Source organism: Achromobacter sp. Bel (assembly GCF_012928505.1).
GTDB lineage: Bacteria > Pseudomonadota > Gammaproteobacteria > Burkholderiales > Burkholderiaceae_B > Achromobacter.
The window spans coordinates 1-51,644 of record NZ_JABBJN010000042.1 but is presented as its reverse complement, the minus strand read 5'-3'; the positions used below and the strand labels follow the sequence as shown (position 1 = coordinate 51,644).

Annotated in this window: 47 protein-coding genes; 15 read left to right on the top strand and 32 right to left on the bottom strand. The window is 66.5% G+C overall.

Annotated features, from left to right (window positions below):
* The 3 genes from HG262_RS22570 to ssuE form a co-directional block, all read right to left on the bottom strand.
* On the bottom strand, positions 1-1,054 hold a 1,054-nt coding region (locus tag HG262_RS22570; RefSeq protein ID WP_169273145.1), incomplete at its 3' end, for a DUF3300 domain-containing protein.
* A gap of 118 nt (positions 1,055-1,172) precedes the next feature.
* Positions 1,173-1,388 carry a molybdopterin-binding protein gene (locus HG262_RS22565; protein WP_057286262.1) on the bottom strand — a complete coding sequence of 72 codons (216 nt, stop codon included), beginning with the start codon at positions 1,386-1,388 and terminating at the stop codon, positions 1,173-1,175.
* A 71-nt stretch (positions 1,389-1,459) separates the two neighbouring features.
* Complete coding sequence (gene ssuE / locus HG262_RS22560; protein ID WP_169273144.1) at positions 1,460-2,053, bottom strand: NADPH-dependent FMN reductase; 594 nt, start codon at positions 2,051-2,053, stop codon at positions 1,460-1,462.
* 215 nt (positions 2,054-2,268) lie between these two features.
* Here ssuE and HG262_RS22555 point away from each other — a divergent pair, with 215 nt between their 5' ends.
* Entirely contained in the window at positions 2,269-2,706 is a 438-nt protein-coding gene (locus tag HG262_RS22555; protein ID WP_169273143.1) for a universal stress protein, read from the top strand.
* Between the two features lie 48 nt (positions 2,707-2,754).
* Here the strand turns inward: HG262_RS22555 and HG262_RS22550 are convergent, their stop codons facing one another.
* From HG262_RS22550 to HG262_RS22535, 4 genes are all read right to left on the bottom strand, one after another.
* Complete coding sequence (locus tag HG262_RS22550; protein ID WP_169273142.1) at positions 2,755-3,765, bottom strand: 2Fe-2S iron-sulfur cluster-binding protein; 1,011 nt, start codon at positions 3,763-3,765, stop codon at positions 2,755-2,757.
* A gap of 12 nt (positions 3,766-3,777) precedes the next feature.
* Positions 3,778-4,257 carry a heme-binding protein gene (locus HG262_RS22545; protein WP_006226812.1) on the bottom strand — a complete coding sequence of 160 codons (480 nt, stop codon included), beginning with the start codon at positions 4,255-4,257 and terminating at the stop codon, positions 3,778-3,780.
* A gap of 28 nt (positions 4,258-4,285) precedes the next feature.
* A complete protein-coding gene (locus HG262_RS22540; RefSeq protein WP_169273141.1) occupies positions 4,286-5,746 on the bottom strand; it encodes an aldehyde dehydrogenase family protein in 1,461 nt (486 codons plus the stop codon).
* A gap of 172 nt (positions 5,747-5,918) precedes the next feature.
* A complete protein-coding gene (locus HG262_RS22535) occupies positions 5,919-7,451 on the bottom strand; it encodes a hypothetical protein (protein ID WP_169273140.1) in 1,533 nt (510 codons plus the stop codon).
* A gap of 225 nt (positions 7,452-7,676) precedes the next feature.
* Here HG262_RS22535 and HG262_RS22530 point away from each other — a divergent pair, with 225 nt between their 5' ends.
* The gene (locus HG262_RS22530) at positions 7,677-8,420 is read left to right on the top strand and encodes a sulfite exporter TauE/SafE family protein (RefSeq protein WP_169273139.1); all 744 of its coding nucleotides are present in this window, start codon (positions 7,677-7,679) and stop codon (positions 8,418-8,420) included.
* 79 nt (positions 8,421-8,499) lie between these two features.
* Positions 8,500-9,213: a GntR family transcriptional regulator gene (locus HG262_RS22525; protein ID WP_169273138.1), complete on the top strand. Its 714-nt coding sequence runs from the start codon at positions 8,500-8,502 to the stop codon at positions 9,211-9,213.
* A gap of 35 nt (positions 9,214-9,248) precedes the next feature.
* Here HG262_RS22525 and HG262_RS22520 read toward each other — a convergent pair whose 3' ends face one another.
* From HG262_RS22520 to HG262_RS22505, 4 genes are all read right to left on the bottom strand, one after another.
* Complete coding sequence (locus tag HG262_RS22520; protein WP_169273149.1) at positions 9,249-9,599, bottom strand: 2Fe-2S iron-sulfur cluster-binding protein; 351 nt, start codon at positions 9,597-9,599, stop codon at positions 9,249-9,251.
* Entirely contained in the window at positions 9,596-9,922 is a 327-nt protein-coding gene (locus tag HG262_RS22515) for a ferredoxin (RefSeq protein ID WP_169273137.1), read from the bottom strand. The genes HG262_RS22520 and HG262_RS22515 overlap by 4 nt, the downstream gene beginning before the upstream one ends.
* Before the next feature lie 5 nt (positions 9,923-9,927).
* Positions 9,928-10,227 (bottom strand): 2Fe-2S iron-sulfur cluster-binding protein, encoded by a 300-nt coding sequence (locus HG262_RS22510; protein WP_169273136.1) that lies wholly within the window; start codon positions 10,225-10,227, stop codon positions 9,928-9,930.
* A gap of 80 nt (positions 10,228-10,307) precedes the next feature.
* Positions 10,308-11,039, bottom strand: a complete 732-nt coding sequence (locus HG262_RS22505; RefSeq protein ID WP_105559541.1) for an iron-containing redox enzyme family protein — start codon at positions 11,037-11,039, stop codon at positions 10,308-10,310.
* A gap of 247 nt (positions 11,040-11,286) precedes the next feature.
* On the opposite strand from HG262_RS22505, the gene HG262_RS22500 reads away from it, so the two are divergent.
* Positions 11,287-11,499: a hypothetical protein gene (locus HG262_RS22500; RefSeq protein ID WP_169273135.1), complete on the top strand. Its 213-nt coding sequence runs from the start codon at positions 11,287-11,289 to the stop codon at positions 11,497-11,499.
* 49 nt (positions 11,500-11,548) lie between these two features.
* Here the strand turns inward: HG262_RS22500 and HG262_RS22495 are convergent, their stop codons facing one another.
* A complete protein-coding gene (locus tag HG262_RS22495) occupies positions 11,549-11,980 on the bottom strand; it encodes a DUF2809 domain-containing protein (protein ID WP_169273134.1) in 432 nt (143 codons plus the stop codon).
* Between the two features lie 428 nt (positions 11,981-12,408).
* Here HG262_RS22495 and HG262_RS22490 point away from each other — a divergent pair, with 428 nt between their 5' ends.
* Both HG262_RS22490 and HG262_RS22485 read left to right on the top strand, forming a co-directional pair.
* Positions 12,409-14,100: an MFS transporter gene (locus tag HG262_RS22490; RefSeq protein ID WP_169273133.1), complete on the top strand. Its 1,692-nt coding sequence runs from the start codon at positions 12,409-12,411 to the stop codon at positions 14,098-14,100.
* A 16-nt stretch (positions 14,101-14,116) separates the two neighbouring features.
* Complete coding sequence (locus HG262_RS22485) at positions 14,117-16,216, top strand: site-specific recombinase (RefSeq protein ID WP_169273132.1); 2,100 nt, start codon at positions 14,117-14,119, stop codon at positions 16,214-16,216.
* Here HG262_RS22485 and HG262_RS22480 read toward each other — a convergent pair.
* From HG262_RS22480 to HG262_RS22470, 3 genes are read right to left on the bottom strand one after another with little or no spacing between them, the layout of a single operon-like run.
* The gene (locus HG262_RS22480) at positions 16,213-16,950 is read right to left on the bottom strand and encodes a phosphoribosyltransferase (protein WP_169273131.1); all 738 of its coding nucleotides are present in this window, start codon (positions 16,948-16,950) and stop codon (positions 16,213-16,215) included. The genes HG262_RS22485 and HG262_RS22480 overlap by 4 nt on opposite strands.
* Before the next feature lie 16 nt (positions 16,951-16,966).
* Complete coding sequence (locus HG262_RS22475; protein WP_169273130.1) at positions 16,967-18,178, bottom strand: M20 aminoacylase family protein; 1,212 nt, start codon at positions 18,176-18,178, stop codon at positions 16,967-16,969.
* Positions 18,179-18,197: 19 nt separating this feature from the next.
* On the bottom strand, positions 18,198-19,181 hold the full coding sequence (locus HG262_RS22470; RefSeq protein ID WP_169273129.1) for a tripartite tricarboxylate transporter substrate binding protein: 984 nt from the start codon (positions 19,179-19,181) through the stop codon (positions 18,198-18,200).
* 125 nt (positions 19,182-19,306) lie between these two features.
* Here HG262_RS22470 and HG262_RS22465 point away from each other — a divergent pair, with 125 nt between their 5' ends.
* The 3 genes from HG262_RS22465 (at position 19,307) to HG262_RS22455 (ending at position 23,463) form a co-directional block, all read left to right on the top strand.
* Entirely contained in the window at positions 19,307-20,248 is a 942-nt protein-coding gene (locus tag HG262_RS22465; protein ID WP_169273128.1) for a LysR family transcriptional regulator, read from the top strand.
* Between the two features lie 85 nt (positions 20,249-20,333).
* Positions 20,334-21,713, top strand: a complete 1,380-nt coding sequence (locus tag HG262_RS22460; protein ID WP_169273127.1) for an MFS transporter — start codon at positions 20,334-20,336, stop codon at positions 21,711-21,713.
* Positions 21,714-21,876: 163 nt separating this feature from the next.
* Positions 21,877-23,463: a methyl-accepting chemotaxis protein gene (locus HG262_RS22455; RefSeq protein WP_282437043.1), complete on the top strand. Its 1,587-nt coding sequence runs from the start codon at positions 21,877-21,879 to the stop codon at positions 23,461-23,463.
* 63 nt (positions 23,464-23,526) lie between these two features.
* Here the strand turns inward: HG262_RS22455 and HG262_RS22450 are convergent, their stop codons facing one another.
* The 8 genes from HG262_RS22450 to hutC form a co-directional block, all read right to left on the bottom strand.
* Positions 23,527-24,291, bottom strand: coding sequence for a carbon-nitrogen hydrolase family protein (locus HG262_RS22450; RefSeq protein ID WP_169273125.1), 765 nt, complete (start codon positions 24,289-24,291; stop codon positions 23,527-23,529).
* Between the two features lie 190 nt (positions 24,292-24,481).
* Complete coding sequence (hutI, locus tag HG262_RS22445) at positions 24,482-25,699, bottom strand: imidazolonepropionase (protein ID WP_169273124.1); 1,218 nt, start codon at positions 25,697-25,699, stop codon at positions 24,482-24,484.
* 23 nt (positions 25,700-25,722) lie between these two features.
* Positions 25,723-27,153 carry an amino acid permease gene (locus HG262_RS22440; protein WP_169273123.1) on the bottom strand — a complete coding sequence of 477 codons (1,431 nt, stop codon included), beginning with the start codon at positions 27,151-27,153 and terminating at the stop codon, positions 25,723-25,725.
* Positions 27,154-27,271: 118 nt separating this feature from the next.
* Complete coding sequence (gene hutH / locus HG262_RS22435; protein ID WP_169273122.1) at positions 27,272-28,801, bottom strand: histidine ammonia-lyase; 1,530 nt, start codon at positions 28,799-28,801, stop codon at positions 27,272-27,274.
* A gap of 44 nt (positions 28,802-28,845) precedes the next feature.
* Positions 28,846-30,258: a cytosine permease gene (locus tag HG262_RS22430; protein WP_169273121.1), complete on the bottom strand. Its 1,413-nt coding sequence runs from the start codon at positions 30,256-30,258 to the stop codon at positions 28,846-28,848.
* Positions 30,259-30,376: 118 nt separating this feature from the next.
* Entirely contained in the window at positions 30,377-32,056 is a 1,680-nt protein-coding gene (hutU, locus tag HG262_RS22425) for a urocanate hydratase (protein WP_211187689.1), read from the bottom strand.
* Positions 32,057-32,346: 290 nt separating this feature from the next.
* Complete coding sequence (locus tag HG262_RS22420) at positions 32,347-32,949, bottom strand: HutD family protein (protein ID WP_169273120.1); 603 nt, start codon at positions 32,947-32,949, stop codon at positions 32,347-32,349.
* The gene (gene hutC / locus HG262_RS22415) at positions 32,946-33,689 is read right to left on the bottom strand and encodes a histidine utilization repressor (protein WP_348984416.1); all 744 of its coding nucleotides are present in this window, start codon (positions 33,687-33,689) and stop codon (positions 32,946-32,948) included. The genes HG262_RS22420 and hutC overlap by 4 nt, the downstream gene beginning before the upstream one ends.
* Positions 33,690-33,885: 196 nt before the next feature.
* Here hutC and HG262_RS22410 point away from each other — a divergent pair, with 196 nt between their 5' ends.
* From HG262_RS22410 to HG262_RS22395, 4 genes are all read left to right on the top strand, one after another.
* Entirely contained in the window at positions 33,886-34,176 is a 291-nt protein-coding gene (locus tag HG262_RS22410; RefSeq protein WP_169273119.1) for a metal/formaldehyde-sensitive transcriptional repressor, read from the top strand.
* A 28-nt stretch (positions 34,177-34,204) separates the two neighbouring features.
* A complete protein-coding gene (locus HG262_RS22405; protein ID WP_169273118.1) occupies positions 34,205-35,314 on the top strand; it encodes an S-(hydroxymethyl)glutathione dehydrogenase/class III alcohol dehydrogenase in 1,110 nt (369 codons plus the stop codon).
* A 168-nt stretch (positions 35,315-35,482) separates the two neighbouring features.
* Positions 35,483-37,417: a 5'-nucleotidase C-terminal domain-containing protein gene (locus HG262_RS22400; RefSeq protein WP_169273117.1), complete on the top strand. Its 1,935-nt coding sequence runs from the start codon at positions 35,483-35,485 to the stop codon at positions 37,415-37,417.
* Positions 37,418-37,515: 98 nt separating this feature from the next.
* Positions 37,516-37,998: a DUF2165 family protein gene (locus HG262_RS22395; protein ID WP_169273116.1), complete on the top strand. Its 483-nt coding sequence runs from the start codon at positions 37,516-37,518 to the stop codon at positions 37,996-37,998.
* 24 nt (positions 37,999-38,022) lie between these two features.
* On the opposite strand, the gene HG262_RS22390 is transcribed toward HG262_RS22395, so the two are convergent.
* The 4 genes from HG262_RS22390 to HG262_RS22375 all read right to left on the bottom strand — a co-directional run bounded on the left by HG262_RS22390 (position 38,023) and on the right by HG262_RS22375 (position 42,747).
* A complete protein-coding gene (locus HG262_RS22390; RefSeq protein ID WP_169273115.1) occupies positions 38,023-39,168 on the bottom strand; it encodes a glycosyltransferase family 4 protein in 1,146 nt (381 codons plus the stop codon).
* Positions 39,165-40,178: a hypothetical protein gene (locus HG262_RS22385; RefSeq protein WP_169273114.1), complete on the bottom strand. Its 1,014-nt coding sequence runs from the start codon at positions 40,176-40,178 to the stop codon at positions 39,165-39,167. Before HG262_RS22385 ends, HG262_RS22390 begins: the two co-directional genes overlap by 4 nt.
* 315 nt (positions 40,179-40,493) lie before the next feature.
* Positions 40,494-41,327, bottom strand: a complete 834-nt coding sequence (locus HG262_RS22380) for a phytanoyl-CoA dioxygenase family protein (protein WP_169273113.1) — start codon at positions 41,325-41,327, stop codon at positions 40,494-40,496.
* Positions 41,328-41,343: 16 nt separating this feature from the next.
* Complete coding sequence (locus tag HG262_RS22375; RefSeq protein WP_169273112.1) at positions 41,344-42,747, bottom strand: amino acid permease; 1,404 nt, start codon at positions 42,745-42,747, stop codon at positions 41,344-41,346.
* A gap of 157 nt (positions 42,748-42,904) precedes the next feature.
* Between HG262_RS22375 and HG262_RS22370 the strand changes: the two genes are divergently transcribed.
* Positions 42,905-44,014 carry a GTPase gene (locus HG262_RS22370; RefSeq protein ID WP_169273111.1) on the top strand — a complete coding sequence of 370 codons (1,110 nt, stop codon included), beginning with the start codon at positions 42,905-42,907 and terminating at the stop codon, positions 44,012-44,014.
* A 21-nt stretch (positions 44,015-44,035) separates the two neighbouring features.
* Here HG262_RS22370 and HG262_RS22365 read toward each other — a convergent pair whose 3' ends face one another.
* Genes HG262_RS22365 through HG262_RS22345 form a run of 5 tightly spaced genes read right to left on the bottom strand, consistent with a single transcriptional unit; the run spans position 44,036 to position 50,331 of the window.
* Positions 44,036-45,169 carry a serine hydrolase gene (locus HG262_RS22365; protein ID WP_169273110.1) on the bottom strand — a complete coding sequence of 378 codons (1,134 nt, stop codon included), beginning with the start codon at positions 45,167-45,169 and terminating at the stop codon, positions 44,036-44,038.
* Between the two features lie 57 nt (positions 45,170-45,226).
* Entirely contained in the window at positions 45,227-46,990 is a 1,764-nt protein-coding gene (locus tag HG262_RS22360) for an ABC transporter ATP-binding protein (RefSeq protein WP_348984417.1), read from the bottom strand.
* 44 nt (positions 46,991-47,034) lie between these two features.
* Positions 47,035-48,561 (bottom strand): aldehyde dehydrogenase family protein, encoded by a 1,527-nt coding sequence (locus HG262_RS22355; RefSeq protein ID WP_169273109.1) that lies wholly within the window; start codon positions 48,559-48,561, stop codon positions 47,035-47,037.
* Between the two features lie 14 nt (positions 48,562-48,575).
* Entirely contained in the window at positions 48,576-49,931 is a 1,356-nt protein-coding gene (locus HG262_RS22350) for an FAD-binding oxidoreductase (RefSeq protein ID WP_169273108.1), read from the bottom strand.
* Complete coding sequence (locus HG262_RS22345; protein WP_169273107.1) at positions 49,918-50,331, bottom strand: Rid family hydrolase; 414 nt, start codon at positions 50,329-50,331, stop codon at positions 49,918-49,920. Before HG262_RS22345 ends, HG262_RS22350 begins: the two co-directional genes overlap by 14 nt.
* A 341-nt stretch (positions 50,332-50,672) precedes the next feature.
* Here HG262_RS22345 and HG262_RS22340 point away from each other — a divergent pair.
* Positions 50,673-51,644 (top strand): FAD-dependent oxidoreductase (locus HG262_RS22340; RefSeq protein WP_169273106.1); only part of this gene is annotated, 972 nt, incomplete at its 3' end.

Genomic DNA, 51,644 nt, shown 5'->3' with positions numbered 1-51,644 from the left:
CGCGTGCCGCGCCTTGTCCCCGCCCGGCGCCCGGTTCGGCATGGCCCGGAATCGACTGCCCCGTGCGCCCCTGGAAGGATTGCGCCGCGCGGTCGCGGGCCGCATCACGCGAATTCGGCGCAGCGGCGCCCACCGTGGCCCTGCCGCCCTGGCCCGCGCCTTGCTGTCCCGCCTGGCGATTCTGCAGGCCCGCCTGACGCTGGCTGTCGAAGCGCTGGCGGTTGGCCTGGTCCGCATAGGGGGTGTTGCCGCGGTTGGCCGGATTGTGTTGCCAGGACACGTTGTTGTTCCGGGCGTTGTCGATGCGTTGATTGACGTTGACGTTGTTGTACCGGTTGACGTCGATATCGACGTCGTTATGACCCCAATTGAACCCGCCCCACATCGAATTCACGGCGGCCACGCCCAGGCCGAAACCGATGCCGGCCACCAGCGAAGTCGCGAAAACCGAGCCCGGCGGCGGCGGATAGTAGTAAGGGGGATATGACGGATAGGCCCAGGCGCCGTAGACCACGGTCGGGTTGTAGCTGGGCACGTAGACGACTTGCGGGTCGGCCGGCTCGATGACCACCACGGTCTTGTCGTTGGTGGTGCTGGTGGAGACTTTCTGCTGCGGCGTGCTCTTCAGGTTGCCGGCCTTTTCTGCCTGCACACGCAGCCGCTGGACCGAATCCATCACGCCGTCCGGCTGCGCCAGGAAGGCGTCGCCGACGGATTGCACCCACTCGGGCTGCCGGCCCATCATGTCCATGACGGACGGGAATGCGACCAGCGATTTGACACTGGGGTCCCAGGTTTCGCCTTCAACCGCCTTGACGGCTTTGTCGCCGGATTCCGACGTGTGCGCGGCCGACCACTTGGCCGCGGCGGCGATGTCATCGGGGTAGGTCGCCCCCATGAGTATCTGCGACAGCAACGCATCAGGGTATAGCGCCACGGGCGCCATCAACTGATCCAGCTTTCCATTGTCCAGCTTGGTCTGCGCCATGGCGGGCAGGCAGGCCGCCAACCCCAGGCATAACCAGCCGAAGAACCACCGTTGCAGTCGACGCATGAACCGTTCTCCATGAAGCAGAGCTTCAAGCTACAAGCCAGGAGGAAACCGCCGGATATCGCGCTGACAATATATGCCTAACGCCGGCGCAAGGAAAGCGCCGACGATCTATTTGCGTTCACAGTTTGGCGACGGACACCTCGGTCGCCTTCACGAAGGCCAGCACTTCGGTGCCGACCTGCAGGTCCAGCTCTTTCACGGAACGCGTGGTGATCACCGACGTGACGATGCCGGCTGGCGTGTCCACGTCCACCTCGGACACCACCGGGCCCAGGACGATTTCCTTGATCTTGCCGCGAAACTGGTTGCGGGCGTTGATGGATTGAATGCTCATGGTCTTGCTCCTGAAAGGGAAAGGGTGGCGCCGTCATGGCGCCCAACGGATTCGATCGCCGCAAGCGGGAGTCAAACGCTGAAACCGCCCGCAAGCGCAAGACGTCCCAGGTCGTAGGCTTCATGCGCCATGGCGCCACGCGGCAGAACCTGCTCGGCAAGGCGGTCGACCGACTCTGCAAGGCGACCGCGCACCTCTTCGTCGATATGAACGCTGCTATCGTCATCCACCCGCACTTGCTTGTCGGTGGCATAGACGCCGGTCAGGATGTGCCGAGCGCCCAGGGCGGACAATACCGGCTTCAATCCGTACTCCAGCGCCAGCAGATGCGCAGGGCTGCCTCCGGAGGCGATCGGCAGCAGCGTCTTGCCCGCGAACGCCTTTTCGTCCAACAGGTCCAACACCGTCTTCAACGCGCCAGAGAACGACGCTTTATAGACCGGCGTCGAGATCAGCACCGCATCGGCGGCGGCCACGCGTGCGCGCAGCGCCGTGGCCCCGGCGCCCGAATAGTGGCCTTCGATCAGCGCCTCGGCGGGAATGTCGCGCAAGCCTAGCTCCACAACGCCCAATCCCCGTGAGCGCAACCGCTGGATGGCGTAGCGCAGCAGCGCGGAAGAACGGGAACGCGGTGACGGGCTGCCCGCCAATGCAATGATGCTCATGATGGTTCCCTGGAGGTCGCGCGTCTGAAGCGGGCTGATGAGTGAGAGTGGATTCTGTCATCGCGGGCGGATGCGGAAAAATACTTAGTCGGCATGACGTTATGCCGGGAAGACCCTGACGGCCTCCTCCTTATGCGGGGCTGGATTGCGGACAACGGCGGGCCTATACTGGGTTCGCCGTTGCTCGACATTCCTTTTCCTAAAGGAGAGGCAACATGTACAGGCACTTGCTCATCGCCGTGGATGGCTCCCTGCTGTCCGAATCGGCTTTCAAGCGCGCGCTCGTTTTCGCCAAGGAAATGGGCGCCACCATCACCCTCATCCGCGCCATCCCGGAGGACCACCTGCTGGTCTATCAGGCCGAAATGCTGGGCACCACGCAGGCGCATCACACCGATCAGGCGCGCAAGAACGCGCAAGGGTACCTGGACGGCCTGGAGATGGAAGCGCGCCATGCACTGGTGCCCTGCACCACCGTCGTGGTGGTCAATGACCACCCGCACGAGGCGATCGTCGAGACCGCGAAGACCCAGGGCTGCGACCTGGTCGTCATGGGCTCGCACGGACGCCACGGCATGACGGGATTCCTGCTGGGCAGCGAGACGCAACGCGTGCTGGCCAAGACCCGCCTGCCCGTGCTGGTGTTCCGCTAGGGGCCGCCGCACGGCCCGGCGCCATATACGCCTATCGCGTCCGTCGCATCAGCCGGCGGCCGCCAGCGCGTGCTGGAAAGTGAAACTGTCGGCGTATATGTGGTCCAGGCTGGCGCCGCGTCCGGCCAGCAGATGCTTGGCCTGCTGGATCATGGCGGGCGCACCGCACAGATAGAACGCGTGTTCGGACAGGTCGTCGTGGTCTTCCAGCACGGCGTCCTGCACATGGCCGCGACGGCCTTGCCAGCCCGGGCCCGCGCGCGACAGCACCGGCACGAAATTGAATTCGTACAGCCGGCCGGCCCAGCCGGCGATCTCGTCTTGCAGGTACAGGTCGGCCTCGGTGCGCATGCCCCAGTACAGGCTGACGGGCGGGCAATCGTCCTTGTCCAGCAGGGACTCCAGGATCGCCTTGATCGGCGCGATGCCGGTGCCGGTCGCCATCATGATGAGCGGCCGCCAGTCTTCTTCGTGATAGCTGAACACGCCCAGCGGGGCTTCGATATCCAGGACCGCGCCAGGTTGCGCCTGGCCCAGCCAATGGTCGGTGTAGCGCCCGCCAGGAATGCGACGCACGTGAAAGTCCACTTCGCGGCCGGCCGCCGCCGACGCCATGGAAAAGCTGCGCGTCTCGCCGTCAGGCAGCAGCACGTTCATGTACTGGCCCGGCACGAAGTCCAGCCCGCCCTCTGGTAGCGCCAGCGTCAGATGGATGATGTCGTCGGTATAGGCGTCGAGGCGCTGCACGATGGCCGCCAACCGGCGCGGTTCGGGGAACACCTGGCGGCTGCTGGCCACACTGATGCAAAGGTCGCTTTCCGGCCGTGCCTGGCAGGCCAGCGCGTAGCCTTCGGCCGCTTCTTCAGGTGTCAGCGCCATGGGGAATTCGTCATAGCGCACGGTACCTTCGGCCAGCTTGATGCGGCACGTGCCGCAGCCGCCGAAGGTGCACTCATGCGGCAGCCTGACGTCCGCGCGCCCGGCGGCCTCCAGCACCGATTCGCCGGGGTCCACGTCGAAGGCGGCGCCGGTTTCCAGGATGTGCACGCGGTATGCCATGGCGGGTCTCGCTTATTTCTTGATGTCGGCCTGCACCAGCACTTTCATGCCGCGCGGCTCCAGCAGTTCGGCCAGTGCCGCCAGCGCGGCCACGCCGGCCTGCGTGTCCTGTTCGCCGTTGCCGCCGCTAAGCCCGATACCGCCGATCACCTCGTCGTTCACGACAATGGGAAAGCCACCGACGAACACGGCGAACTTGCCCTCGAAGCTCCACTGGATGCCGAAGGCCTCGTTGCCGGGCAACGCCGGGCCGTTGGGCGGAGTATTGAACAGATGGGTCGAACGCTTGTGCCCCGCCGCCGTGAACGCCTTGTTCCAGGCGATCTGCGGGCCGGTGATGCGCGCGCCGTCCATGCGCTCCAGGGCGATGGGATAGCCGCCGTCGTCCACGATGCAGATGGATTCCAGCACGCCGATCGCTTCCGACTTGGCGATGGCCGCACGCACCATGACGCGCGCTTCTTCCAGTTCCAGGCGATAGATCTGTTTCATAGGGATATCCTTTTCAGTTGTGCGCGCCTTAGCCGGCGCGGTAGACGGTCTTGATCTGCGTGTAGAACTCCAGGCCCACGCGGCCGGATTCGCGGAACGTGGACGTGCTGGAGTGCTTCAGCCCCCCGAAGGGCGCATTGATCAGGTTGCCGGTGGTGGTGCGGTTGATCTTCACCGTGCCCGCCTGGATGTCGCGGGCGAAGCGGTGCGCATAGCGCGCATCGGTGGTGGCGATGGCGGCCGACAGGCCATATTCGGTGTCGTTGGCCTTGGCGATGGCGTCGTCATAGCCGTCGACCTCGATCAGCGCGATGACCGGCCCGAAAATCTCTTCGCGCGCAATGCGCATCTGCTGCGTCACGTCGGTAAACAGCGCAGGGGTGACGTAGTAGCCGCGGTCGAAACCTGGGCCGGTCAGCGCGTCGCCGCCACACACGTGCGTGGCCTCTTCCTTGCCCACCGCCACGTAGCTCAGTACGTTGTCCAGCTGCTTGCGCGTGGCCAGCGGGCCCAGGTCGAAGGTGCCGTCCAGCCCGTTACCGATGGTCAGCGCCTGGATCCGCGCCACCAGCTTGTCGGTGAACGCCTGCCGCACCTTGGCGTCGACCAGCACGCGGCTGGTGCCCGTGCAGGCCTGGCCGCTGAGCGAAAAACCGCCCTTCACCGCCAGGTCCACGGCGCGGTCCAGGTCAGCGTCGGCCAGCACGATCAGTGGATTCTTGCCGCCCAGCTCCATCTGCGTGCGGGTGGTCAGACCGGCGCCCCGGTGGATCTGCTCGCCGGCGGCGGTCGAACCGGTGAAAGAGATTGCGCGGACCGCTCGGGCCGTGGTGATGGCCGGACCGACCGCGCCGGCGGGGCCGATCACCAGATTCAGCACCCCCGCGGGCAGGCCCGCCTGCACAAAGGCCTCGGTCAAGCGGTAACCCGACAAGGGCGCGTCGGAAGACGGCTTGAACACCACGGTGTTGCCGGTGATTAGCGCCGGCGCGATCTTGCGGGCAGGAATCGAAATAGGGAAATTCCAGGGCGAGATCACGGTGACCACGCCCAGCGGTTCGCGCTGGCTGTAGACCACCATGTCGGGATCGTCGTTGACGAAGGTCTCGCCCGTGAAGCTTTGCCCTTCCACCGCGTAGAAGCGGATCGTCTGAGCGGAACGCAGCACTTCGTCTTTCGCCAGGTTCAGGCCCTTGCCCTCTTCCCGGGTCAGTTCGCGGGCGAAGGCGTCGGCATGGTCCTCCAGGTACTGGGCGGCGCGAAACAGGATGGCGGCCCGCTTGGAGATCGGCGTGTCGCGCCAGGCGGAGAAGGCGGCATCGGCCGCGTCCACCGCGCGCCGGGCGTCTTCGGCGTCGGACACCGGAAAAAGACCGACGACGTCGGACGTGTCCGCCGGGTTGAGGTTTGGGGCCGTCCGCCCGGTGGCGGCGGGCACCCAGGCCCCGCCGATATGGTTCATGAATGCCTGCTGCGAGAGATCGTCCACGGAAGCGCTTCCTTTACCTGTACGGGAGTGGCCAGAAATCGGTCGTCTTAGATAGCTTCTGAACATTGTATACTTTAATCACTTTACAACGATACGTGGAAACCCCAGGCCTGTCCGTGAAAAAGGGCCCCGCAGGGCCCCTTCGGACGGCGTCAGGCCGGACCCGGCAGGGTCAACGCCAGATCAGGACGGCGCAGATGGTAGAAACGGACAGCGCCAGCAGCACGGGCAGCAGCAGCGCGCGAACCAGCGACAGCACGTTCACCCGCGCGAACCCCGCCACCGCGATCAGCGACGACCACGCGATCAGAGTGCCGCCCCCCGTCCAGACGGCGCCCATCTGACCCACGGCGGCCAAGGTCGCCGGGTCCACGCCCACCACCGGGCCCAGCGCGCCGGAGAGCGTGCCGGTCAGCGGCAAGCCGGCGAATCCCGACCCGTCGATGCCGGTGATCATGCCTACCAGCAGCACGCCGAACGCCACCAGGAAATGATTTTCGGGAATCAGGTGCTGCCCGGCCGAGATCACCTCGAACAGCAGGCCAGGCGCTTGGGCCAGCGGCACGCCCAGGATCTGCGCGGCGGTTTCGTTGGCGCCCACAAAGAAGAACCCCGCGATCGGAAGCACGGATCCCATCGCCTTGAAGGCGAAGACGAAGCCATCCGTCACGTGTTCGGGGCACACATCCAGCATCTTGCGCGGGCCTTCTGCGGCCAGCGTCACCAGCATCATCACCACAAAGGCCACGCCGCCGACCAGCGCCGCCGCGTCGCCGCCGCGCAGGGCGGGCACCGACGGGAACAGCCGCGGCACCACCATCACGGCGATCACGGCCAGGAACGCCAGCGGCGTCACCACCGCGAACGTCTTGGACCAACGCACGCGGCGGCGTTCCTCGTCGCTCAGCGCGGAGCCTTGCGGCAGCGCCGGGTCCGCCCCCATGGTGCCGCGCGCCAGTTCAGCCTTGTCGAACGAACCCGATTGTTCGATGCGCGCCAGGCTGCCGTCCTGCGCGCGGGCCTGCCAGGCGTCCAGCAATGCGGGGCTGGCGGGCACGATGTGCTTGCGGATCAGCAGATAGGCCGCCACCAGCGCCACGGCGCCGGTGATCAGCGACAGCACCAGCGCACGGTCAGCCACCACTGCGGCGCTGACCGCCGCGCCGGCCGCCTTGGCGCTGATGCTGGGTGCCACGCCGATCACATAGTCCGACGACAGCGCCATGCCCTGACCGGCAATGGCGATGGCCATGGCGCCGGCCAACGGCGGCAAACCGGCCGCGATCGCCGCGGGCAGCAGGATGGCGGACACCAGCGGCACGGCGGGCGTCGGCCAGAAGAACAGCGAAATCACATAGGTACAGAGGGCGATGATGATGAACGAGGAATGCCCTCCGCGCATCACCCGCCGAAACGGCTGCACCATGCGCACATCCGCCTGCAAGGTCTTCAACGCGTTGAGCAGAGCGGTCATGAAGGTAATGACCAGGAAGATATTGAACAGCTCCTTGGCGGCCACGAAGCTGGCCGAAAAAATGCCGATCAGCGCGCTGATCGGGTTGCCCGTGATGGCCAGCACCACCAAGAACGTGCCAATCACCGATGGCACCACCACGTTGGCCCGCAAGATCATCGTCAGGATGATCGCGGCAACGCTAAGCAGGTACATCCAATGGGCAGCGTTGAGCACGACGTCGGATTGCATGCGAGATTCCCCTTGTGACGTGGCTGTTGGGTCGCCACAATCGGTATACTATATTTCGTTGGGAGCCATACCAATCGAAATATGCAGCGCCTAGGGAAACCGATAATTCTGAAAAATGGATGAATTACCGCCAAATATCAAGGGATTACCCTTGATATTTTCCAAAACGTCGAAATTGTCGGCAGTCACAGATAGACTATCGTATACATAAAAGGCCACCTCCCTATGCTGTCCGCCCTGCCGTTCCCCGATGTCTGGCACTACGCCGCGATGGCCCTGGTGGTGTTCGGCGCCGCGCTGGCGCAAGGCGTGGGCGGCATCGGCTTCGCGATGTTCGCGGCGCCGGTGGCGGCGATGTTCTTCCCGCAACTGGCGCCCGGGCCGCTGCTGACACTGGGCGGCTTCATCTCGCTGTTGACGGCGCTGCGCGAACGCGCGTTCATCGACTGGTCCGCCGTGTCGTACGCGCTGGCCGGGCGCGTGGTGGGCACGCTGATCGCCATCTACGCCATGGCGCGCTTTGCGCCGCAGGCGCTGGGCGTGCTGTTCGCCTGTTTGATCCTGGCCGCGGTGGCCCTCAGTGTGGCGGGCCTGCGTTTCACCGCCACGCCGGGGCGCGTGTCGGGCGCCGGCGTGGCCTCTGGAATCATGGGCACGATGACCTCGGTGGGCGCGCCACCCATCGCCATCGTGCTGCAACATGCGGCGCCGCCGAGGCTGCGCGCGACCCTGGGCGTGGTGCTGTTCCTGGGATCGATCTTCTCGCTGGCCATGCTGGCGCTGGCCAAGCGATATACGGGCTACCACGCCGGGCTGGCGCTTAGCCTGGCGCCCTTCCTGCTGGCCGGTTTCGCGGTCTCCAACCGGTTGCGCACCCTGTTGCCACCGCAAGCCGTGCGCAGCGTGCTGCTGGCGGTGTGCGCGCTAGGCGCGGCGGGGGTGCTGGTCAAAGCCTTCCTGGCGGCCTGATGCGGCGCCTGGGCAACGGCACATGGCTACACCCGGTAATACAATGGAGACTGTATCCATTAATCCAGACATGCTCGCCATGACCACTTCGCCCGTCAGCCCGCAAGCCGTAGAGACGCAGTCTTCCGCTCCGCTGAAAATCGGCGAGCAGCATCCGCAGTTGTTCGCCGTCATCCGCGACAAGCTGCGCGAACGCATCCTCAGTGGCGAATTCACACCAGGCGACCGCCTGGTCGAAGGCCGGCTTTCCGAGGAAATGGGGGTGTCGCGCATCCCGGTGCGCGAGGCCCTGCGCGCGCTGGCGGCCGAGGGGCTCGTCACCATCGAGCCGCGCCGCGGCGCGTCCGTGTCGGTGCTGTCGGACGCGGTGGCCTACGACATGGTGGAAGTGCGCGCCACGCTGGAAGGTTTGAACGCCAAGCTGGCCGCGCAACGGCGCGACGCGAAAACCGTCGAACGCTTGCAAGCTTTCCTGCGCGAAGGCACGGAAGCCGCGCGCGGCGAACAGCTGGACAAGTTCCTGGCGCTGAATTCGCAGTTCCACGAAATGCTGGCCACCATCGGCGGCAACATGGTGCTGACCGACCTGATGCGTTCACTGCGCGACCGCACGGCGCTGCTGTTCGCGCCCAGCAACATGCATCGCGCCAAGGCGAACTGGGATGAGCACTCGCAGATCCTGAATGCCGTCATCGCCGGCAACGGCGACCTGGCGGCGCTGCTGGCCAGCCAGCATGTGCATAACGCGGCCAAGGCCTATACCGACACGCAGCAGCACGGGTCGGCGGACTGATCCGGTAAAGCCCGCCGCGGCCGCCGCCCACGCGTTCAGGTGGCGGCCTGGACCGGGTCGGACGCCACGCCCACCACCACTCCCTTGCCGTTCTGCACCACCCACGACACCTTCACGTCGCCGTTCACGAACGTCTGGCACGCCATGCGGTAGCCGGCTTCGAAGTCTTCGGGACGCAGGTGCTTGCGCTCTTTGGGCTTGACCGCGTCAGTGTTTTCAAGCCCTTCTTCGATGCGGCATTTGCAGGTGCCGCACAGCCCGCCCCCGCATTTGAACGGAATGCCGCCTTTTTCCTTGAGCGACACGCGCAGCAGATTGCTGTTCTCGGGCGCGGTGGCCACCTTGCCGCCGTTCGAGATGAAAGTGATCTGGACCATATCGTTCAGTGCTCCGCCACTGCGGCACCGGCCCGCAGCGTCAAGGTGGATTCCATGCTGCCAAAGCGCGTCAGGTGCGCCAGCTCCTTGCGGGCGGCCTCGACCGAGGCGAACTTCTCCAGGAACTTGGACGGCACGCGGTTCACCACATAGGGCGGCGTTTCTTCCGTCACGACCAGACGCGTGTCGCCATGCAGCCGCGCAATGCGGAAGACCGCCAGCGCGCGTCCGTAGAACACATAGTCATAGGTCTCGATGATGTCGACGTCGTCGCCCACTTCGGTGCGGAACACGCCGGGCTTGGTCGTCAGGATCACGTATAGGGAGTCCATGGCCGCTATGCCTCCAGGTCCTGAAGCAGCTCGACGTCGCTGCTGAGCCACAGCTGGCAGGCCAGCCGATAGCCCTGGTCGATGCGGTCGCCCAACTGCTTTTTCTCTTTCCAATTGACGGGCGGCAGATGCTCGGCCCCGGCCAGCACGCGGCATGCGCACTTGGCGCATTTGCCCATGCCGCATTCGTAGCGCAGGTGCGGATACGGAAACTGCTTGATGCCGGCCCGCACCACCAGGTTGGTGTTGTCCTTCACCACGTCGGTGTAGGTCTGGCCGCCTTTATGGAATACAACGGTAGGCATGGTCTGTCGTCCAGGAGCTGCGGGCCGGCCGCGCCGCTCCTGCGGCGCGGCCGGTTAGGCCGGATACGCCGGCCAATGCGTCAGGCGGCCAGGCCGAGTTCGGGCAGCTTGATCTCGTGCTGCACGTAATCGGTGTAGAGCGCCGTGGTGTACAGCAGCCGCATCTGGGCGCCGATTTCGCAGATCTTCAGGCAGCGTTGCTGCAATTCGACCGTGTTGGCGTGCTCCAGCACGATCTGATAGCCGCGTTCGCCGTGGATTTCGTCCGACACAATGTGCAGGTCGAAAAACTCCACCTCTTCATCGGTAAAGCCGTATTTGTCGCGCAGCGTCGGCGTCTGCTTGCGGTAGATGGACGGCACCTGCGACTCCAGCCCGACGACCAGGCCCGCCACCGCCACGATGGGGTCTTCGCGCATGGCCACGGCATAACACCAGCTTTGCAGCGCACGCGTGGTGGGCGACATGTTGTCCGGGTTGGTCACCCGTTCGCGGGTGGTGCCGCAGGCTTCGGCAAAACGGATCAGCAGATCGGTGTGGCGGTCGCCGCCGATTTCCTCTTCATACATATTGGCCAGCAGGAAGTCCTTGGCCTCGGTATAGGTGTCGGGCGTGCGGGCATACAGATAGCCCAGGTAGTCCGCGAACGGGCCGACATAGTGGTAGTGGTTCTCGGCCCACCGCGACAGGTGCTCGCGGCTGAGCTTGCCTTCGGCCCAGGCGATGGAAAAAGGCGAAGCGTTGGCGCTCTTGCCCTTGATCGCGTTTTCCAACGCGGTACGGAATTCATCTCGGTTCATCAGTTCTGCCATGACGCGCTCCAGTCCAGTGAGGGAGGATCCAGGCTGGTTTAGCCCGGCCATGATGAACATTGTATACCGTCTACCGTTTTGAACTGCTAGGGCAATCCCGGAGAAAGCAAGCGCAACGAGGAATAAATAGGGACATACCTTTGCAGATCAATCACTTGACTGGGCGCAAGGCCGTCACGGGCAAGGGTGGACGCACGGCGGCACCGCTAGTACAATGAATACAATTTCAATGCAATACGGAAATACCATGAATACCCGCCATCCCCTGGGAGACGCCCCGATCGGTCAACAGCTGTTGACGCACTACGCCCGCCGCGACGCGGTGCGCCACGCCACGCCCTTGTTCCCGTCGTCCTGGGCCGAGCTGTTCGCCCCGTTCCGCAACGCCCGCCTGCAGCCGCTGCGCGCAAGCGCCCCCGCGGTCCGTCGCAACGACGACGAACCGGTCTGCCAGGCTTGACCTATCGGAAGACGCCGGAGCGCACGTTCCGGCCGAAACGCCCCGCCGCTTAGCGGCGGGCGCGCAAGCTTGCCCGCGCGCGGGCATCCCGCAACGCCGCGTTGCGCTGGCGGTGCTCATTCGCAAGAGCCAGCACCAGCACCACCGCAAACCCCACGGTGTAGGCCAGCACGTCCCACCAATCCGGCACGCTGCCAAACACCACGCGCAGCACCGGCTGCTCGATCTGCCACCCGTTGTGCCGCGCCAGGTACTGGCCGAACTCCACCGCATACCCCGTCAACAGCGCCGCCACCGCCAGCACCCCCACGCTCGCGCGGAGGAAGGTCCGGTACACCAGGTACACCCAGCCGACAGCCACCACATCCCCGACGAATCCGCGCAAGAACGGATAGGGCGCGCCATACAAGGCGATCAGCGCCAACAGGGCGGTCACGGCAAGCAGGGCGGCAAACGCGCGCCCATTGAACGTCAGGGTCATGGCAACAAACAACAAAGAGTGAAAGGGCGGACGCGCCCAGCGAGCGCATCCATCACGCCCGCGATCCAGCATGGCCGGGGCAACGGAGCAGGGTACTAGAAATCCTCGGGAAAACCCGAAACCCCGCCCGACACAGGCGTCACCAAACGTTATGCCCCCAACAGTTATCCCGTCTTATCCACCGCCTATCCACCGGCTATCCACCCCCAATCCACCGACTTACCCACACCCTTATCCACCGCCACGCCGGGCAGACCAAGAACGCGCCGCCACCGTCCAGGCAAGAACCCGATCCGCAGCACAGCACCGCAGACCTTCCGGCAACCTCCCGACAAACCCAAACACACCCCAGCAACACAACAGGCGTACCATTACCCCACCCCAAACGCCCTACCGGCGCCCAAAAAAAAGACGCCCCAGAGCCCCGTATGCTCACCCCCGTCTCCCCCTCAGCCGACCTCCCCCCCGGCGCCCCCGCTGCGCCCGCCGCTCCCCTTACCGTCAGCACGCTTTCCCCCTTCGCCTTCCCCGCATTCCGCATCATCTGGATCGCCAATCTGTTCGCCAACCTGGGCACCTGGGCGCAATCCGTCGCCGCCGCCTGGATCATCACCACGGAACAGAGCAGCCCCCTGATGGTCGCCATGATCCAGGTGGCCGCTGCCTTCCCGCTGGTGGCCTTGTCGATCCTGACCGGCGTGCTGGCCGACAACTACGACCGCCGCAAAGTCATGCTGACCGGCATGCTGCTGGAACTGGCCGGCGGCGTCTTCATCACGATCCTGGCGTTCGCCGGCCTGCTGCACCCGATCACGCTGATCGCCTCCGTCTTCTGCATCGCCATCGGTAGCGCCATCGTCACCCCCGCGTGGCAAGCCGCGGTTGGCGAACAGGTGCCGCGCGCCCACGTCGGCAGCGCCGTCCTGCTCAACAGCGTCAACTACAACGTCGCGCGCGCCGTCGGCCCCGCCATCGGCGGCCTGCTGCTGGGCGCCATGGGCGCGCCCTGGGTGTTCCTGCTGAATTGCTTCTGCTACGGCGGCCTGATCTGGGCGATCTGGCGCTGGCGGCGCGACCTGCCCGTGCGCCGCCTGCCGCCCGAAGGCCTGTTTGAAGGCGTCGTCGCCGCGCTGCGCTACACCCAGCACTCCACCGTCACGCGCGTCGTCATGCTGCGTTCGTTCGCCTTCGGCCTGTCGGCCAGCGCCTTATGGGCGCTGCTGCCGCTGCTGGCCCATGACCACGAGGAAGGCAGCGCCCTGCTATACGGCTACATGCTGGGCGCGTTAGGCGTCGGCGCCATCCTGGGCAGCGCCTTCGTGCGCCGCGTGCAGGCCGCCTGGGGCGCCGGTGGACTGGTCACCGTGGCCGCCGCATTGCTGGCCGCCTGCCTGTTGGCGCTGGGCCTGACCAGCACCCTGTGGATCGTCTTCCCCGCGCTGCTGCTGTCGGGCAGCTGCTGGATCGGCGTGCTGGCCACCTACAACACTACCGTCCAGATGCTCGTGCCCGACTGGGTCAAGGCGCGCGCGCTGGCGCTTTACCAAACCGCCATCTTCGGCGGATTGGCGGCGGGCTCGTTCATGTGGGGCCACTTCGCCGGCACCATGGGCGTATCCGGCGCGCTCAGCACCGCCGGCATCATGCTGGGCATCACCGTCGCCCTGCTGTACCGCTCGCGCCTGCCCGAACACGTCGACACCCAATCGCTCGCGCGCGTCGACAGCACCGAACCGACCCTGGCCGCGGCCGGATTCAACACCCAGCATGGCTCGGTGCTGGTCGCGGTGGAATACCTGATCGAACACCCCAAGCTGTCCGCGCTGATCGGCGCCGCCCATCCGTTGCGGCTGCTGCGCCTGCGCAACGGCGCGCAGCAATGGCAGCTGTTCCGTGACCTGGAACGCGAAGGCGTGTGGCGCGAAGTGTTCCTGGTGGAAAGCTGGATGCAATACCTGCGCATGATCGACCGCATGACACTGGCCGACAAGATGGTGCTGGACCAAGTGCGCGCCCTGCACAGCGGCGACAAGCCGCCGGTGGTGTCGCGCAACGTCAGCTACCTGGCCATGAACGAAGCGCAAGGCTTCTCGCTGCGCCGAGACCCCGAATCCCTATGACCCGCGAGGCCCGTCCATGCTTACCTCCCTTTGGCGCAAGTGGCGGACCTCGCGGCATGGCGGCCCGCAGCTGGACGTCATCTTGTCCAGCGCCGATCCCGATGCCCCGCTAGCCGACCGCAACCTGTGGATGGTGGACCTGAGCCGGTGGCTGGACCGCCCCGGCCGGCCCGCCACGTCCGCCCCCGCGTCCGCCGCCTCCGAGGCGTCGTCCGACGCCGCCCGCCACCCGCAGCACGCGCGCCTGCGCTACCTGCTGCAAGTCCTGGAACACAACCCGGACCGCGCCGCCCCCGTCGCCGCCACATTGCGTTCGCTGGTGGCCGACAATGACCCCACCTCGCTCCTGTGCGATACCGGCGTGGCGTCGCACCCCGGCTTCTGGGGGGAATTCTGGGAACGCGCGCAGGCGCGGCTGCTGCCGCCGCCGCCCAACCGCGGCGATATGTTCAACCTGTTCTCGCTGATCTTCCGCCGCGCCGGCGACGCGCACTGGATCGAATCGCTGGACGACGACACGCTGGCCCGGATGCGCGCGCTGTACCGCCACGGCGACGGCCTCGCTCGCCCGGACCCGATGGCCCCCGAGCCGCCCGCCCCGCGATTGGAGCAGGCGCTGACCAGCAGCATCCAGGTGTTGGTCAGCCAGGTGCGCGCGACCGGCCTCGCCCAAGACATCCGCTCGCGCTTGCCCGGCCGCGTGCAGGACACGCCGTTCTTTGCGTTGGCGGCCGCCGCGTCCGAACTGTGCGACAGCGGACCGGACACGCCGCGCGAGGTCTTCGGCCGCCGGCTGAACATGTTCCGCGCGCTGCTGGACGGTTGCCGCACCGCCACGCAAGGCGTCTACGACGAACTGGAGAAGAACGGCGTATCCGTCGAAGTGGTGTTCCAGATCGAACGCATGAAGCTGCGCCTGGCTCGCATCGAGCTGCTGCTGAGCGTGTGGGTGGACCCGACGCAGCGCCACAAATACGTGCACCTGACCGCCGAGCTGATCCGTTCCACCCAGGCTCGCAGCAGCATCCGGCATCTGGCGGCCTCGTCGTTCGCGCAACTGGCGCGCCGGGTGATGGAGCGCACCGCCGAAACCGGCGAGCACTACATCGCGCGCGACACCGTGGAATACCTGACGATGTTGAAGGCGTCGCTAGGCGGCGGCTTCGTCATGGTGTTCACGGTCTACCTGAAGTTTTTTATCGTCTCGCTGCACCTGGACAAGTTCATCGAAGGGCTGTTGGCATCGCTGAACTACGCGGGCGGCTTCCTCGTCATCCACTTCGCGCACTTCACGCTGGCCACCAAGCAGCCCGCGATGACGGGGCCGGCGCTGGCCCATCGGCTGGACGACGCCTACACGCCGGAAGGCCGCGAGGCGTTCCTGGACGACACGCTGTCCATGATCCGCTCCAACGCGGCGGCCATCCTGGGCAATCTGGCGGTGGTCTTCCCCTTGGCCTGGGCCGTGCAATGGATCGCCGTGAACGGCCTGGACCGGCCGCTGATCAGCGCGGACAAGGCGCAGGAAACGCTGGCATCGTTCTCGATCTGGGGCGCCACCCCCCTCTATGCGGCCGCCACCGGCGTGCTGCTGTGGCTGTCCAGCCTGATCGCCGGCTGGGCCGACAACTGGTTCGCGCTGCACCGCGTGCATGACGTCATGGCGTACAACCGGCGCGCGCGGCACCTGTTCGGCGAACGCGGCGCGGCGCGCTGGGCCGGCTTCTGGCAGCGCAATATCTCGGGCATCGCGGGCAATGTGTCGCTGGGCCTGATGCTGGGCCTGGGCCCCGCCATCGTGAGCTTCTTCGGCCCGCATGTGGAAGTGCGCCACGTGACGCTCAGCGCCGGCCAGATCGGCACCGCGCTGGGCACGCTGGGATGGGAAGTCGTGCACACGCAAGTGTTCTGGATGGCCCTGGCCGGCACCGCGATGACAGGCGTGTTGAATGTGGTCGTGAGTTTCGCGCTGGCGTTCAACGTGGCGCTGCGATCGCGCAACCTGCGCCGCGGCGACCGCGATTCGCTGTCCGCCGGCGTGCGGCAACGCATCTGGCAGCGGCCCGCCACGCTGTTCTGGCCGGTCAAGCCCCGGCCCGCGCCCGAGCGCCTTTAAGCGCCGGGCTCCGGCGCCCAGCCGCCCGCGACCCGATGCAGGCGCGGCGACTCGAACGCGCAGGCCACCGGCAATGGCGCGCCCTGCGCGTCGACGAGCCTCCCACGCCAACGCGTGCCCTGGCACATCGCCACGACGATGCCCGCCACCTCGGCGCCGCAGCGCGCCAGCAGCGTCAGCGCGGACACCATCGTCTGCCCGGTACTGACGGCGTCGTCCACCACCAGCACGCGGCGGCCCCGCAGGCTGCCCGCCAGATTCGGGTCCACATACAGGCGTTTGCCAGCCTCGGGCGTGGTCAGGGAACGCACCGGCACCGACAGGCTTTCGTCATACCAGTACTTGCGGGAATAGCCGAACGGCACGTAACGCGTAAAACCCAGCCCGCGCGCCACCAGGGGCGCAAACGCCAGGCCCAGCGTGGGCAGCCCCACGACCACGTCCGCCTGGAACGCGCGCGCCCGGTCCGCCATGAATCCGGCCAGCGCGTCGACCACATCCAGGCTGGCGTGGTTGGCGATCAGCGACGCGACGCAACGGTCGGGATCGCCCGGCACGCCGCGCAGGGGCAGCACCAAGTAGCGGCCATCGGGCAGCCGCGCGGGATAGCCGCGGGAATAGGGCGGTTCGAGCGGGATGGGCAGCGCACCAGCGCTGACAATGTCTTGCCAGTAGCCGGTGGTGGCGTCAAAAGCCGATGCGGGGTCGGCGGGCGATGCAGGGGAGACAGTCATACGGAACAAGCGGGATTCAAAACGCGGGTGCGTCGGCGGCCAGAAAGCGCTCGGCAAGTTTCACCCAGTAGCTGGCCGTGACCGGCAGGATGCCGTCGTTGAAATCGTAGTCGGGGTTATGCACCATGCAGCCGCCTTCGCCCTCGCCATTGCCGACGATGAAGTAGCTGCCCGGCACGGCTTCCAGCATGAAGGCGAAGTCGTCGCTGGCCTGCAACGGTTGCAGGTCGGGGATCACCCGCTGCGCGCCCAGCCAGTCATGCGCGACGGCGGCCGCGAACTGCGTTGCGCCGTGGTCATTGACGACCGGCGGATAACGCCACCGGTAGTCGACCTGAACCGTGGCGCGGTGCACGGCGGCCTGCGCCGTGGCGATCGCGGTGATGCGTTCGCGCAGCAGGGCGCGCGTTTCGGGGCGGCGGGCGCGCACGGTCAGGCGCATTTCCACCGACTTCGGAATCACGTTCGGCGCATCGCCACCGTGGATGGCGCCGATGGTCACCACCGCCATATCGTTGGGATCGACCTCGCGCGACACGACGGTCTGCAGGGCCAGCACAATGCTGGCGGCGGCCACGATCGGGTCCACCGCCACATGCGGCATCGCGCCGTGCCCGCCCACGCCGCTGACCGTCAGCACCACGGTGTCGGACGAGCTGTACATCACGCCCGAGCGGAAACCGAAATGCCCAGCCGGATAGCCGGGTTCGTTGTGAAAGCTGTATACGGCGTCGCACGGAAAGCGGTCGAACAGGCCGTCGGCGATCATCTTCTGCGCGCCCCCGTGGCCTTCTTCGGCGGGCTGGAAGATCAGGTGCACGGTGCCGTCGAACTTTCCGCGCTGCGCCAGCCCGCGAGCGGCGGCCAGCAGGGTGGCGGTGTGCCCGTCGTGCCCGCAGGCGTGCATCTTGCCGGGATGCTGGCTGGCGTAGGGCAGGCCCGTGGTCTCGTGGATGGGCAGGGCGTCCATGTCGGCGCGCAGGCCCAGGCGGCGCACGCCCGCCCCCCGGCGCAAGGTGCCGACCACGCCGGTCACGCCCAGGCCACGGTGTACCTCATAGCCCCAGGCCGCCAGGCGTTCGGCCACCAGATCGCCCGTGGCGACCTCCTGATAGGCCAGTTCGGGATTCGCATGGATCTGATGGCGCAGCGCCACCATTTCTTGCTGGATCGCCTGGATTTCAGGCAGCACGGGGCCAAGCGCGGAATCGTTCATGTCGTCGGGCATCCTTGGGAAGTCAGCAGCCTTATTCCTGCTGGATATTGGCGCTTTTCACGATGTGCGCGTAGACGGCCTTTTCCTTTTTCAGGAATTCAGCGAAGTCCGCCGGCGAGCCCTCGCCGGCGATGGCGCCGCCCTCGGCCAGGCGCTTTTGCACGTCGTCCAGCTTCAGCACGGCATTCACGGCCTGATTCAGTTGCCCCACGACTTGCGGGTCCGTGCCCGCGGGGGCGAACACGCCCATCCAGGTGTTCAATTCAAAGCCCTTCAGTTCGGCCGTTTCGCCGAACGCCTGCACGCCCGGCAGGGTAGCGACACGTTGCGCGGACGTCACGCCCAGGGCGCGCAGCTTGTTCTGCTGCACCAGCGGTGTGGCGCTGGTGGTGACGAGCAGGCCCAGGTCCACCTGGCCGCCCATCACATCGTTGGTGATCTGCGCCCCGCCTCGATACGGCACGTGCACCAGCTTCACCTTGGCCTGGTCCTGCATCACTTCCATCGACAGGTGCAGCACGGTGCCGACGCCCGACGACGCAAACGTCAGCGTGTCCGGCTTGGCGCGCGCCAGCGCGATCAGCTCGCCCATGTTGTTCACCGGCAGGCCCGGACGGGCCAGCAGCACGACAGGCGCAGTCGTCACCAGGGCCACCGGCGTCAGGTCCTTTTCGGCGTCGTACTTCACGGCCGAATTGATCAGCCGCGCCACGCTGATGGGGCCGTCAAACCCCATCACCAGCGTGTAGCCGTCCGGCGCGGCATGGGTGGCCCGGGCCACGCCCAGCACGCCGCCCGCGCCCGCCACGTTGTCCACGATGACGGATTGGTTCAGCCGTTCCGACAGCTTCTGCGCCACCAGGCGCGCGGTCGTGTCCACATTGCCGCCCGGGCTGAACGGCACGATCAGCGTCAACGGCTTCGCGCCGGGCCAAGGCGTCTGGGCACAGGCGGCAGGGGCAATGCACAGCGCGGCCGCCAGCGCGGAGACGGACAGGAACAGGCGTTTGAACATGGTGAGGGCGATCGGGACGGATACGCGCGCCCAGGCAGGGCGCGCAGGAAGGCGACGGCGCCATCCTACCCAGCTCCGGGTAATAACTGAAATGGTATATTTTTATAGATTCATCAGGTAAATCTATGACCAAGCGCCCCGACCCGGACCGCCCGGCCACGCCGCCGCGCCAGCCCACCCTGCGCCAGTTGCGCGGCTTCAAGGAGGTGGCGCGCCACGCCAGCTTCAGCCGCGCCGCCCAGGCGCTGGCGCTGAGCCAGCCCGCGCTGTCCTCGGCCATCCGCGAACTGGAAACGCTGATGGGCGTGGCGCTATTCGAACGCAGCACCCACCACGTGCGCCTGACCCCGGCCGGGCTGGCCGCCCGGGCTCAAATCGAATGGCTGCTCAATACCTACACCCAAGGCGCCGACGATCTGCAGCGCCTCTTGGACACGCAGGCCGCCACGGTGCGCATCGGCTGCATCCCGTCCACCATGCACCTGCTGGCGCCGGCCGTGGCGCAGTGGCGCTTACGGCATCCCGAGACCGTGCTGGTCCTGAGCGACCACCTGAACGATGAATTGATGTCCGCCCTGGACAACGGTGAACTGGATATCGGCCTGGGGCTGGATTTCGGGCTGAAACCCGGCGTGGCCGCCGCCTTCGTCGCCGAAGACGAGCTGGTGGCGGTACTGGCCGACACGCACCGGCTCTCGCGCCGTAGCGCGGTCACCTGGCAGGACCTGAAGCACGAGCCGCTGGCCGTGCTGTCGCGCGGCAGCACCTACGAGATGATCGTGGCTACCCTGCGCCAACAGGGCGCCGACCTGGCCGCGACCGACACGCTGAACTACACCGACACGCTCTACAGCCTGGTGCGCGCCGGGCTGCGCGTAGGGTTGATCTCGCGCTTGTACACGCAAGGCCAGCGCGGCGACGGCTTGGCCATCGTGCCCGTGCAGCGCCCGCAGATGACACGCCGCATCTGCCTGATGACCCGTGCTCCCGAAACGCAGGCCCGTGCCGCCGTGCAACGCTGCTACACGGAACTGGCCGACATGCTGCGCGGCCGCGCCCGCCCCTGACGAAGCGTTGAATCCCGATGCGGCATTAGAATCAGTCCTCCTGATTCTGGACGTTCCGCCCGGAAGCCTCGCCCGCCCCCCGCCCATGCTCTCGTTCTCCCGCAATACCGTCTATCCGGCTGGCGCCGGCTTGCCTGCTTCCGAACGCCTGGGCGCGCTGCTGGCCGTGATGCTGGCGGTCTGCATGGCCAGCCTGGACACGGCCATCGCCAACACCGCGCTGCCCACCATCGCGCGCGACCTGCAAGCCAGCGACGCAGGGTCGATCTGGGTCATCAGCGGCTATCAGCTGGCCATGGTGGCGGGGTTGTTGCCCGCGGCCGCCCTGGGCGAGATCCTGGGCCACCGGCGCGTCTACATCGTAGGGCTTGCGGTGTTCATCCTGTCGTCGCTGGCCTGCGGCCTGGCGCCGTCGCTACCGGCGCTGGTCGTGGCGCGGATCCTGCAAGGCCTGGGCGCGGCCGGCGTGATGAGCGTGAACGGCGCGCTGCTGCGCTTCATCTACCCGTCCCACATGCTTGGCCGCGGGCTGGGCCTGAACGCGATGGTGGTCGGCCTGTCGTTCGCGGCCGGCCCCACCGCGGCGTCCGCCATCCTGCTGCTGGGATCCTGGCACTGGCTGTTCCTCATCAACGTGCCGATCGGTATCGTGGCCGCGGTGCTGGCCCTGCGCGGCCTGCCCGAGACCGCCCGTGCGCCTCACGGCTTTGACGGCATCGCCGCCCTGCTGTGCGCGCTGACGCTGGGCCTGTTCGTGCTGGGCTCGAATGAACTGGCGCACGGCGCGCCCTGGGCGCGCATCGCGCTGGAGTGGGGCGGCGCCATTGCCAGTTTGTGGCTGCTGATGCGCCGGCAGGCTGGCCATCCCGCACCGATCCTGGCCGTGGACCTGCTGCGCAGGCCCTTGTTCGCCCTGTCTGCCGCCACGGCCGTCTGCGCCTTCGCGGCGCAGGCGCTGGCGTTCGTATCGCTGCCCTTCCTGTTCCAATCCGTGTTGGGCTACAGCCAGGTACATACCGGTTTCCTGATCACGCCCTGGCCGGTGGTGGTGGCCATCATGGCGCCGATCGCCGGGCGCATGTCCGACCACTATCCCGCCGGCATCCTGGGCGGCGTCGGCCTGGCGCTGCTGGCCTTGGGGATGGTGCTGCTGGCCTTGATGCCCGCCACACCGTCGGCCTGGGACATCTCGTGGCGCATGGCCATCTGCGGCGCGGGATTCGGCTTTTTCCAGTCGCCCAACCTGCGCGCCATCATGACGTCGGCGCCCGCCTCCCGGGCGGGTGGCGCCAGCGGCATGATTGGCACCGTTCGCCTCTTGGGGCAAGCCAGCGGCGCGGCGCTGGTAGCCGCGTGCTTTCACGTGTCTACGACACACGGCGCGATCGCCGCCTTGTGGCTGGGCGGCTTGTGCGCCGCGCTGGCCTGCATCGCCAGCTTTTCCCGCTTGCGTTTCGCCGCGTGAAAACGCTAAAAAGCAACAATGTTGCGTTATTTTCCGATATATACGGGCATCTGGCCGATATATTCGTAAGTTGTGAAACAGCGGCTAAATATCGCTGAAACCGGGTCGTTGTTGCTGATGCAGCACTCGCTGTATCAGGGGTACGACTCGTATGACACAATTCTTGAAAGACATCACTATCCGCCGCATGATCCTGTGCACCCTGCTCATGATCAGCGCCTTGGTCACCGGTCTGTCGGCCATCAGCGTCAATGGTCTGCGTAGCGCCGGCGAAGCGCTCGCCGCCAGCAGCGAACTCCTTCACGAAGTCTCCGCCCTGTCCCGGGTCAACGATCAGATCATGCGCGCGCGGCTACGGCTGTCGCGCCAGCTGGAATACGCCCGCGACGGCCAGGCCGCCCAGGCGGCGGAAGAAGGACGCAGCATCGACGCCGCACTGGACGAGGCCAGGCGCCAGCAAACGATATTCGTAGACCTGGCGCGCAAAGACGCCCCACCCGCCATCCTGCAAGCCATGCAGTCCGGGTTCGACGCCCTGGTCACCGGCGGTATCGCCGTGCAGCGACAGCACCTGGAGGCCGGCGACATTGCCCGCGCCCGCGCGCATGCGGCCACCGCCGTCGTGACAGCCAGCCGCGCTTTCGGCAAGAGCATCGAAAATTACGAGGCCTATGCCAAGCAGCGGGAAACCCTGCTGTGGGAGGATGCCGCCGCCAAACGCCAGCACGCCTACATCGGGATGGGGGTCATGCTGGGCATCTGCCTATTGCTGCTGGCGCTGGGCGACCGCTACGTCGTGGCGTTCGTACGGCGGCCGCTGGACGCGATCAAGGGCCATTTCCGGCGGATCGCCAACGGCGACCTGACCACGCCCATCGCCCCGTTTGGCAACAATTGCGTGGGCCAGATCATCCCCTACCTGCAAGAAATGCAGGCCAGCCTGGTACGCACGGTCCACGCCGTGCGCGACGGCGTGGTCGAGATCAATGCCGGATCCAGCGAAATCGCCGCTGGCAACCAGGACTTGTCCAGCCGCACCGAGCAGCAGGCGGCCTCACTGGAAGAGACCGCGGCCAGCATGGAGCAATTGTTGTCCACCGTGACCAGCAACGCTGAAAACGCCCGCCAGGCCAACCAGATGGCCACGGCCGCCAGCGACGTGGTCCAGCGCGGCGGCCAGGCGGTAAAGGAAGCGGTCAGTACCATGCGCGCAATCGCGCAGGACGCGGGCCGCATCGAAGCCATCGTAAGCGTCATTGACGGCATCGCCTTCCAGACCAACATCCTGGCGCTGAACGCGGCGGTGGAAGCCGCCCGGGCGGGTGAAGAGGGCAAGGGCTTTGCGGTGGTGGCGGCGGAAGTCCGGTCGCTGGCGCAACGCAGTGCCAGCGCCGCCAAGGAAATCAAGCAATTGCTCAGCGAATCCGGCGCCACGGTGCAGGCGGGGTCGGCGCAGGTCGAAGCCGCTGGCCGCACCATGGAAGAGATCCTGGCCACCATCGAACGCCTGACGCTGCTGGTCAGCGACATCGCGACCGCCTCACAGGAACAGGTGACCGGCATCGACCAGGTCAACACGGCGGTGAACCAGATGGATCAGGTGACGCAGCAGAACGCGGCACTGGTCGAAGAAGCTGCGGCGGCCGCGTCGTCGTTGGAGACCCAGGCGCAGCGGCTGCAAGAGGCGGTCAGCGCGTTCCGGCTACCCGCGCTCATAACGGGTCAGCGGGCCGTCGCGATCGCCGCCTGAGCCGCGGGCCGGCGCGGGCCGAAGACATAGGCGACCCGCGTCGCGCCCCCTTGCCGCCCCGCATCACTCCCGCACGTAGCAGGGGTACAGCGCCTGCTGCGCCCGCGACCGGGCCGGGTCCACGTCGATCACCACGATCGATTCGCTGTCGGTCGTCTGCGCCAGGGGTTCGCCGTCGGGCCGGAAGGCGAAAGCGCGGCCGCCGAACACCTGCCCGTCAGCCGTGCGACCTGCTCGGTTGCAGCTGACCACATAGCAGCCCGACACCAGCGCCGCCATCGCGCCCGCCGTCAACCAGCGCCCGACGGAGGCGCCGCTTGCTCGCGGCACCACGATCAGTTCGGCCCCGTCGCGCCCATAGCGGCGCGCGCGCTCGTTGAACATGAGCTCGGTGCACAGTTGCACGCCCAGGCGGATGCCGCCCACCTCAAAGACCTCGAAGCCCGGCATCTCGGGCTGGAACCAGGTGGCTTCGAAGAAGCCCGGCTCTTCAGGAAAGTACTGCTTGTGATGCAATGGGGTGTAGCGCCCGCCCTGCAGCGCGAAGGCCTCGTTGGCCAGACGGCCGCCCGCCGGCACCGGGCGCGACGACACGATAGCGGGTACGTCTAGCGCCGCCAGAGCGCGCAACCCGGCCTCGTGGATACGCACCGATTCGGCCGCCAGCGCCGGGTCATAGGCGGGCAGCGCCGCCAACCACGGGCCAAACGGCATCTCGTTGGTGACCAGCAAGTCGGGCGCCAGCTCACCGATGCGGTCCGCGATGCCATCCCAGGTGGCGCCTTCCGGCGCCAGGTCCACCGGCCCTTCCATCATGCAGATCCGCATACGTTTGCCCCTACGCTGTCGCAACGCGCCCGCCATCGGGCGCCGCCGTGCGACATCGTAGAACGCCTCAAGGGAAAACGGCGGCGCGACGGCGCATCTGGTCCGGATCGGGCGCCTGTTGGTCCGAATCCGCCGCAGGGCGCCGCGCCAGGTCATTGCGGGCGGTCGGCCAAGCGGATCATGCCGCGGGTCAGTGCAGCGCCGACACGTCCACCACGCCGCCATGCCGGACAATCCGCTTGGGCAGATCACCGCCAATCCAATAGGCCAGTTCCGACGGGTGGGCAACATTCCATGCGACGAAGTCCGCGACTTTGCCCGCGGCCAGCACGCCATGGGTCGCCTGCAATCCCAAGGCGCGGGCGGCATGCGTGGTGACGCCGGCCAGCGCCTCTTCGGGCGTCATCCGAAAGAGCGTGCAGGCCATGCTCAGCATCAACCGCAAGGACAGCACGGGCGAGGTCCCCGGATTCAGGTCGGTTGAAATCGCGATAGGCACGCCGTGCCGGCGCAGCAGGTCCAACGGTGGCAGCTGGGTTTCCCGCAGGGCGTAAAAGGCGCCCGGCAGCAGCACCGCCACGGTGCCCGCTTGCGCCATCGCCACCACATCACTTTCCGTCAGGTATTCCAGGTGGTCGGCCGACAGGGCGCCGTAGCGCGCCGCCAGCGTCGCCCCGTGCAAGGACGACAACTGCTCGGCATGCAACTTGACCGGCAGATCCAGATGCGCCGCGGCCTTGAAGACACGCTCGACCTGCTCGGGTGAAAACGCCAGGTGCTCGCAGAACGCGTCAACCGCATCGACCAGGCCTTCCGCCGCCAGCACGGGCAGCATGCGGCGCGCGACCTCGTCGATGTAGTCGTCGGCGCGCCCGGCATATTCCGGCGGCAGGGCGTGCGCGGCCAGGCAGGTCGCTTGAACCGTCAATGGCAGCGTCTGGCCCAGCCGCCGCGCCACCCGCAGCATCTTGCGTTCGTTGGGCAGGTCCAGGCCATACCCTGACTTGACCTCCAGGGTGGTAACGCCGTCCTCCAGCAAGTGCAAGGCCCGCTGGCGCGCGCTGAAGTACAGCGCGTCTTCCGAGGCGGCGCGCGTGGCGCGCACGGTGCTGGCGATACCGCCGCCCTGCGCCGCGATCGTGGCGTAGTCCACGCCTTGCAGCCGCTGTTCGAACTCCAGGCTGCGGTTGCCGCCGAACACCAGATGCGTGTGGCAATCGATCAGCCCCGGCGTGACCCAGGCGCCGCCCAGGTCATGCACCTGCGCAGCATCGACGACGGGCAGATCCGCTTCCGGGCCGACCCATTCGATGCGGTCTGCGCGCGTCACGATGGCGGCGCGCTCAATCGCCGAATATCCCCCGTCCGCCATCGTGGCGGCATGGCAGTTGAGCCAGACCTGTCTCATACCATTCTCCTGAAAATCGCCCATCAATCTGAACCCTGTTCCACCGGCACCGGAATGCCGCCCGAGGGCCGCTTGGGATGCACCCACATGCGGTACGCCACGCACAACAGCGCGATCCACACCACGCCCACCCCAAGCGCCGCCTGCGTCCGCGGGAAATAGCCCAGCACCCCGAACACGAAAAGCATGAACACAATTGCCGCGATCGGCCCCATGGGCCAGAACGGCACCGGGAACTTCAGCGCGGCCACGGCCTCCGGGCTCATCTTGCGCCGCATCGCCACTTGCGACAACAGGATCATCAACCAGACCCAAACCGTGGCGAAGGTGGCGATCGAGGCGATCAGCACGAACACGCCTTCGGGGATCAGGTAATTCAGCACCACGCCCAGCAGCAGCGCCGCCGACATCACCACGACGGTCATCCACGGCACGCCGTTGCGCGATACCGCCCCGAAGCCGCGCGGCGCCTGGCCCTGCTGCGCCATGCCATACAACATGCGGCCCGCGCCGAAAATGTCGCTGTTGATCGCCGACACCGCCGCCGATATGACCACGATGTTGAGGATCGTGGCCGCCGAATTGATACCCAGGCTGTCGAAGATCTGCACGAAGGGGCTGCCTTTGCTGCCGATCTGCGTCCACGGGAAAATCGACATCAGCACGAACAGCGTCAGCACATAGAACAGCAGGATACGCAGAGGCACCGCATTGATGGCGCGCGGCAGGGTACGGCCGGGGTCCTTCGCCTCGCCCGCGGTGATGCCGATGATCTCGATGCCGCCGAACGCGAACACGACCACCGCCAGCGACGCGATCAATCCGCCCACGCCATTAGGCATGAAGCCACCGTGCTCCCACAGGTTATGCACGCCGGTCGCCGCGCTGTCCCCATTCAGTCCCAAACCGAACAGCATGATGCCCAACCCGCCCACGATCATCGCGATGATGGCGCCCACCTTCAGCAGCGACAGCCAAAACTCCAGTTCGCCAAACACCTTGACCGAACACAGGTTGATGGCGCCGATGAAGCACACAATGGACAGCACCCAGATCCAGCGCGGCACGTCGGGATACCAGAAGCCCATGTACAGCCCGAAGGCCGTGATGTCGGCCAGGCAGACGATGATCATCTCGAAGGCGTAGGTCCAACCCGTCAGGAAACCCGCGACAGGTCCGAGGTAACTGGTGGCGTACTGCCCGAACGACCCCGACACTGGGTTGTGCACCGCCATTTCGCCCAGGGCGCGCATCACCATGTAAACGGCGGCGCCAGCGATCAGGTAGGCCAGCAGCACGGACGGGCCGGCCTCCTGGATGGCCTTGGCCGACCCGTAGAACAGCCCGGTCCCGATCGCGGACCCCAGGGCCATGAAGCGGATGTGCCGGGCGTTGAGCCCACGTTTCAGGTCCTGCGTTTTTTCCCCTGGTTGTGCCTGTCTTTGTGCCTGCATTCCTGTCTCCATACACTTGTAATAGGCGAGCGCCGTCAACCGCCCGGCGCGCGCCATCTGCGGGCGCTGTCACAAGGCGTGAAGCCATCGCGGCCCAATCGGGGCCGCGTCATGGGATTTAAAGGCTGGGCAGCAGGCCTGCCGGCATCAGGCCGTTCAGGACTTGCGCGGCGATCAGGCCGCTGGCGGCGGCGATGTCCGGCGCGAAGAAGCGGTCTTCTTCGTAATGCGGCACCTGTTCGCGCAGGGCGCGCCGCGCCTGCTCAAGCTGGGGCGAGGTCTTCAACCCTTCCCGGAAATCCAGGCCCTGGCAGGCGCCCAGCCATTCGATCGCCAGGATGTCGCGCACGTTTTCGGCCATTGCCCACAGTCGCTTGCCGGCGTTGGGCGCCATCGACACGTGGTCTTCCTGGTTGGCGGACGTGGGCATGCTGTCCACGCTGGCGGGATGCGCCAGCGCCTTGTTGTCGCTGGCCAGCGCCGCCGCCGTCACCTGGGCGATCATGAAGCCTGAATTGACGCCGCCCTTGGCCACCAGGAACGGCGGCAGCTGAGACATGTGCTTGTCCATCATCAGCGCGATGCGCCGTTCCGACAACGCACCGATTTCGGCCAGCGCCAGCGCCAGGTTGTCGGCCACCATCGCCACGGGTTCGGCATGGAAGTTGCCGCCCGAGATCACGTCGCCCTCGTCCACGAACACCAACGGGTTGTCCGACACGGCGTTGGATTCAATTTGCAGCACCTGCGCGGCATGGCGGATCTGCGTCAGGCAGGCGCCCATGACCTGGGGCTGGCAGCGCAGGGAGTAGGGATCCTGCACTTTCTCGCAATCCGCGTGCGAGTGGCCGACCTCGCTGTCGTTGTCCAGCAGCGCGCGGTAGACGGTCGCCACGTCGATCTGCCCGAGCTGGCCGCGCGCGGCGTGGATGCGAGCGTCGAACGGCACGCGCGAGCCCAGCATCGCCTCCACGCTGAGGCTGCCGCACACAAGACCCGCGGCCATCATGTCCTCGGCCTCGAACAGCCCGCGCAAGGCATACGCGGTGGATACCTGCGTGCCGTTCAGCAACGCCAGCCCTTCCTTGGCCGCCAGCGTCAACGGCGCCAGGCCCGCGCGGGCCAGCGCGTCTTTGGCGCTCAGCCATTCGCCCTGGTGGCGGGCGCGGCTTTCGCCCAGCAACACCATCGACATATGTGCCAGGGGCGCCAGGTCACCGGAGGCGCCCACCGAGCCCTTCAGGGGAATGTGCGGATAGACCTCGGCGTTCACCAGCGCGATCAGGCTGTCGATCACGTGGCGCCGGATGCCGGAGTAGCCCCGCGCCAGGCTGTTGATCTTCAGCACCATGATCAGGCGGACCATGGCGTCATCCAGCGCCTCGCCCACGCCGGCGGCGTGCGAGCGCACCAGTGAGGTTTGCAGCGCCTCCAGGTCTTCGCGGGCAATCTTGGTGGACGCCAGCAGGCCGAAACCCGTATTGATGCCATAGACAGTGCGGCCCTCGGCGATGATGCGCTCGACGGTCGCCACGCTGGCGTCGATGGCGCCGCCCGCCTCGGGATCCAGCGTCACGCGGACCGGCTGCTGGTACACGCGTCGCAGGTCCGACAGCGTCAAATGGCCGGGTTTCAAATGCAAATCCATTGTGGGTCTCCTGTGCCGGTTGCCGGCGTCATGCAATGTCGTTGTCATGCCAGCTTTTCCGCCGGCTCGTTGAGGACGGGCCGCGCGTCGCGGCGCGCGAACAGGTAATAAAGGATGCTGGGGACGATCAGGCCGATGATCCACGAGATATCGACGCCGCCCAGCCGCTCGACCATCGGCCCCGTGTAGAGTTTGGTGGAGATGAAGGGCATCTGCACCAGCACGCCGAAGGCGTAGACCAGGATGCCCGGCAGGTTCCAGCGCCCGTAGCGCCCGTTGGGGTCCGACAGCGCCGCCACGTCATACTGCCCGCGGTTTACGAAGTAGTAGTCCACCAGGTTCACCGCGCTCCAGGGCACGAAGAACGCCAGCAGGAACAGGATGAAGGACTTGAACGCATTCAGGAAGGAATGCTGGCCGATCAACGCCACCGCCGTCGCCGCCGCCACGATCAGCACCACGGCGATCGCCCGCTGCCGGCGCGTGATCTGCACCTGGCCCCGAAAGCCACTGGCAATGGTGGCGATGCACATGAAGCTGCCGTAGGAATTCAACGTGGAGATCGTGATCTTGCCGAAGGCAATGCTGAAGTACAGCAGCGCTGCCATCGTACCGGTGCCGCCCAGGCCCACGATATAGGCGACTTCGCGGCCCGCGAACTGGCCCGCGGCCATCGCGGCGGCCAGCACGCCCAGCACCATCGCGATCTGCGCGCCCACCACCGATCCCAATCCGACTGCCAGGAACGTCTTCGTGGAAGAGGTGGCGCTGGGCAGATAGCGCGAGTAGTCCGCCACGTAGGGGCCGTAGGCAATCTGCCAAGACGCCGCCAGCGAGACCGCCAGCAGGAACGAGCTCCAGCTGAAATGCCGGATCTGCAGCAACTGGCCCACGTCGCCCACCGCCATCACGCGGCTGAACAGGTAGACGAACGCGATGATGCCAAAGACCGTCGCGATCCGTCCGATGATGTGGATCACCCGGTAGCCGAACAGGGTGGCGGCGATGATCACTGCCGCGAAGATCAGGATGCCCGTGGTGTCGCTGACGCCGAACAGCTGGCCTAGCGCCTGCCCCGACAACACGGTGCCCGTGGCCGTGAAGCCCAGGTACATCAGGCACACCAGCACGATGGGTATCGCCGCGCCGTAGACGCCGAACTGCACCCGGCTGGAGATCATCTGCGGCAAGCCCAGCTTGGGGCCCTGCGCCGCGTGCAGCGCCATGACGCCGCCGCCCAGGACCTGCCCGATGAACAGCCCGATCAACGACCAGAACACGTCGCCCCCCAGCACCACGGCCAGCGCGCCGGTGACGATGGCGGTGATCTGGAGGTTGGCACCCATCCAGAGCGTGAACTGGCTGTACAGCTTGCCATGCCGCTCGGATTCGGGGATGTAGTCGATCGAACGCCGCTCGATCAGAGGCGCCTGTACCGCTTCACAGTCTTGAGCCATCGCATTGCCTCGAATGTGGCGGGGGAGCGGCGTCATGCCGACACGATCCCCGCGCGAGAGTGTTGATTTAGCAGCCTGCCGACAGCCAGAATGGCTTCGGCGGCAGGCCGGCAGCCGACTAGCGCTTACCGGTCACCATGGGCAGGTTCAGGCCCTGCTCCCTGGCGCATTCGATCGCAATGTCATAGCCCGCATCCGCATGGCGCATGACGCCTGTGCCGGGGTCGTTGGCCAGCACGCGAGCGATGCGCTCGGCGGCTTCGTCCGTGCCGTCGCACACGATGACCATGCCGGAATGCTGCGAGAAGCCCATGCCCACGCCGCCGCCATGATGCAGCGACACCCACGTCGCGCCGCTGGCGGTGTTCAAGAGCGCGTTCAGCAACGGCCAGTCGGACACCGCGTCCGAGCCGTCGCGCATGGATTCGGTTTCGCGGTTGGGACTGGCGACGGAGCCGGAATCCAGGTGATCGCGGCCGATGACGATGGGCGCGGACAGTTCGCCGGAACGGACCATTTCATTGAACGCCAGGCCCAGCTTGGCGCGTTGGCCCAGCCCCACCCAGCAGATGCGCGCCGGCAGGCCCTGGAAGCTGATGCGTTCACGCGCCATGCTCAGCCAGTGGTGCAGGTGCGCGTCGTCGGGGATCAGTTCCTTGACCTTGGCGTCGGTCTTGTAGATGTCTTGGGGGTCCCCCGACAGCGCGGCCCAGCGGAACGGGCCCACGCCGCGGCAGAACAACGGCCGGATGTAGGCGGGCACGAAACCCGGGAAGTCGAACGCGTCCGCCACGCCTTCTTCCTTGGCCATCTGGCGGATATTGTTGCCATAGTCGAAGGTGGGAACGCCCTGGCGCTGGAAAGCCAGCATGGCTTTCACATGCACCGCCATCGATTGCTTGGCGGCCTTGATGACGGCGGCCGGCTCACGCTTGGCGCGTTCGCGGTAGTCCTGCCACGTCCACCCCAAGGGCAGGTAACCGTTCAGCGGATCATGCGCGCTGGTCTGGTCGGTGACCATGTCCGGGCGCACGCCGCGGCGCACCAGTTCGGGCAGGATTTCGGCGGCGTTGCCGCACAGCGCGATGGAAACGGCGCGGCCTTCCTTCGTGTACTTGGCGATGCGAGCCAGCGCGTCGTCCAGGTTATCGGCCTGCTCGTCCACATAGCGCGTGCGCAGGCGGAAGTCGATGCTGGCCTGCTGGCATTCGATGTTCAGCGACGAAGCACCCGCCAACGTGGCGGCCAGCGGCTGCGCGCCGCCCATGCCGCCCAGGCCCGCGGTCAGCACCCACCGGCCCGCAAGGTTGCCGCCGTAGTGCTGGCGGCCTGCCTCGACGAAGGTTTCATAGGTGCCTTGCACAATGCCCTGGCTACCGATGTAGATCCAGCTGCCGGCGGTCATCTGGCCATACATGGCCAGGCCCTTGGCGTCCAGCTCGTTGAAGTGTTCCCAGGTGGCCCAGTGCGGCACCAGGTTCGAGTTGGCGATCAGCACGCGCGGCGCATTGGCGTGGGTTTTGAACACGCCCACCGGCTTGCCCGATTGCACCAGCAGCGTCTCGTCATCGTTCAGGTTCGTGAGCGACTCGACGATCTTGTCGTAGCAGTCCCAATTGCGGGCCGCGCGGCCGATGCCGCCGTAGACCACCAGTTCCTTGGGGTTCTCGGCCACGTCCGGGTCGAGGTTGTTCATCAGCATGCGAAGCGGGGCTTCGGTCAGCCAGCTCTTGGCGGTCAGCTTATTGCCGCGCGGGGCGCGGATGACAACGTCGCGGTATCGGTTCGAGTGGTCCAAGAGGTTCTCCTTGATCGGTTCAGTTGCGCGCCTTTCGCAGGCGGGTCGGCTGTCTGCATCATAGGATGCCTATGCTTGTATATACAAGACAGGTAGACTGAAATATTCGTCAGGGATTTCCCCTATCGGCAGCGCGTCTGCGGCCAGGGCAACGCGCCATGTGGGCGGCGGAAAAAATGCTGCCCGGAGGCGGCAGAAAAAAAGCTGCCCGGAGGCGGCAGAGAAAAAGCTGCCCGGAGGCGACAGAAAAAAAAAGCCGCCCGGAGGCGGCTTAGGGGACCCGGCGGCGATCAGCCCGCGCGCGGCAGCAGCTCGATCACGCAGGCGTCCAAGGGGGCCGCGCCTTCCAGACGATACGCGGCCAAGCCTTCCTGCCCCTCGACGTGCAGGCAGTCATAGCGCGACGGCAGCGTGTGCACCGCAGCATCGACGCCTACCGACATCGCATCGCCCGCGTTCAGTACCAGCACGCTGGGCGCGGCGCTATGGAAAGTCCACGATCCCGCGCCCGTCACCCATTGCAGCCGGGCATGCATGCGCGCCGGCGCGTAAATCAGGTTGAAGTCGCGGATCGCGCCATCCAGCAGGCGGCACTGCACCTGCGCGTCGCCCGAAAACGCATAGGCCTGGCGCGGCGCCAGCGGCGCTTGTTCGCGCCCGTCCACGGTCAGCTGGATGCCCCGGCCTTCCAGTACGGTGATGATGCGCTGATACCCGGTAAACGCCGAAAAGCCGCCGTCCTGGGCCACATCGGCGATGGACAGGCGCCAGTCGAACGCGGCGGTGCTGCCGCCGGGATTGCAGGCCACTTCCTGCGTGATGCCCGCGCCGTTGCGCCACGGCATGCGCGGGTAGTCGGCGGCGCGGTAGAGGCGGACGTCAGCTTGCTTCATGACGTGAACTTGCCTTCCAGACGGTGCCGCGACCCGGGGTGGATCAGACGGGCGAGCGTGACTGCGCGGTCGCCGGACCACGTGCGGCGGCTGATCAACAGGCAGGGCTCCTCGCGTTCGATCTGCAGCAGCTGGCATTCTCGGGGCTTGGCCAGAATGGCCTCGACCACGTGCTCGCCTTCGCTCAGCGGCGCGACGCGGGTCAGGTATTCATACGGCGTGCTTTGCGTGAAGTCCTGCTTCAGATAGTCGGGCGCCAGACGCACATTCACATAGCGGTCTTCCAGCTGGATCGGGATGTCGTCTTCGTAGTGCACGATGATCGAGTGATAGACAGGCTGCCCCGCGCGGATCTCCAGCGCCAACGCCTGTTCGGCGCCCGCCGCCTCTTCGGCCAGACGCACCACGCGGCTGTGATGGCGGTGGCTGCGCGCCGCGATTTCGTCGGCAATGTTGTTGACGGCAAACAGCGCCGACCGCGCCTTGGGCTGCGCCACGAACGTCCCCACCCCCTGCATGCGCACCAGCAGCCCTTCGGAGGTCAGTTCGCGCAGCGCGCGGTTGATCGTCATGCGGCTGAATCCCAGTTCATCGACCAGTTCGCTTTCCGACGGGACGCGGTAGTGCGCCGGCCAGGCGCCGCTGCGGATCTGCTGCGCGATCATCTGCTTGACCTGCGCATAAAGCGGGGCGGGAAGGGCATTGGCCTGAACGGGCAATCGGGGAGGGGTGGAGGCCACGGGAATTCCTGTTGTGCGCCGCAAGACTGCGGAAATCGATCAGGATCAAGTATAGACAGGTACAGGTGTCTGGCGCACCGACGGCGCGGCGAAAGGCCGGCCAGACCCCGCGCCAGCCCCGGCCGGACACTCGGCAGTGGACGGGCGCCGTCGGATTGCCTATACTCCCCCCCTGTATCGTTTTTCGGAGCCTGCCGTGCCGCATTCGCCGGAAGAGAAAAAGCGTGTCGTCACCCGCCTGCGCCGCATCCAGGGGCAGGCGTTAGCATTGGAACGCGCGGTAAACGTTGGCACGGAGTGCGGCGCCCTGCTGCAGCAGCTGGCCGCCTTGCGCGGCGCCGCCACCGGTCTGATGGCCGAAGTGCTGGAAAGCCATCTTCGGGAGACCTTCCTGCAATCCGCCCAGGGCGGGCCGCAACACGCCACGATCGATGCCGCAGCCGAGGTCGATCAGCTAATGCGCATCGTCCGTTCCTATTTGAAGTAAGCCCCCCCGACATTCGTGGAGTAACGCTATGAAATCACGCGCAGCAGTCGCATTCGGACCCGGCAAGCCGCTGGAAATCGTTGAAATCGACGTCGCGCCGCCGCAGCGCGGTGAAGTGCTGGTGCAGATCACGCACACCGGCGTCTGTCACACCGACGCCTTCACGCTGAGCGGCGACGATCCCGAAGGTCTGTTTCCCGCCGTGCTGGGCCATGAAGGCGCCGGCATCGTCGTGGAAGTCGGCGAGGGCGTCACGTCCTTGAAGCCGGGCGACCACGTCATCCCGCTGTACACGGCCGAATGCCGCGAGTGCAAGTTCTGCCTGTCCGGCAAGACCAACCTGTGCCAGAAAGTGCGCGCCACGCAGGGCAAGGGCGTCATGCCCGACGGTACCTCGCGCTTCAGCTACGAAGGCAAGCCGCTGTACCACTACATGGGCTGCTCGACGTTCAGCGAATATTCCGTGGTCAACGAGATCTCGCTGGCCAAGATCAACCCGGCCGCCCCGCACGAAAAGGTCTGCCTGCTGGGGTGCGGCGTGACGACCGGCCTGGGCGCCGTGCACAACACCGCGAAGGTCAAGGAAGGCGACACGGTCGCCGTGTTCGGCCTGGGCGGCATCGGCCTGGCCGTGATCCAGGGCGCCGTGCAGGCCAAGGCCGGCCGCATCATCGCCGTGGACACCAACCCGAACAAGTTCGTGCTGGCAAGCGCCATGGGCGCCACCGACTGCATCAACCCCAAAGACTACGACAAGCCCATCCAGGACGTCATCGTCGAACTCACGGACGGCGGCGTGGATTTCTCGTTCGAGTGCATCGGCAACGTGCACGTGATGCGCGCCGCGCTGGAATGCTGTCACAAGGGCTGGGGCGAAAGCATCATCATCGGCGTGGCCGGCGCCGGCCAGGAAATCAGCACCCGTCCGTTCCAGCTGGTCACCGGCCGAGTCTGGCGCGGTTCGGCCTTCGGTGGCGTGAAGGGCCGCACGCAGCTGCCGGGCATGGTCGAAGACGCCATGAGCGGCAAGATCGACCTTGACCCGTTCGTGACGCACACGCTGCCGCTGGAACGCATCAACGAAGCCTTCGACCTGATGCATGATGGCAAGTCGATCCGCACCGTGATCCACTTCTAAGCCCGCCTGTTCGGGCGGTACTCGGCAGGCCCGGTGCATTGCGCCGGGCCTGCTTTTTTCATGACAGGAACAAGACAACGCCGTCGGTGCGCATGACAGTCCTGTCATTCATCCTGACGTCATCTTACGCCGCAACCATTCGCCTTCGCATAACGAGGGATCACACGAATGATTACGTGGAAGAGGAATGCGGGCGCCGCGATGCTGAGCGCCCTGTTGCTGGCCGGTTGCGGCGGCAGCGATGACGACGACGATACGTCCAACCCGACGCCGGAACCGCCCGCGCCGGAGCAGCCGGCCCCTGGCCGGCCGATGGAGCTGACGATCCTGCACATCAACGATCACCACTCCAATCTGGACAGCAAGAAGAAAGACCTGAAGCTCAAGAACGCCACCGGCGCGGCCGTGGCCGTGAACGTGGAAGTCGGTGGTTTTCCCCGCGTGACCGGCGCCTTCAACGCGCTCTCCGCGCAGTCGGCCAACGTGCTGAAACTGCACGCGGGCGACGCCAATACCGGCACGCTGTACTTCAACCGCGCGGGTGAAGCCGGCGAGGCGGATGCGGCCATGATGAACACGGTGTGCTTTGATGCGATGACGCTCGGCAACCATGAGTTCGACAAGGGCGACAGCGGCTTGAAGCGCTTCATCGACCTGCTGCATGCCGGTGCATGCCAGACGCCACTCTTAAGCGCCAACGTCACATTCGCCGCCGCGTCGGCGTTGAACCCGTCGCGCGCGCCCGGCCTGGTCAAGCCTTCCATCGTGCTGCAGCGCGACGGCCAGCCCATCGGCATCGTGGGCTTGACGATCGCCAACAAGACGCAGCAGTCGTCCAGCCCGGACGCCGGCACGCTGTTCTCGGACGAAACGGCGGCAGCGCAGGCGCAGATCGATGAACTGCGCGCCAAAGGCATAAACAAGATCGTGGTGATGAGCCACATCGGCTACGACTACGACAAGCAGATCATCCCCAACCTGAGCGGCGTGGACGTGGTGGTCGGCGGCGATTCCCACACCCTGCTGGGCCCGGACACGATGACGGCCTATGGCGTGGGTTCGCCCGCGGGAGCCTACCCGACCGTGCTGCAGAACAAGGACGGCAAGCGCGTGTGCCTCGCGCAGGCCTGGGAATATTCGCAAGTGGTCGGCGAACTGAAGGTCAGCTTCGACGCCAGCGGCGACGTCACGGCCTGCGCCGGCACGCCGCACGTTCTGATGGGCGACGCGTTCACGGTGGCCGGGGCCGCGCCTGCCCCCGCGGACAAGGCCGCCATCCTGGCCGACGTGGCCGCCAGTGGCTTCCTGCGCATCCAGCAACCAGACGCGCAAGCCACCCGCGTGCTGCAGCCGTTCAAGGCGCGGGTCGACGCCTTCAGCGCCAGCCAGGTTGCTTCGGTGCCGCAGGAACTGTGCTCGCGCCGCGTGCCGGGCGGCCCCGGCTCGCGCGACTACAGCCGCTCCAGCGCGGCGTGCAACACGCTGGGCAGCGTCAGCCTGCGCGGCGGCGACATCCAGCAGCTGGTGGCGCAAGCCTATCTGGAGGTCGCCAACGCCAACTACGGCGGCGCGGACATCTCGCTGCAAAGCGGCGGTGGCGTGCGCGTGCCCTTGCTGGGCAACGTGACGGCCGCCAACGTGATCGAAGTGGTGCCATTCGGCAACATGCTCTGGCGCCTGGAAGTCACGGGCGCCGAGGTCAAGAGCATGCTGGAAGACGGCATGCAGGCCGTCTACGGCCCGGGCGGTTCGACAGGCCCATACCCGTATGCCGGTGGCCTGCGCTGGGACGTCAACGCCGCGCAAGCCCAGGGCAACCGCGTGGCGAACATCGAAGTGCGGGATGCCGCCAGCGGCAACTGGCTGCCGCTGGACGCGGCCCACACCTACAAGCTGTTCGTGCTGAGCTTCAACGCCACCGGCGGCGACGGCTACAAGACGCTGGCCAACGTCCCGGCGGCGCGCCGGCAGGACATCGGCGTGCTGGATGCCGACGTGCTGCAAAGCTATATCGACAAGCAAGCCAAGGACCCGGTATCCGGCCTGCCGGTGCTGAACCTGTTGCCCGTCAGCCTGTACAGCACCAAGACCTACAGCGAATGAGCGCGGCGACCCTGACCTGACCGCAGGGTCTTTATTGCGCGAACAGGACGGCCCTCCTATTATGCAAGGAAATACTTGCATAATAGGAGGGCCGTCTTTTGAGTTCATCCACTGCCATCTGGCTGTTCCTGTCCGTCCAGGCCCTGGGGCTGGCGCTATGGCTGACGCTTGCGGCGCTGAACAACCGGCGCGATTTCCGCGGCGCGGCCGCCGCGGTCGGCGCCACGATGGCGATGCTGCCATTGACACAAGAACCGCGCATCCCCACCCCCTTGCTCACCCGCGCGCAGCGGTCACCGGGGCTGCATCGCGCGGCATTGGGGGGATTATTGCTGGTCCAGACGGCGGGCGCCGCCCTGGCCTGGGCCGGTTGCTACGCGCTGCTGATCCAGGGCGATCTGGCTGCGGCCCGCCCTTGGCTGAACGGCGCGCTGGCCGCCCTGTCCGCCTGCCTGCTGGCCATGCATCTGAGCGGCTTGTGGTTCGGTTACTGGATACGCCAGGACACGCTGCAACTGACGCACATCGCGTTGCTGCTGTGGTCGTGCCTGATGTTCCTGGCGTTCAATCTGGCCGCGTGAGTGCGCCCAAGGCCAGCCCGTCGATCAGGACGTGAGCCGCAATTGGCCGCGCGCGCCTGCCGGGCGTTCCAGGTAGACCTCTTCCGTGCGCCCCACGAACTGCGCCAGCGAGAATTCCCGCTGCGCCGTATTGCGCGCGTCGATGCCCATCTGCGCCACAAGGTCGCGGTTCTTCAGGATCTCGACCACGGTCTTCAGGACGCTGCTGACGGAATCCGGGGGCACCACCCAGCCATTGCGGCCGTCCGTGACGTTTTCGGTCAGGCCGCCCACTTTGCTGACGATGACCGGCTTGCCGGACGCCATCATTTCGCGGCAAGCGAACGAGATCGTCTCCAGCCGCGACGACAGCACGAAGCCCACGTCCAGTGCCGACAGGAAGGGGCCCACGTCTTCCAGCAGACCGGTGAACACCACCTGGTCCGTCATGCCCAGTTCGGCCACGCGCTGGCGTTGGCCGTCATCCGGTTCCTTGCCGGCGATCAGGATCACGACCTGATCGCGCAGGTAGTCGGGCAACAACGACACCGCCGCCACCATGTCCAGCCAATTCTTGTAGCTGGCGGTGCCGGCGTTGCTGCCGATCACCAGCCGACGCCGCATGGCGGCGGGCAACAGGGCGGCGCGTGCCTGCGCCGAGTCGTGCGCGCTGGCCGGCCGGAATTGCGCGGTATCGACACCGTTGTGCACGACCCGCAGATCCTCGTCGCGGAACACCGAATCCTTCATGCGGCGGAACGTGTGGCCGCAGACGCAGATGACGCGGTTGGTGCCCCATTTGGCGCGCATGCGCACGCCCAGGCTGTTTGCGGTGCGGTCGGTGTGCTGGGTCAGGACGATGAAAGGACGCTTGGCGCCCATGCCCATCGTGGCCAGCATGCACAGGCGGTGGTCGGCCGACCCGTTCACATGGATCACGTCGAACTGTTCCTTGCGCAGCAGCGCACGCAAGCGGCGCAGCGCGCTTAATTGCTGGAACGGCCGGCCCTTGAATTCCAGGTCGATCGACTGCACGCCGGGCAGGGCGTCGGCTTCGGCCAGCAGGCGGCTGCTGCGGGGCGCGGCGACGGTGATGTGCGCGCGTTGGCGCAACATGCGCGCCAGCGACATGACATACGTCGTGTGACCGCCGCCGTCGCCCTGGTGAAAGTTGGTGTAGAGAATCTTCATGATGTCAGGCCCGAGAGCAGATGCGGGGAAGGCGGAGATTCCGCCTGATTGAGCAAACAGCTCCAATGGCGTTTTTCGAATACGTCGTCGCCCAGGCGGCTGCCCGGCGACAAGTTGTAGACCTTTACCCCGCGCGCGCTCAGCAGCCGGCTGGCCTCGCGGAAGGCGGGTTCGATGTGGCCGGCGAATTGGCGGTCCAGCGCGGTGGCAAGCTGCCCGCCAGCGCTTTCGTAGAAGCGCGGCCCAGCGCTAGCGGTCAGGTCCAGCCCATGCACGTACACCGTGCGGGCACCCATCCAGGACAGCAGCTGCAGGCCGGTGTAGGCGACCGTGCCTCCGCCGAACAGCCCGCGCGCGGGGTTCAGGCTGAACCCGTGCGCATGCTGCGGATTGCGGGCGTCGAACAACACCAGTTCGGGGTCTTGCGCCAACTGCGCTTCAAGCGCTTCGGGGCTGGCACGCGCCTTCAGGGCCCGTTGGTGCACTTCTTCGAACAAGGCGAAACGGCAGCGGATGTCGTCCGCGGCGAACAGGAATGCGATCCAGCGGTACACCTCGGGCGTCACGAACAGCAGCAGGTCTTGCGACAGCACCTCGGCCACCAGATCGCGCCGCCGCTTGACGAATCCGGCGTCCAGCATCGCGTAATAGTGAAAGCGCAGCGAAGGATGCTGGCGGCGCAGCGCAATGGAACCGTTGACGCCCATGACCGCGCCCAGGCGGCATTGCGTGTAGTCGATCTGCGCGATCGACGGACCGGAAAGGACCAGGTGCGCCTCGCCTTCGATGTTGCGCGGCACGTCGTCCATCGGCAGGGTCGCGGGCCCCGTCACACCCACCAGATCGCATCCGACCAGACGTTCGCTGCCATCGCGCCGAACCTTCACCAAAGGCCACAGCGTCTCGTTGTGCCGATAGGCCCCGGCGTGCGTATAGCGGTAGAGGTATCGAAAGCCCTTGGTCAACGGGCGCGAACAGAGCAAGCGGGAAACGAGGGCAACACGGGACATGAACGGTGCCGCTGAAAGCGCGGCGAAACCTGACGAGCGGCTGATTCTACGCAGGCATTCCTGTCAAAGACGCGTTAGAAACATTTGAGATGTAACAGCATTGAGGGGGCTGTCCCGCCCCTTTTTTTGCTGGATTTTCAAGATGTTCAGCCCGCTATCCCACATTCCGGAACGAAGCGGATACCGCCCCCGGAGTTCGCACCAATCCCGTGCAAAAACACGGGTTATTACGCGTCAGCGGCGGCGGCGCGGCCTGTGCCGCCGCCGTACGTTCGATTACCTTTTGCGTCAAAACGACAGGCAAGTGACAGTCGATCACGCGGCCGGGCGCGGCCACACCACCGGAAACAGCGGATGCGCCAACGGCGCGCCGGCGGGCAGGGCTTCTGCCAGGCCCGGGAACTCGGGCGACGTACGCCAGGGACGTGGCGCGTGCCGCATATCCTCGCCCAGGAAGCGCAGCGAAAATGCGCGCCGGCGCCGGTTGCCGCCCACACCGCCCGCGGCATGCAAAGTCAGCATATGGAAAAACACGGCGTCGCCCGGTTGCAGTTCCCAGCCCAGGATCTTCCATGCCGAGCGGTCTGATTCGATGTCCGGCAGATCGGCCAGGCTCCCCTCGGGGAACCAGCGCGCCTGGTGGTCCAGGAACGTGCGCGGCATCAGCCACGGCCCCCGATGCGACCCGGCCACGAACTCCAGCGTAGACTCGCGCGCCACCGGATCCACCGGCATCCACATGCTGCAGTTTTGCTGGCCTTCCACGTTGTAGTAGGGCTGGTCCTGGTGCCAGGGCGTCGGCTGGCGCGTATTGGGTTCCTTAACCAGCAGGTGGTCGTGGTACAGACGCGCGCTTGGGCAGCCCATCAACTGCGCGGCGACCGACCCGACACGGCTGTCGAAGATGAATCGGCGGTAGTCGTCGTTTTCAGTCCAGTTGCAGAAATCCTCGAAGAACCAGCCGGGGTCGTCCGCCGTGCTGGCCACCTTGGCGCGCGGACTGGGCGCAGCCAGGTTCGACTCGATGCCGCGCGTCAACAGCGCGACTTCATCAGGGGCGAACAACTGGCGCACACAGACGGCGCCGTCTTCCTGAAACGCCTGGATCACCGAGGCGGGGAGCTCGAATTCGTGACAGTTCGACAACATGGGTCCTCCTGAGAAATCACGGACATTGAGACGACGGCAGCGAGCTGCCTGGACGGTTTGGCCTGACCCACAGCCAATACGCCACGGTCAGCAGCGCCAACCAGCCCGCGCCGACAACCAGCGCCAGGCGGGTGTCCGGAAACACGCCCAGCACGACAAAGATGAACAGCATGAAGACAATGGCGAAGATCTGCCCGTACGGCCAGAATGGCACCGGGAAACCCAACACGGCGACCTCGTCCGCCCCCAGGCCACGCCGCATGGCGACTTGCGACAGCAGGATCATCAGCCATACCCACACGACCGAGAACGTGACCATCGATGCGAAGGCCATGAACAGCTTGTCGGGCAGCAGGTAGTTCAGCACGACGCCGCCCAGCAGGGCCACGCCCATTACCAACACCGTCATCCACGGCACGCCCAGGCGCGACAGCCGTGCAAATACCTGTGGCGCCTGGCCGTTGGCCGCCATGCCGTACAGCATGCGTCCCGTGGAGAAAATGTCGCTGTTGATCGCCGAGATCACGGCCGAAATCACGACGAGGTTCAACACCGAGGCCGCGGAAGCCAGCCCCAGGTGGCTGAAAATCTGCACGAACGGGCTGCTGCTGCCGGTGATTGCGGGCCACGGAAAAATGGCCATCAGCACGGTCAGGGTCAGGACGTAGAACAGCAGGATGCGCAGGGGCACCGAGTTGATGGCCTGGGGGATCATGCGTTGGGGATCACGGGCTTCGCCGGCGGTCATGCCGATGACCTCGATGCCGCCGAACGCGAACATCACCACCGAGAACGACGCGATCATGCCCTGCAGGCCGTTCGGGAAGAAACCGCCGTGCCGCCACAGATTCGAGAACCCGGATGTGCCCGCCGCCGCGGCGCCGCCCGGTTGAATCCCAGCCAGCAGCACCCCCAGCCCCGCCACGATCATGGCGACGATGGCCACGATCTTCAGCAAGGACAGCCAAAATTCGAGTTCGCCGAAAACCCGCACCGAACACAGGTTCAGGCCGCCGATCAGGAGCACGATGCCCAGCACCCAGATCCAGCGCGGCGTGTCCGGAAACCAGAAGCTCATGTAGAGGCCGAATACGGTGACGTCAGCCAGGCACACCATCAGCATCGAGAACGCATAGCTCCAGCCCGTCAGGAATCCCAGGTAGGACCCCAGATACTGCGTGGCGTAATGGCCGAACGACCCCGACACCGGCGTTCTGACCGCCATTTCGCCTAACGCGCGCATCGTCAGGAAGATGGCGGCCCCGCCGATCAGATAGGCCAGCAGCACCGATGGCCCCGCGCGCTGGATCGCACCCGCCGACCCGTAGAACAGCCCGGTGCCGATCGCCGACCCCAACGCCATGAAACGAATATGCCGCGCGTTCAGGCCGCGCCGCAATTGCACCCCCTCCTGGTTCATGCCCCCCCCCTTTCTCTTTTGTGTGTTGAGCGCCGCCGTTGCATTGACGTGCATGGCGATCTTCCCCCACGCTGCGCGGAAAATTCGATAAGCACGCGCAAATCGGACGCATCTGATATCGTTCCCCCAACCCTCCTGGCTTTTCCGCGACTGACCGATGAACGCCCTCCGCCCCGACTCTCCCGCCCTGCAGGACGCCATCGCCGACGCCATCAGCACGGCGACCCGAGGCGCCGGCCGCGTGAATATCCTGATCGCCGGCAAGACGGGCGTGGGCAAGAGCACGCTGATCAATGCGGTATTCCGCGGCGAACTGGCCAAGACCGGCGCGGGCAAGCCCGTCACCCAGTCCACCCAGGCCTACAGCAAGCCCGGCCATCCGCTCACCATCATCGACACCCGCGGCCTGGAGGTCGGGGACTACGCGCGATCGCGCCAGCAACTGGCCGACCTGATCCAGGAACGCGCCGCGTCCGACGACCAGGACAAGCACCTGCATGTGGCCTGGCTCTGCATTCAGGACAGCAGCCACCGCGTCGAAGACGCCGAGATCGAGCTGTGCGACATGCTGGCCAACGCCGGCATCCCCGTCATCGCGGTCCTGACCAAGGCCCGCAAGAACAGCGCCTTCGTCGACGAGGCGCGCAAGCTGCTGCCGCGCGCCAAGGATGTCGTGGCGGTGCGCGCGCTGCCGGAATGGATCGAAGAGCTGGATGCCGAATTGCCGCCGATGGGGCTGGACGCGCTGATTGGGGTCACCGCCGAACTTATCCCCGAAGGCCAGCAGCGTGCCTACGCCAACGCCCTGTCCACGCGCAACAAGAAAGCCCTGGAAGTAAAAAAAAAGCGGGCTGAGATAGAGGTGAACGTCGCGGCAGGCCTGGCGGCGTCGGCCGCCGCCGCGCCCATCCCGTTCTCGGACGCGTTCGCGCTGGTGCCGATCCAGGTGGGGATGATTGCCAAGATCGGCATCACATTCGGCATGGAACTCGACACCACCGCGATCACGACGCTTGTGACATCCACGCTGGGCGCATCGGCCGCCACGCTGATCGGGCGCTCGCTCGTGTCGGGCATGCTGAAGTTCATCCCGGGCGCGGGCAGCGCGGTGGGCGGCACCATCGCCGCCACCACCGCCGGCGCCATCACCAAGCTGCTGGGCAACGCCTATGTGGCGGTGCTGTACGACTTCTGCCAGAAAAACCCCGGCAAAGACATCGACATCGGGATGATCGCGCAGGCGCTGAAACAGCGAGTCAAGCTGTAAAGCAGCTGAGCGAAACCACGGTCAGAACGCCCTGGCCAGCGCGGCGAAGAACGCGTCATCGTTGATCTCGACGCGCTTTTTGTAGCTGGGCTTGCCGCGCGCGCTCAGCACCACGGCAACCAGCCTGTGCGCCGGATTGACATGGATGAACTGGCCGTAGATGCCTTCGGCCTGAAATGCGCCCGCCAGGGCGGCGTCTTTCAGTTCCGGCACCCACCACATGTAGCCGTACGGGATCTCGGTATCGCCGATGCGGTAAGGCGAGCCTGCCTGCGCCACCCAGTCGTCGGGCAACAGGCGTTCGCCGTCCACCTGCCCGCCTTCCAGCACGAATTGCCCGAACCGCGCATAGTCACGCAAGGTCGCATTCATGCCGCTGCCCGAGATCGTCATGCCCCCGGGGCATTCCGCCCACCAGGTCGCGTCGGATTCCATGCCGATGCGCGACCACAGGCGGGATTGCAGATAATCAACCAGCCGCTGCCCGGTCGCGCCTTCCATCACCGCGCTCAGCAGATACGATTCGCCCGTGTTGTAGGCCCAAGCCTGCCCGGCGGCTTGCCGCGCCGGCAGGCTCTTCATGAAATCGCGGATGCCGCCTGGCTGCCAACGGGTCTGGATATCCAGCAACTGGCGGCGCTCGGAAGCCGGGTCGCCGTAGTCCTCGTTCCACTGCACGCCCGAGCACATGCGCAACATCTGGCGCAACGAGACCTCGCGGTAGACGCCGCCCAGCTCCGCGTACCGGGTCACCGGGTCGTCCAGCGAATCGATCAGGCCTTCTTTCAGCGCCACCCCCACCAGCGTGGCCGCCACCGACTTGGCCAGCGAACACGAGTTCCAGCGGGTTTCCGGCGAAATGCCGCGCTGGTAGGTCTCGAACGCGACCTGCCCGTCCTTCATGACCAGCAGTCCGGCCACGCCGTTGACCGCCAGATAGTCGTACAAGTCGAAGACACGCCCCTGATCCTGGATGCGCAGGCCCGGCAGCCCGCCCGGGCGCAGCGGCAGATCGCGCACACGCTGGCCGCGCGCCACGGTATCGGATGCGAACCAACCCGGGTCGCTGGACAGCGCCAGCGCCAGTTCATCGGGGAGCAGGGTGCCGTCGTAGAACCGCATCAGGTGCGATTTCAGGGCGGGAGTCATGGGCATGGCAGGTTCCGTAATCGAATTCATAGGGTGGCGGGACGACGCGCGACGCGCGCGGCCTTAGTCGTCCTGCATCACAAAGTGTCCGGGCGCGACCTCTTGGTAACGCCGTCGGGGCGGCGTGTAGCCGGGCGGGCGCAGTGTGTGCCGGATCTCGTCCTGGGCGAGGTTGCGCGGAACCCGCGGCGCGCCCGGGTCCGCCACCGGCACCGCATCCAGCAGGCGACGGGTATAGGGATGGCGCGGGTCGTAAAGCACGGCTGCGCGCGAGCCGATCTCGACGATCTCCCCCATGTACATCACCGCCACGCGATGGCTGACGCGTTCGACCACGGCCATGTCGTGCGAGATGAACAGATAGGCCAGCCCCATGTCCTGCTGCAGCTTCAGCATCAGGTTGATGACCTGCGCCTTGATGGACACGTCCAGCGCAGACACGGCCTCGTCGGCCACCAGCAACGAAGGGCCCAGCGCCAGGCTGCGCGCGATGCAGATGCGCTGCCGCTGGCCGCCCGAGAACTCCTGCGGATAACGGGCGCCGGCATCGCTGTCCAACCCCACGCAGGCCAGTAGTTCGGCGACGCGGGCGCGCAGCGCGTCGCCCTTGCAGACCTTGTTCACGATCAATGGGCTGGCCACGGCCGCCGCGACGGTCTTGCGCGGATTCAGGCTGGAGAACGGGTCCTGGAACACCATCTGCACATGGCGCGCCATGGCCCCGCGGTCGCGTCGCCCAGCCGCATGGATATCGTGGCCATTGACCCGAACGTGGCCTGAGGTCGGTGTCAGCAGGTTCATGATGCTGCGGCCGATCGTGGACTTGCCGCAGCCGGATTCACCCACCAGGGCCAGGGTTTCCCCGGGCTGCACGCGGAACGACACGTTCTCAACCGCGTGCACCATCCCGCGATCCCGCGACAGCAGACCGGCACCCAGGCGGTAGCGCATCGTCAGCCCCTGAACCTCAAGCGCGGGCGGGGCGTCCGCGCGCACGGTGTCCTCGGTCTGGACGGCCGGCGTCCTGGCCCCGGTCTGCCGGTCGATGGCCGGGAACGGCAGCGGGCGCGACACGCCCTTCATGGCGCCCAAGCGCGGCACGGCCGCCAGCAGGGCGCGGGTATAGGGTTCGGCAGGCGCATCGAAAATGCGGGCGGTGGCGCCGCATTCAATCTGTTCTCCGCCACACATCACCACCATGCGGTCCGCGACTTCCGCCACCACGCCCATATCGTGCGTGATGAACAGTACCGACATCCCGTCGTCCCGTTGCAATTCGCGGATCAGGGCCAGGATCTGCGCCTGGATCGTGACGTCCAGCGCCGTGGTCGGCTCGTCAGCGATCAGCAGCCGAGGCCGGCAAGCAAGCGCCATGGCGATCATGACGCGCTGGCGCATGCCGCCCGACAGGTGGAACGGATAGTCTTTCAGGCGCGTCGCCGCCGCCGGGATGCGCACCTTTTCCAGCAGGCGCAGCGCTTCAGCCTGCGCCGCGGCCCAGTCCAGGCCCCGGTGCAGCATCAGCGATTCGGCCACCTGGAAGCCGATCGTGCGTACCGGGTTCAGGCTGGTCATCGGCTCTTGGAAGATCATGGCGATGTCCGCGCCGCGGATCTTCCGCATGTCGCGTTCAGGCAATGCCAACAGGTCGCGCCCGTCCAGCAGGACGCTGCCGGACAGCTCCGTATCGCGCGGATTCAGCAAGCGCATGATGGACATGGCCGTCACGCTTTTCCCCGACCCCGATTCCCCCACGACCGCCAGGGTCTCGCGTGGAGCCACCTCGAAATCGAGCCCGTTGACGACCGTCTTCCACCCGCCGGGCACGCGGAATCGGGTGTGCAGGCCGGCGACGCGAAGCACGGGCGCGTTCACGCGCAGAGTCCCATCGCGGACAGGCGCAACCAGATCGTTTTGATCTGCTGATATTGCGCCATGGCCTCCAGCCCCTTGTCGCGGGCCAGCGACCCCGACCTGCGGTAGCCACCGAAGGGCGTCTTGATGTCGCCTTCCGTAAAGCCGTTGACGGCGACCGTGCCGCACTCCAGGCGGCGGGCGAAGTACATCGCACGGTCCAGGTCGCGGGTGTAGACGGTGGCATGCAGGCCGTAGTCGGTGCCATTGGCGATCTGCAACGCCTGGTCCATGCTGTCCACGGGCAGCACGCCCAGCACCGGCCCGAAGATCTCTTCGCGCGCGATGGCCATTTCCGGGCGCAGATCCGCGAACACCGTCGGGCCCAGGTAATGGCCGCGTCCGCCCGGAACGCTGGCCTCCAGGACACGGCGTGCGCCTTCCTCCACGCCTTTGGCCACATAAGCCTGCACGCGGTTGCGCTGGCCGGCGGAGATCAGCGGCCCCATGTCGGTCGCCGGATCCAGGGGATCCCCGATCACGATCTGCTTGGTGCGGGCGATGATCTTCTCCACGTAGGCGTCCTGTCGCGACCGCGCGACCAGCTGGCGCATGTTGGCCGAGCAATTCTGGCCGCCGTTCCAGAAAGCGGCCATCACGGCATTGTCGATCAGATCTTCGGTCAGGTCCGCATCGTCGAGGACGATGAAAGGACTTTTTCCGCCCATCTCCAGCCCGACCGTCTTCAGGTTGCTGGAGCCCGCGTACTGCAGGAACAACCGTCCGACATCGGTGGATCCGGTGAACGAAACGGAATCGATGTCCGGGTGCTGGCCGATCAACCGGCCCGTGGTCTCGCCCGGCCCCGTCAGCACGTTCAGCACGCCCGCCGGAATCCCCGCTTCGAGGGCCAGCGCCGCCAGGGACAGCGCGGTCAGCGACGTCTCTTCGGCCGGCTTGACGATGACGGAGCAGCCACTGGCCAGCGCCGGCGCCAACTTCCACGTCGCCATCAGCAGCGGAAAATTCCACGGCAACACCGCCGCCACGACGCCGATGGGTTCGCGCACGACCATCGCGCAGTCTTCCTGGCCGGTCGGCGCGACGTGGCCGTAGCTCTTGTCCACCAGTTCGCCGTACCACTGGAAGATGGCCGGGACTTCCTGCGTGATTTCCCGCAGGCAGTCCCGGATGGGCTTGCCGCTTTCCAGGCTTTCCATGACAGCCAGCCTGACGCCATCGCGCCGGATCAGCGCCGCCAGCTTCAGCAGCGCTTCCTTGCGCTTTTCCGGCGCGCAGCGCGACCAGGCGCCGCTGCGGAAAGACCACCGCGCCGCCGCAACCGCGCGATCCACATCCTTCTGGCCGCAATGGGCCAGCGTGCTCAGCACCGCGCCCGTGGCGGGATTGGCGGTCTCGATCAACGCGCCGTTGTCGGACGCCGACCAGTCGCCGTCAATGAAGGTGCGGTCCGGCAGACGCAGGCCGGCGGCGATGCGCTGCAATTCTGCATGGCTGGGAGGGATCAGGGCGGTATCGGACATCATTGCTCCGGGTATCAGATGGCCGCGTAGGGGCGCGAATACGCCCCCCGCAGGAAACGGTCGGCCGAGAACGGCGCCAGGTCGGTCTTGGGTTCGGCGCCGCGGGCCAGCGCGGCGAGCGTGCTGCCCACTGCCGGGCCCAGCCCGAAGCCATGCCCCGAGAAGCCCGTGGCGATGATCAGGCCGGTGGCCGGCCAGGCCGCGTCGATCACGGGTAGCGCGTCCGGCATCACATCGATGTTTCCGGCCCAGGACTTCAAGATTTCAACCGGCGGCATGGCTGCGAACAATTGCGCGAACCGCTTGCGGTTGTCGCGCACGCGGTGCGTGTTGGGCGCGATCTCCGGATCGCGGGGCTTGATCGCCCAATCCGACTTCGGGACCGACAGCCGGGTGTACAGGTCGTTGACGAAGGGCTTTCCCAACCGGAAGGAAAAGCCCTTGTGGTTGCGCACCACTTCACGCAGGAAGTAGCGCGACGCGCGCAAGGAGTCCAGCGTCAGGTCGATATCCGTGCCGGCATCCGTGGCGATAATGCAGGAACCGTCGGGACGCTGGCGCAGGCCCAGCCCGTACCCGACAAAGCAAGGCAGGCCCAGGGCGGGCAGCGGCGCCGTCAGCGATACCGTGCTGCGCACGACTTTCTGGGGCAATTGGACATCCAGCCCCTGCAGCAGGCGGAAGGTCTGCGCGCCCGCCGCGCAGATGACGATGGGCGCGCGCACCGGGCCGTGCTCGGTTTGCACGCCCCGCACGCTGCCGCCCGCGACGTCCAGGGCGCTGACGCCGCAATCTTCTTGCACCACCGCGCCGGCGCTCACGGCCGCCCGGGCGAATGCCAGGGTCGCCAGCGTGGGCTCGGCCTGGCCGTCCGATTCGGCGATGATGCCGCCTTCTGTGCGCGGCGACACCAGCGGGAACCGCGCCGCCACCTCGTCGGCGCTCAGCATCCGCGTATCGCTGACACGGCTGCCCGCCTCGGCCAGCCAGGCCTCGTAGGCCCCCCGCTCAGCCGGGTCCGCGCACAGGAACAGGCAGCCGCTGCGGGTCCAGCCCGTCTCGTGGCCCAGCTCCGCCCGCAGTCCGGGCCAAAGCGACAGGGCCTGGGCGGCCAGGGCAAGTTCGGCCGGATCGCGGTACAGCGACCGCACGAAACCCCAATTGCGCCCCGACTGCTGCGAGGCGATGCGGTTCTTTTCCAGCAGCACCACTTTCAAGTTGGCGCGGGCCAGGTACCAGGCGGCGCTGCAGCCCATGATGCCGCCGCCGATGATGACGACATCGGCCGCGGCGGGCAACGGTTCGGTCCGGTCCAGCAGGCGCGACACCGCGTCCGCCGGTGCGTGGCGCAACAGGCTAAGCGGCGGCATCGACAATGGCGTCCATATCGATTTCGACCCGGATGGCGGGATCGAACAAGCCGGCTTGCACGGTCGTGCAAGCGGGATCCACGCCGCGGAACGCCTCCGCGTACACGTCCATGACGGCGTCGTAGTCTTCGGGCCGGGCGATGTAGATCCGCACCCGGACCACATCTCGCAGCGACGCGCCCGCCTGTTCGAAAGCGAATCGGGCATTGCGCACGATCTGCTCCGTCTGCGCCCGGGCGCCATCGGCCAGCACGTCGGCAACATAGTCGTAGCCCGTCGTGCCGGACAGGCGGACATGGCCGTTGAGCGCGACGGCGCGCGCATAGCTGTAAGTGCGTTCATACTCGCTGCCCGAGTAGATGGCTTGCCGGCCGCTGCGTTGACGCGTGTTGTCGTTCATGTCGGTTTTCATCCAGGAGTGCTTCATTGGCGAGCAGGATCGCGCAAAAGGCGTTGCGCCGTCGATGTCAAAAAATCGAGGGCTGGATGCAATTAATAGAACGACGGCGGACGGCAGGCGTGGCTGGGCACCACAGCGGGGCGCCCAGCGGTCATGGTTTTCCCGTAGCGTTTTCCTTCGCGCTTGGGCAAGCCCGGACCCGGTGCAGATTATTGCGGTTTCGATTCCATTTATTCGACTCGACACTGTCGAAGGCGTTGAGATTCAATCGGGTCATTCCGGGAACAGCCCGGCGCCGCGGCGCAGAACCAGCGGCTTTCCAGACGAAAGGGGAACACAGGATGCACGTGGATGTTGTCATTGTCGGCGGTGGGATCTCGGGCGCGGCGGCCGCCTACTTCCTGTCCCAGGCCGGGAAGGTCGCGCTGATCGAACAGGAACCGCATTTCGGGTTCCATAGTTCGGGCCGCACCGCCGGCCAGTTCACCGTCGGCATTTCGGCCGACCAGATGCGCGCCATGGCCGCTGCCAGCCGGGCGTTCTTCCAGACCCCGCCGGCGGGCTTCGCCGACCTTCCCCTGATCGAGCAGCGCGGCAGCCTCACGTTGGGCCGCCACGGCCAGAAAGCCGTGCTGGACAAGCTGCACGCGCGTATCGGGCAAGCGGGCGGCCGCGCCGAATGGGTGGACCGTGAACAGGCCATGGCGCTGTTTCCCGCGCTGCTGGCCGACAAGTTCGACCTGGGCGTCCATGAAACCGATGCGCAGGACATCGACGTCAACACCCTGCTTCAGGCCTATCTGAAAGGCGCCAAGCGCAACGGCGCGGTGCTGGCGACGAATGCGCCGGTGCAGGGCATCGAGCGCCACGAAGGCAAATGGCGCGTCCGCACGCAGGACGAGGACTACACCGCCGACGTGATCGTCAACGCCGCAGGCGGCTGGGCCGATGCCGTCGCCCGCATGGCGGGCGTGGCCCCCGTGGGCATCACGCCGTACAAGCGCACCGCCTTTACCTTCCCTTTGCTACGGGGCTCGGAAGGCGCGCGCTGGCCGCATGTGTGCAATGCGGACTACCAGTGGTACGTCAAGCCCGAACACGGCTGCTTCATGGGGTCGCCCGCCGATGCGCAGCCGGTCGCCCCCGGCGAGGTCTATCCGGACGAACTGGACGTGGCGCAGGGCATCTACAACATCGAACAGGAAACGGCGCTGCGCGTCCCGCGCCCCATCAGCGTCTGGGCGGGCGTGCGCAGCTACGTGCGCGACCGCAACCCGGTCTGCGGCGCGCGCGCCGACAGCCCCGGCTTCATC

Excerpts from the sequence above, each read along its gene's own strand:
- HG262_RS22525 (WP_169273138.1), top strand. The coding sequence starts at position 8,500 with ATGACCACTTCGCCCGTCAGCCCGCAAGCCGTAGAGACGCAGTCTTCC.
- HG262_RS22465 (WP_169273128.1), top strand. The coding sequence starts at position 19,307 with ATGACCAAGCGCCCCGACCCGGACCGCCCGGCCACGCCGCCGCGCCAG.
- HG262_RS22460 (WP_169273127.1), top strand. The coding sequence starts at position 20,334 with ATGCTCTCGTTCTCCCGCAATACCGTCTATCCGGCTGGCGCCGGCTTG.
- HG262_RS22495 (WP_169273134.1), bottom strand. The coding sequence starts at position 11,980 with ATGACCCTGACGTTCAATGGGCGCGCGTTTGCCGCCCTGCTTGCCGTG.
- HG262_RS22565 (WP_057286262.1), bottom strand. The coding sequence starts at position 1,388 with ATGAGCATTCAATCCATCAACGCCCGCAACCAGTTTCGCGGCAAGATC.
- HG262_RS22480 (WP_169273131.1), bottom strand. The coding sequence starts at position 16,950 with ATGACTGTCTCCCCTGCATCGCCCGCCGACCCCGCATCGGCTTTTGAC.
- HG262_RS22505 (WP_105559541.1), bottom strand. The coding sequence starts at position 11,039 with ATGGCAGAACTGATGAACCGAGATGAATTCCGTACCGCGTTGGAAAAC.
- HG262_RS22450 (WP_169273125.1), bottom strand. The coding sequence starts at position 24,291 with ATGCGGATCTGCATGATGGAAGGGCCGGTGGACCTGGCGCCGGAAGGC.
- HG262_RS22350 (WP_169273108.1), bottom strand. The coding sequence starts at position 49,931 with ATGCCGCCGCTTAGCCTGTTGCGCCACGCACCGGCGGACGCGGTGTCG.
- HG262_RS22390 (WP_169273115.1), bottom strand. The coding sequence starts at position 39,168 with ATGAAGATTCTCTACACCAACTTTCACCAGGGCGACGGCGGCGGTCAC.
- ssuE (WP_169273144.1), bottom strand. The coding sequence starts at position 2,053 with ATGAGCATCATTGCATTGGCGGGCAGCCCGTCACCGCGTTCCCGTTCT.
- HG262_RS22490 (WP_169273133.1), top strand. The coding sequence starts at position 12,409 with ATGCTCACCCCCGTCTCCCCCTCAGCCGACCTCCCCCCCGGCGCCCCC.
- HG262_RS22530 (WP_169273139.1), top strand. The coding sequence starts at position 7,677 with ATGCTGTCCGCCCTGCCGTTCCCCGATGTCTGGCACTACGCCGCGATG.
- HG262_RS22500 (WP_169273135.1), top strand. The coding sequence starts at position 11,287 with ATGAATACCCGCCATCCCCTGGGAGACGCCCCGATCGGTCAACAGCTG.
- HG262_RS22555 (WP_169273143.1), top strand. The coding sequence starts at position 2,269 with ATGTACAGGCACTTGCTCATCGCCGTGGATGGCTCCCTGCTGTCCGAA.
- HG262_RS22535 (WP_169273140.1), bottom strand. The coding sequence starts at position 7,451 with ATGCAATCCGACGTCGTGCTCAACGCTGCCCATTGGATGTACCTGCTT.
- hutH (WP_169273122.1), bottom strand. The coding sequence starts at position 28,801 with ATGGATTTGCATTTGAAACCCGGCCATTTGACGCTGTCGGACCTGCGA.
- HG262_RS22515 (WP_169273137.1), bottom strand. The coding sequence starts at position 9,922 with ATGGACTCCCTATACGTGATCCTGACGACCAAGCCCGGCGTGTTCCGC.
- HG262_RS22405 (WP_169273118.1), top strand. The coding sequence starts at position 34,205 with ATGAAATCACGCGCAGCAGTCGCATTCGGACCCGGCAAGCCGCTGGAA.
- HG262_RS22355 (WP_169273109.1), bottom strand. The coding sequence starts at position 48,561 with ATGTCCGATACCGCCCTGATCCCTCCCAGCCATGCAGAATTGCAGCGC.
- HG262_RS22385 (WP_169273114.1), bottom strand. The coding sequence starts at position 40,178 with ATGTCCCGTGTTGCCCTCGTTTCCCGCTTGCTCTGTTCGCGCCCGTTG.
- HG262_RS22370 (WP_169273111.1), top strand. The coding sequence starts at position 42,905 with ATGAACGCCCTCCGCCCCGACTCTCCCGCCCTGCAGGACGCCATCGCC.
- HG262_RS22475 (WP_169273130.1), bottom strand. The coding sequence starts at position 18,178 with ATGCCCGACGACATGAACGATTCCGCGCTTGGCCCCGTGCTGCCTGAA.
- HG262_RS22545 (WP_006226812.1), bottom strand. The coding sequence starts at position 4,257 with ATGAAACAGATCTATCGCCTGGAACTGGAAGAAGCGCGCGTCATGGTG.
- hutI (WP_169273124.1), bottom strand. The coding sequence starts at position 25,699 with ATGAGACAGGTCTGGCTCAACTGCCATGCCGCCACGATGGCGGACGGG.
- HG262_RS22380 (WP_169273113.1), bottom strand. The coding sequence starts at position 41,327 with ATGTTGTCGAACTGTCACGAATTCGAGCTCCCCGCCTCGGTGATCCAG.
- HG262_RS22400 (WP_169273117.1), top strand. The coding sequence starts at position 35,483 with ATGATTACGTGGAAGAGGAATGCGGGCGCCGCGATGCTGAGCGCCCTG.
- HG262_RS22440 (WP_169273123.1), bottom strand. The coding sequence starts at position 27,153 with ATGCAGGCACAAAGACAGGCACAACCAGGGGAAAAAACGCAGGACCTG.
- HG262_RS22375 (WP_169273112.1), bottom strand. The coding sequence starts at position 42,747 with ATGAACCAGGAGGGGGTGCAATTGCGGCGCGGCCTGAACGCGCGGCAT.
- HG262_RS22420 (WP_169273120.1), bottom strand. The coding sequence starts at position 32,949 with ATGAAGCAAGCTGACGTCCGCCTCTACCGCGCCGCCGACTACCCGCGC.
- HG262_RS22365 (WP_169273110.1), bottom strand. The coding sequence starts at position 45,169 with ATGCCCATGACTCCCGCCCTGAAATCGCACCTGATGCGGTTCTACGAC.
- HG262_RS22550 (WP_169273142.1), bottom strand. The coding sequence starts at position 3,765 with ATGGCATACCGCGTGCACATCCTGGAAACCGGCGCCGCCTTCGACGTG.
- HG262_RS22430 (WP_169273121.1), bottom strand. The coding sequence starts at position 30,258 with ATGGCTCAAGACTGTGAAGCGGTACAGGCGCCTCTGATCGAGCGGCGT.
- HG262_RS22485 (WP_169273132.1), top strand. The coding sequence starts at position 14,117 with ATGCTTACCTCCCTTTGGCGCAAGTGGCGGACCTCGCGGCATGGCGGC.
- HG262_RS22510 (WP_169273136.1), bottom strand. The coding sequence starts at position 10,227 with ATGCCTACCGTTGTATTCCATAAAGGCGGCCAGACCTACACCGACGTG.
- HG262_RS22470 (WP_169273129.1), bottom strand. The coding sequence starts at position 19,181 with ATGTTCAAACGCCTGTTCCTGTCCGTCTCCGCGCTGGCGGCCGCGCTG.
- HG262_RS22345 (WP_169273107.1), bottom strand. The coding sequence starts at position 50,331 with ATGAACGACAACACGCGTCAACGCAGCGGCCGGCAAGCCATCTACTCG.